Source organism: Stenotrophomonas sp. TWI1409, from assembly GCF_039673015.1.
Lineage (GTDB): Bacteria > Pseudomonadota > Gammaproteobacteria > Xanthomonadales > Xanthomonadaceae > Stenotrophomonas > Stenotrophomonas maltophilia_A.
Map to the genome: position 1 here is coordinate 1 of NZ_JBDJKU010000035.1, position 46,922 is coordinate 46,922.

Consider the following 46,922-nt stretch of genomic DNA (forward strand, 5'->3'; position numbering starts at 1 on the left):
CGGTAGTGCCGGCCGCTGGCCGGCATTCCGTTGTGGAAAATGGGGCCGGAGGGCATAAAGTCGTTTATGCATAAACGACTTAATCCCCTCCGTCCCCTTTTTGTCAGCGCAGCTTCGCCAGCGCCTGGCCCAGCTGCACCGGGCTTTCGGCGCCCAGCTGCGGGGCGAACTCGGCTACGCCCGGCGGCAGCAGCACGATCACGGTCGAGCCGTAGTTGAAGCGCGCCATCTCGGCGAAACGCTCCAGCTGGATGCCCCGGCCGCGGTAGTCCTTGCGGGTGATGCGGTCACCGTAGGCCGGAATTTCTTCGCCGCTCCACACGGTTTCCACGCCGGACACCAGCAGCGCACCGACCATCACGCTGACCATCGGGCCGAAGCTGGTGTCGAAATGGCAGACCAGGCGTTCGTTGCGCGCGAACAGGCGCGGCACGCCGTTGACGGCGGCCGGGCCGACGCTGAACAGGCGGCCCGGCACGTGCACGGTTTCGCGCAGGGTGCCGGTCCACGGCATGTGCACGCGATGGTAGTCGCGCGGCGACAGGTACACGGTGGCGTACAGGCCGTCGTTGTACGGCTTGGCATCCTCGTCACTGCCCAGTAGTTCGGCGGCGGTGAACGACTGGCCCTTGGCCTGGAAGATGCGGCCGGCTTCGATCCTGCCGAGCTGGCTGATGCGGCCATCGGCCGGCATCACCAGGCTGCGCGGATCGGCATCGGCCACGCGCGCGCCCGGCTTCAGCGCACGGGTGAAGAACTGGTTGAAGGTGGCATAGCTGCGCGGGTCCGGGTTGGCCGCTTCGTCCAGATTGACGTTGAACTTGCGGGTGACCGTGTCGATCAGCCAGCGCGACACGCGCGGATCGTCCGAGTACGCCAGCGAACGCGCCATCGAGGACAGCAGGCGGTGGGGCAGGGCGTACGTCAGGGCGGTGGTGAGGCTCATGGGGCGGTTTTCTCGGTCAGCTTCTGCAGGTCGCGGGCAATGGCCGGCGCGTTGAACGGGGGCCGCACCAGGCCGGCAAGGCGGCCCTGCGGGTCGAGCACGGCCAGGCTGGCCGAGTGCTCGACGGTGTAATCCTCGGGGTTCTCGTCGAAGTGCTTGCCCGGCACCTTCTGGAACACGAAGCCCAGCGAGGTGGCGAAGCGCTCCAGCGAGGGCACATCGGCGGTGGCGGCCAGAGTGTCCTTGTGGAAGCCGTGCACGTACTCGCCGAGGCGGGTGGCGCTGTCACGGTCCGGGTCGACCGAGATGAACAGCACGCGCGGGCGCAGGCTGTCGGGCAGGGCCTCCCACTGGTTCTGCGCGCCGGCCAGCTCGGCCAGGGTGGTCGGGCAGACGTCCGGGCAGAAGGTGAAGCCCAAGAACACCAGGGTCCAGTGACCCTTCAGTTCGCCCGGGATCAGGCGGGTGCCGTCGGACTGGGCCAGATTGAAGTCGGGCAGTTCGCGCGGCTGCGGGTACAGCGTGATCGCTTCGGTGGCCGGGGCATTGGCCGGCGGCTTCGGCGCGAACACCTGCTGGGCGGCCAGCAGGCCGAGACCCGCCGCCAGGGCGATCAGCAGGATGATGCCGGCGTTGCGATTGAACATGGGAGCCCCCGCGCGAAGTGGGCTCCATCATACCGGCTGCGGCTCGATCGTTTCTGCCGCAACGGATGCCGCCGCGGGCGCCAGCCCCTATAATCGAGGGCCACTTTGCCCGCAGTACCGCCATGACCGCTGAAACGGCCGCCGAACTCCACACGATCATCGATCTGATCCGCTACGGCACCAGCCGTTTCAACGAAGCCGGGCTGACCTTCGGGCACAGCTACGACAACGCGCTGGATGAGGCCACCCAGCTGGTGCTGCACAGCCTGCACCTGCCGCACGATCTGGGCCCGGCCTACGGCCAGGCGCGTCTGCTGCAGGAAGAGAAGGTGCGTGTGCTGGAACTGTTCCAGCGTCGCATCGACGAACGCATCCCGGCCGCCTACCTGACCGGTGAGGCCTGGTTCGCCGGTCTGAGCTTCAAGAGCGACAAGCGCGCCCTGGTGCCGCGCTCGCCGATCGCTGAACTGATCGAGTGCGGCTTCGAGCCGTGGTTGGCCGGCCGCGATGTCAGCCGTGCGCTGGACCTGTGCACCGGTTCGGGCTGCATCGCCATCGCCATGGGCCACTATTACCCGAACTGGGAAGTGGACGGTGTCGACCTGAGCGACGACGCGCTGTCGCTGGCCGAGGAAAACAAGGAACGCCTGCAGGCGCACAACGTGACCCTGCTCAAGTCGGACCTGTTCAACGGCCTGACCGGTCGCCACTACGACCTGATCGTCACCAACCCCCCGTACGTCACCAACGACGAGACCGATGCCCTGCCGCAGGAATACTCCTACGAGCCGGAGATGGGCCTGCGTGCCGGTGACGACGGCCTGGACCTGGTGCTGAAGATCCTGCGCGATGCCCCGCTGCACCTGAGCGAGGACGGCCTGCTGATCTGTGAAGTGGGCGAGTCCGAGCAGCACCTGATCAAGCTGCTGCCGGAAGTCGACTTCGCCTGGATCGAATTCAAGGTCGGCCAGATGGGCATCTTCGCGGTCGAATGCCGCGAGCTGATCGCCCACAGCGCGCGCATCACCGAGCTGGCGGCGCAGCGCCCGTGAGCTCCAATTCGTTCGGCAAGCTGTTCACCGTCACCACGTTCGGCGAGTCGCACGGGCCGGCCATCGGCTGCGTGATCGATGGCTGCCCTCCGGGGCTGGCGCTGGACGCGGCCGAATTCGCCCACGACCTGCAGCGTCGCGCTACCGGCAAGAGCCGGCACACCTCAGCGCGCCGCGAGGCGGACGAGGTCGAGATCCTGTCCGGCGTGTACGAGGGCCTGACCACCGGCACGCCGATCGCCCTGCTGATCCGCAACACCGACCAGCGCAGCAAGGACTACGCCAACATCGGCCAGCAGTTCCGGCCGGGCCATGCCGACTACAGCTACTGGCACAAGTACGGCATCCGCGACCCGCGCGGTGGCGGCCGTTCTTCCGCGCGCGAGACCACCATGCGCGTGGCCGCCGGCGTAGTCGCCAAGAAATGGCTGGCCGAGCGCTTCGGCGTGACCGTGCGCGGCTACCTGTCGCAGCTCGGCGACATCACGCCGGCCGGTTTCGACTGGTCGGCGGTGGAAGACAATCCCCTCTTCTGGCCGCACGCCGCACAGGTGCCGGAACTGGAGGCGTACATGGATGCGCTGCGCAAGTCCGGTGATTCGGTCGGTGCGCGCGTGGACGTGGTGGCCGACAACGTGCCGCCAGGCTGGGGCGAGCCGATCTACGGCAAGCTCGATGGCGAACTGGCTGCCGCGCTGATGAGCATCAACGCGGTGAAGGGCGTTGAGATCGGCGACGGTTTCGCCAGCGCCGCACAGAAGGGCACCGAACACCGCGACCTGCTGACCCCGCAGGGCTTCGCCAGCAACCATGCCGGCGGCATCCTCGGTGGCATTTCCACCGGCCAGCCGGTGGTCGCCTCGATCGTGCTCAAGCCGACTTCCAGCCTGCGCCTGCCCGGCCCGTCGCTGGACACGGCCGGCAACGTGGTGGAGGTCGTCACCACCGGTCGCCACGATCCCTGCGTCGGTATCCGCGCCACCCCGATCGCCGAGGCGATGGTGGCGATGGTGCTGATGGACCAGGCGCTGCGTCATCGCGCGCAGTGCGGCGATGTTGGCACGATCACCCCGCGTATTCCCGGGCAGATCGATGGCTGACACGCGGCCGACCGTGTGGGTGAGCCAGCCGCTGATCGACGCGGCCATCGCGCCGCTGCGCGATCGAGTGCAGCTGCGCAGCACCGACACCGTCACCGCGTGGTCGCCCGACCAGATCGCCGAACAGCTGGCCAGCGCCGACGGCGCCATCATCACCCTCAACGAGCGCATCGGTGCGGCCCAGGTGTCCGGCGCCGCGCAGCTGCAGGTGATCGCCAATGTCGGGGTGGGCTACAACAACCTGGACGTCGACGCGCTCAGCGCGGCCGGCATCCTCGCCAGCAATACCCCGGACGTCCTGACTGAAACCACCGCCGATCTCGGTTTCGCTCTGTTGATGGCCACCGCGCGCCGCATCACTGAATCCGAGCGCTGGCTGCGCGAAGGCCAGTGGCAGCAGTGGTCGTTCCAGACCATGCTCGGTGCCGACATCCACGGCAGCACGCTGGGTATCCTCGGCATGGGCCGCATCGGCCAGGGCATCGCCCGTCGCGGCGCGCATGGTTTCGGCATGAAGGTGCTTTACCACAACCGTTCGCAGCTTCCGGCCGCGACCGAAGCGGAGGTGGCGGCCCGTTACGTTGACCTGGACACGCTGCTGGCGCAGTCCGATCACCTGCTGCTGGTGCTGCCGTATACCCCGGCCTCGCACCACCTGATCGATGCCGCCGCGCTGGCGAAGATGAAGCCGTCGGCGACGCTGGTGAACATCGCCCGCGGTGGCCTGGTCGATGAGATCGCGCTGGCCGATGCGCTGGCCAACGGCCGCCTTGCTGCAGCGGGTCTGGATGTGTACGAAGGCGAGCCAAAGGTACGCCCCGAACTGCTGGCGCTGCGCAACGTCGTGCTCACTCCGCACATCGGCAGCGCCTCGCTGGCCACGCGCACGGCGATGGTACAGCTGGCCGTGGATAATCTGGTTGCCGGGCTCGGCCTGGACGGCGGCCCATCGCGCATGCCGAGCGCGATCAACGCTGACGCGGCGATGGCCGCGCGCGTGACTCTGGGCAAAAAAACCGGGAAACGATAGGGAACCTCCGCGCGCCCCGCTTGAGGAGGTTCCCCGAACCCAGCTGTCGTGCGTGTTTTTTTCCCCATCCCCGTTTTCGTGAGAGTTTCCCCCATGAGCAATGCACAGCGCAGTTTCCACGTCGCCGTCGTCGGTGCCACCGGTGCGGTCGGCGAGACCATGTTGTCGATCCTGGCCGAACGTGATTTCCCGGTCGGTACCCTGAGCGTCCTCGCCTCCGAGCGTTCGGCCGGCGGCGAGATCGAGTTCAACGGCCAGAAGGTCAAGGTCCAGGACCTGGCCACCTTCGATCCGAGCGGCGTCGAGATCGCCCTGTTCTCGGCCGGCGGCAGCGTGTCGAAGGAATATGCACCGAAGTTCGCCGCAGCGGGTGCGGTGGTGATCGACAACTCCTCGGCCTTCCGTTACGACGATGACGTGCCGCTGGTGGTGTCCGAGGTCAACCCGGAGCAGGTCGCCAACCGTCCGCGCGGCATCATCGCCAACCCGAACTGCTCGACCATGCAGATGCTGGTGGCGCTGGCGCCGCTGCATCGCAAGTACGGCATCGAGCGCATCAACGTCTCCACTTACCAGTCGGTGTCCGGCGGTGGCCGTTCGGCAACCGAGGAGCTGGGCAAGCAGACCGGCCAGCTGCTGAGTTTCCAGGAAATCGATCCGCAGCGCTTCCCGGTGCAGATCGCCTTCAACCTGATCCCGCACATCGACGACTTCCAGGACAATGGCTTCACCAAGGAAGAGATGAAGCTGATCTGGGAGACCCGCAAGATCCTCGGTGACGACAGCATCCTGGTGAACCCGACTGCAGTGCGTGTGCCGGTGTTCTACGGCCACTCCGAGTCGGTCGCGATCGAGACCCGCGACAAGGTCACCGTGGCCGAAGCACGCGCGCTGCTGGAGCAGTCGCCGGGCATCGAAGTGGTGGATCGCCACGAGGCTGGCGGCTACCCGACCCCGGTCACGCATGCGTCGGGCGCCGACGCGGTGTACGTCGGCCGCATCCGCGAGGACCTGTCGCACCCGCGCGGCCTGAACCTGTGGATCGTGTCGGACAACGTGCGCAAGGGCGCGGCGTTGAATGCCGTGCAGCTGGCCGAGCTGGTCGCCGCCGAGCAGCGCTGATCACAGCGGTTGCCTCATCGGTAGTGCCGGCCGCTGGCCGGCATTGCCGTGATGGGGGCGTGCGTGTATGCCGGCCAGCGGCCGGCACTACCGAAGGTCTCCCATCGGTGGGTGCGGACCCCGGTCCGCACGCTTTATAGTGTTGCCCATGAATAAACGGGCCAAGGGCGCAAAGCGCCCGCTCACCTATCTGTCCGCCGCACTGCTCGCCCTGGCCAGCAGTTCGGCGCTTGCCCTGGGGTTGGGCGACATCCGGGTCCTGTCCAAGCCGGGCCAGCCCCTGCTGGCCGAAATCCCGGTGGTCTCGGCGGACCCGTCCGAACTGGAAAACCTGCGCGTGGCGCTGGCCTCACCGGTCACCTTCGAACGTGTCGGCCTGCAGCGGCCAACCGGACTGGTCAGTGAACTGCAGTTCGAACTGACCCGCGACACGCAGGGCAGGGCGGTGGTGCGCGTCACCTCGCAGGCGCCGGTGGAGACGCCGTCGCTCAGCTTCCTGATCGAAGCCGACTGGGGCCAGGGCCGCCTGGTGCGTGAGTACTCGGCACTGGTCGATGCGCCACCCAGTGCGTTGGCCGTGGCCGAGCCGGAAATCGTCGCGCCGGCCGGTACGCTCTCCAATACCATCGTGCGCGAACCTGCACCGGCTTCGGTGCCAGCAGCAGAGACGCCCACGACGCCGCCACCAGCGGTGGCGCCAGCACCGGCACGCCCGCGTGCGGCCTCCGCGCCAGTTGCTGCACCGGCGGCCGATGGCAGCATCACCGTGCAGCGCGGGCAGACCCTGTCGCAGATCGCCAGTGCGGTGGCACGTGGCAACCAGGTCAGTCGCGACCGCGCGATGATCGCCCTGCTGCGTGCCAATCCCGAAGCCTTCATCCGCGGCAACGTCAACCTGCTCAAGCAGGGTGCGGTGCTGCGCATGCCCGGCAGTGATGCGCTTGCTGCGGTCGACGCTGCCGAAGCGGCGACGCTCGTGCGCGAGCATGCCGCGCAATGGCGGCAGGCACGTACCGTGCCGCAACCGGTGGGCATGGCCGCACCGGTTGCCAGGGCGGCAGCCACGAACGCTTCTTCCCCGGCTGCGGCCAATGGGGCACGACTTGAGATCGCTCCGGCGCTGGCGTCCGACGCCGCGCACGCGGGCACAACCACCGGCACCGCTGCCGGCAGCGAGGGTGACATGCTGGGCAACGAACAACTGCGCCAGGCGCGTGAGGACATCGCCACCCGCGATGCCGAGATCGGCGAGCTGAAGCAGCGCGTGGCCGACCTTGAAAAGCTCAAGGAACAGCAGCAGTCGCTGATCGCGATGAAGGACAACGACCTGGCCGCCGCGCAGCAGCGCCTGACGCAGGCACCGGATGCCCGCGATGCGGCAACGCCGTGGTACTGGCTGGGGCTGCCGGTGCTGCTGCTGGCGGCGGGCGCCGCCTGGCTGCTGCGTCGTCGCAAGCCGTCGCCGCTGCCGCCGCTGCGTGAGGAAGACGATGCCGCCGGCCTGGCCGCAGCGGTGCCGGCGGGTGCGGCGCTGGATACGCTGGCCGAGCAGTCCTCGTGGTCATCGGCTGTTGCCGGCAACGGCCGCCAGGAACCGGCGATGCCCGACTGGGCGACCGAAACCGAAGTGCACGACGTAGTGGTCGCCGAACCCGTCGCCGAGCACGCGGTACGGGCCGACTGGCAGGCCGACACGCTGCGCGACGAGGACGCGGTGGCCTTGCCCGAAGCGGTGACCGATCTGCCGCGCTGGGACGATTCCGCAACCACCGCCGACGAGGTTGTCGTCGCCGCGCCGCTGCAGGACGAACGCGTTGTACCGCAGGCGCCGGCCGAAGTGGCGGTGCCGGACTACGCACTGCATGCCGAACAGCAGCCGCAGTTCCGCGGCGTGTTCGATCTGCCGGCCGACGCGCATGACAACGAGGCGCCGGCGGATGCCGCTCATCCCGAAGCCGTCGACGGCATCGACCATGGCAGCATCGAGGCCTCTCATTCCGACGACATCGCGTCGAGCGCGGCCGTGCCTGCCGACGACGCCGGCTGGTCGCCACGTGCCGGCCAGGAGCGCCTGGAACTGGCCATTGCCTACCTCGATCTGGGCGACGCGCAGACGGCGCGCACCCTGTTGCTGGAAGTCGCCGAAGGCGGTGACCTGCACAGCCAGGCCCAGGCCCGCGAACTGCTGGCCCGCCTGCCGTGACCGAATCTGCCGACAAGGACCTTGCCATGAGCCGCGAACGCCGCATCGACTACGTTGAATTCGCGTCCAGCGACCCGGCTGCCAGCCGTGCCTTCTTCGAGAAGGTGTTCGGCTGGTCGTTCGTCGACTACGGCAGCGACTACACGGCGTTCGACGATGGCCGCCTGCAGGGCGGCTTCTTCCGTGGCCAGCCGCAGCGGGCCAGCGACAGCGGTGCACCGCTGCTGGTGCTGTATGCCGACGCACTGGCACCGGTCGAGGCCGCCGTGCGCGAAGCCGGCGGCGAGATCGTGCGCGCGGTGTTTTCCTTCCCCGGTGGCAGCCGCTTCCAGTTCGTCGAGCCCGGTGGCAACGAACTGGCGGTCTGGTCCGAACGCGATCCGGCCTGAGCGCCGCCCCATCCGCAACATCGAGGTAGCACATGCGTTATGCGCTTGGCGTCGAGTACGACGGCAGCGATTTCAGGGGCTGGCAGAACCTGGGCGAGGGTGGTCCCAGCGTGCAGGCCAGCCTCGAGCAGGCCCTGTCATCGGTGGCTGATGCGCCGCTGCAGGTGGTCTGCGCCGGCCGCACCGATGCCGGCGTGCATGGCCAGTGCCAGGTCGTGCATTTCGATACCGACGTGGTGCGCGATCCGCGCGCCTGGATGCTCGGCACCACCACCCGCCTGCCGCGCTCGATCGCCGTGCGCTGGTGCGTGCCGGTGGCCGATGATTTCCACGCCCGCTTCTCCGCGCGTGCGCGCCGCTATCGCTATCGGCTGCTCAACCGCGAGGTACGGCCGGCGCTGGACCGGCAGACCCTGAGCTGGGAGCGCCGTGCGCTGGACGAGACCCTGATGCACGCCGCCGGCCAGGCATTGCTTGGTGAGAATGACTTCAGCGCGTTCCGTTCGGTGCAGTGCCAGGCGCTGCATGCGCGGCGTGAACTGCAGTCGCTGCAGGTCAGCCGTCATGGCGAAGTGATCGAAGTCGCAGTACGTGGCAATGCATTTCTTCATCACATGGTCCGCAATATCGTCGGATCGTTGATCCTGGTGGGCAGCGGCGAAAAACCGGTGGAATGGATCGCCGAACTGCTGGCCGGGCGCGACCGCACCGTAGCTGGTCCCACCGCACCGCCGCAGGGCCTGGTGTTCCTTGGGCCCCTGTACCCCGACAACTGGCATCTGCCCGCCGAGGTCACGCTATGAGCCGTTCCTACTACCGTACGCGCATCAAGTTCTGTGGAATGACCCGTGCCGGCGACGTCCGCCTGGCCGGTGAGCTGGGCGTGGACGCAGTGGGTTTCATCTTTGCCCGCGAGAGCAGCCGCCGGGTTGCACCGGCCGAGGCCCGCGCGATGCGCCAGGCGATCGCGCCGATGGTCGACGTGGTGGCGCTGTTCCGCAACAACAGCAAGGAGGAAGTGCGCGAGGTGCTGCGTACGGTACGTCCGACCCTGCTGCAGTTCCATGGTGAGGAAGACGAAAGCTTCTGCCGCAGCTTCAACATGCCGTACCTGAAGGCGATCGCCATGGGCGGCCGTGAAGAGGTCAACGCCCGCACCCTGCAGCTGCGCTACCCCAGCGCTGCCGGCTTCCTGTTCGACAGCCACGCCCCGGGTGGCGGTGGCGGCACCGGCGTGGCGTTCGACTGGGGCCGCGTTCCGACCGGGTTGCACCGGCCGTTCCTGCTGGCCGGTGGCCTGAACCCTGAGAACGTCTACGATGCTGTGCTGGCGACGCTGCCGTGGGGCGTGGACGTGTCCAGCGGCATCGAGCTGGAGCCGGGCATCAAGGACGGCTACAAGATGCGCACCTTCGTCGAAGAAGTGCGTCGCGCGGATTGCACCGTTCTGGAGTGATCCGCGTCACCTGAGGGGTCACCCGGAATGTCATCGTCGACGGTGCGTTCCGCCGTGCCGTGAAGGCGGGCGAATCCTGAATGCGATGAGTATCACGCTTTCGGGTAATTCAGGTTCCAGCGCCAAAAAGTCGACACCCCCCGAACATCTGATCGGACACAATGCGCCCAGCCTGTCTTGGCTGGGTGCGATGCCGTGTGCGTGTCGCTGGCCGCACCCTCGAGATACGCCTTACCTTTCGAACGAGGACGCAATGGATATGCCCCATCTCTCTTCCCGCCGTATCCGCCTGGCCCGCCTGACGCTCGTGCCCAGCCTGCTGCTTGCCTTGGGCGCGTGTGCGGCCGGTGACTCATCCGCTCCGACCGCATCGGCACCGGCCGCTGCCGCACCGGCAGATGCACCTGCCACAGCACCGGCCACGGTTCCGGCGGCAGCACCGGCAGCCGACGGCCTGGCTGCGCTGATCCAGGCCAGTGGCGTGAAATGCAGCAACGCCAGTACGGGCAGCGGCTGCACGGCCGGCGATGTGGACAGCGGTGATTTCTACGATGTCGAACTGTCGCCGGACTGTGGCGACCAGGGTTTCTTCGCGGGCGTAGCCGATGCCAAGGGCGTGGAGACGTTGAGTGCGGTGCCATCCACCGGCAGCAAGGCCAGCGTGACCGCGAAGCTGTCGAAGGGGCAGCTGGTCTGCGTGCAGGGCATCGGGCGCACCGGACAGAACCCGCTGTTCTATTACGTCGTTGCGGTTCCCGCTGCGACGGTCGGCAAGTGCAAGGGCAACACGTTGTGTGACACCTATGGCGACAGGCCGCTCACTGGCCTGGCGACCACGGGGGGCGAGGCCTGCCATGCGGCGGCGCCGGGACGTTACGCCGGGAACTGCGCACAGGGCTGGGTCAGTGCGGACGTGCTCGACGTGTTTTCCAACGGAATGTAATCACCGCCAGGGGAGCGGTCCAATCAACCACTGGCAAAGGAACAGCTCATGTCGGATCCAAAAATCACCCGGCTGGTCAGCAGCGTAGGTACCACGCGCACGCTGGAAATGGACGATGGCAGTGTCGTCGAACGATCAGGCGGCAGCGTCTCGTGGCGCAACAACAATCCTGGCAATCTCAAGTTTGAATTCGCCGGCAGCGCGGACAAGACGGTGACCAATCCGCGTACCCGCGAGCAGGCGCTGGAATCGGCGCAGGGGCGCTACAAGGGCGTGGTCGATCTCGACCAATGGGGCAACGCGGTTTTCGAAAGCTATGAAGCCGGCCGGGTGGCGAAGATCCAGCTGCTCGAACGCCGGTTCGGCGACAAGACCGTGGAGGAAATGCTGCCGAGCTACTCCACCAAGGATTACAGCGGCACCACCCACCACAAGGAGCAGGCGGCCACCATCTATGCCGAAGGCGATCGCCAGGGTGTCGACCTGCGCTCGAAGACCGTCGGCCAGATGAGCGTGCGCGAGCGTGAAGTGCTGGCCGACGGCATCCGCCGTTTCGAGGGCTGGCAGCCGGGTGAGGTTGCCACGCAGCAGCCTCCTACGCGCACAGCGGCGGCTGCGCCCGTGCAGGCCCAGACCCAACCGCAGGTACAGACGCCTTCGGCGGCGGCGCCCGCTGCGGGCCAGGCCGCGGCTGCAGTCGGCAGTGCCGCGCTCTACAACGAGGCCTATCAGCATTTCATGGCCTCAGGCCGCCAGTACGAATACGGGCGCCCGGACCATCCGCGCCCGGGTCGCGACAGCAGCCGGCTGGAGCGTGACCTCGATGGTGACGGACGCTTCGGCGTGGATTGCTCGGCGTTCGTATGGCGAGGCCTGAAGAACGCGGGTTACGACGTGCGTGGCGAGAACGCTGCGGGGTTCACTACGTCGACGCTGTTCAATGGTGCGAACACCACGGCTTACGCACGCGAGCATTTCGATGTGACCTCGGCTGCCGAAGCACGCAAACCGAACGGATCGCTGAAGCAGGGCGACATCCTGATGTTCTCCTCGTCGCAGGGCCAGCATGTCGGCATTTTCAAAGGCTACGACGCGCAGGGAAACATCCAGTTCATCGGTTCACAGGGAAGCACCGGGCCGGCCGAAGTCACCATCCGGCCGGGCGGGTACTGGGATGGCGGAAGCACCCGCATCGTTGGTGCGCTGACACCGAAGCCGGAATTCCAGGTGCGCGCGCCGCTGCACGGCAATGGCGAACCTGCGCTGTCCCGGCCAACCGCCACCGTGCAGCCGGCTGCATCACACACGGCGGCCAGCGAGGTGATGAAGCAGGGGCAGCGTGGCGCCGACGTGCAAGCGTTGCAGCAGACTCTCAACCAGCTCGGTGTGCGTGATGCGCAGGGCCATCGGTTGTCAGAGGATGGTCGTTTTGGTGATCACACCCGCGAAGCGGTGATCGCGCTGCAGAAACAGCAGGGGCTGGTGGCCGATGGAATTGTCGGTCGCCAGACCGCTGCCGCGCTGGCGGCGGGCCGTGCGCAGGGCCATGAACCTGCAGCGGCTGTACCGAAGGGGCCGTCGCTGAACGATGCATCGCATCCGGACCACGCACTGCACAACGCTGTCCGCAGCAAGCTTCCCAGCGTGTTTTCCGAAGAGGCTGCCGCCAATATCACCCTGCATGCAAAGCAGAACGGAATCGACGCGGCCGACAAGCTGCAGAGCATCACGGTGCAGGATGGCAAGGCGTTCGTGATGGGCACGACGCCGGGCTTCCGCACCGCGGTCGACCTGGCCCAGGCGCCGCCGTCGCTGGAGCAGACCAGTGCCAAGCTGCTGGCAGATCCTTCGCACCAGCAGCAGGTGCATGAGGAGCAGCAGCGGGTCGCGATGGGCGGTCGCTGAGGCCTGTGTTGCCGGCTCCGGGCGGTGAACGCCGCCCGGGGCCTCGTCTCATTGCAGTTGCGCTGCTGCCCAGTCGGCCAGGGCGTCCACCCGTGCATCGGCCGGGCCATCCGGCCGCGCCAGCACCCAGAAGCCGCCGGTGGCGGTAAACCCCCACGGTGCGACCAGCCGGCCTGCTGCCAGATCTTCGGCCACCAGTGGCTCCGGTGCGATCGCCGGGCCCAGCCCGGCCACGGCTGCTTCCAGCAGGTAGTACAGATGTTCGAAAGCGGTGCCCAGCTGCAGCTTCGCGGTGTCCAGATCGTGCGCCTGCGCCCACGCCGGCCACGCCTGTGGCCGTGAGCTGGTGTGCAGCAGCGTTTCCTGCAGCAGCGCCGAGGGCGGTACCTGCCGCAGGCGCTGCGCGGCCGGATGCGAGGGTGCCACCACCACGCCGACCCGTTCCGGCGCCAGCTCACGCACCTGCCAGCCCCGTGGCCACGGCCCCTGCGCCAGCAGCAGCACGGCATCCAGCGCCGCCTGTGCTTCGGTGAAACTGCCATCCAGCGCCGACCACTGCAGGCGCACGCCGGGCAGGGCGGCCTGCAGCACGGGCAGGCGCGGGATCATCCAGCGCGCCAGTACGCTGCCGCTACAGCCCAGCACCAGTGCTGGGGCCGCCGTCGGCCGGCGCAGCTCGCGCACGCAGTCTTCGATGCCGCTGAACGCCTCGCTGCACGCGGCCTGCAGTCGCGTGCCCGCAGCGGTGAGGCGCAGGCCGCGGCCGGCACGCTGGAACAGCGCCAGGCCGAGATGGTCTTCCAGCAGCTTCAGTTGCCGGCTGACCGCGCCGTGGGTGACATGCAGGTCCTGCGCGGCGCGCCCAACCCCGCCCAGACGGGCGGTGGCCTCGAACGCACGCAGCGCATTGAGGGGAGGCAGCAGGGAACGACTCATGTGAGATTTCCTGACGATATGCGCCAGATAATATCCATTTTCCGGTCACGACCCGTGCGCTAGAGTATCCACCTGTCTCGAACCAGCGGTCGCTTCCATGTCTGCCTCCCCCATTGCCGACTACCACGCCTTCCCGGATGCCCAGGGCCACTTCGGCCGCTACGGTGGCAGCTTCGTCGCCGAAACCCTGGTCGGCCCGCTGCAGGAACTGGCCCAGGCCTATGACCAGGCCCGCCAGGACCCCGAATTCCAGCTGGCCTATGACCGCGACCTGGCCCATTACGTGGGCCGGCCGAGCCCGATCTACCACGCCCAGCGCCTGAGCGATCATGTCGGCGGTGCGCAGATCCTGCTCAAGCGCGAGGACCTGAACCACACCGGTGCGCACAAGATCAACAACACCATCGGCCAGGCGCTGCTGGCCGCGCGGATGGGCAAGAAGCGCATCATCGCCGAGACCGGTGCCGGGCAGCATGGCGTGGCCAGTGCCACCGTTGCCGCGCGCTTGGGCCTGGAATGCGTGGTGTACATGGGCGCCACCGACATCGAGCGGCAGAAGATCAACGTCTACCGCATGAAGCTGCTCGGTGCGACGGTGGTGCCGGTCACCTCCGGCTCGGCCACCCTGAAGGACGCGCTCAATGAAGCGATGCGCGACTGGGTCACCAACGTGCAGGACACCTTCTACATCATCGGCACCGTGGCTGGTCCGGATCCGTACCCGCGCATGGTGCGCGATTTCAACGCCATCGTCGGCCGCGAAGCACGCGAGCAGATGCTGGCCGAGTACGGCCGCCTGCCGGATGCGATCACCGCTTGCGTCGGCGGCGGCAGCAATGCCATCGGCCTGTTCCATGCCTTCCTCAATGATCGCCAGGTCGAGATCGTCGGCGCCGAAGCTGCCGGTGATGGCATCAGCACCGGGCGCCACGCTGCATCGATCGCGGCGGGTCGGCCGGGCGTGCTGCACGGCAACCGCACCTATGTGCTGTGCGACGACGACGGCCAGATCATCGAGACCCACTCGGTATCAGCCGGCCTGGACTACCCGGGTGTCGGGCCGGAGCACGCGTTCCTGGCCGATACCGGCCGCGCACGTTACCTCGGCATCACCGACGAGGAAGCGCTGCAGGCCTTCCACCTGCTGGCGCACACCGAAGGCATTCTGCCGGCGCTGGAATCCAGCCATGCGCTGGCACAGGCGATCAAGCTGGCGCGCGGTCGTCCGCGTGACCAGATCGTCCTCTGCAATCTGTCCGGCCGTGGCGACAAGGACGTGCACACCATCGCCGCGCGTGAAGGGCTGGTGCTGTGAGCGCGCGGCTGCGGAACAGCGGCGTGCTGCTGCTGGCGCTGGGCTTGGCCGCGTGCCAGCCGCCGGAGCCGCCGTTGCTGGCACCGGCCGCCAAGGCCACCACGCAGCCTGTGCAGCGGGCCGCCAACGATGATCTTGACCCGATGGCGCGTACGCCGATCGACGATCCGCCGTCTGTGGAAGATAAGGACAGCGATGACGCGCCCGCGGTGGCCTCGGTGGCGCTGGACCATGCCGGCGAGGTGCTGATCGGCCAGCATATGACCGATCTGAAGGCACTCGGGCCGTGGACCGCGCAAGGGGCGGTCGAAGCCATCGGCGGCAGTTGCGAGTACTACGACGGCAAGGGGCTGCCGCCCGGCGTGTCGATGATGACCGATGAAGATCGCGTCGTCCGTTTCGATCTCGGCCTGGATCCGGAGAGCGGGGCGCCGACCCAGCAGCCCGGGCCGTTCGGCCTGCGTGTCGGCATGACCCGCGCCCAGGCCATGGCCCAGTTCCCGAAGCCGCCGGTATCTAGCCCGCATGCCTACGACGGTGACCAGGGCGAGTACCTCACCTGGCAGGACCCGGGCTCGGCCCTTGGCATCCGCGTGGAACTGTTTGAAGGGAGGGTCATCCAGATGTACTGGGGGACCAGCGATGCGATTGAACTGATTGAAGGATGTGCCTGAGATGCCTGTTTCCCGACTCGATGCCTGTTTCCAGCGACTGCGCGAGCAGCAGCGCAAGGCGCTGATTCCCTTCATCACCGCCGGTGATCCCTCGCTGGAGGCCACCGTGCCGGTCATGCACGCGCTGGTCGATGCCGGTGCCGATGTGATCGAACTGGGCGTGCCGTTCTCCGACCCGATGGCCGACGGTCCGACCATCCAGCGCAGCTCCGAGCGCGCGCTGGCGCGTGGTGCTGGCAGCCGCTACGTGCTGAAGGCCGTTGCGCAGTTCCGCGAGCGTGACGCTCAGACGCCGGTGGTGCTGATGGGCTACCTGAATCCGGTGGAGATCCATGGCTACGCGGCCTTCGCAACGGCAGCCGTGGAGGCCGGTGTGGACGGCGTTCTGCTGGTCGACCTGCCGCCGGAAGAAGCCGGCGAAGCGCAGCAGGCCTTCGATGCAGCGGGCCTGGCACTGGTCCTGCTGGCGTCGCCGACTACCAGCGAAGCGCGCGCCGACAAGCTGCTGGCGCTGGCCCGTGGCTACCTCTACTACGTCAGCTTTGCCGGTGTCACCGGCGCGTCCGAGCGCCTGGACAGCGATGCCGCCAGTGCCCGCCTGCAGGCGTTGCGCGCGCGTGCTTCGGTGCCGGTGGTGGCCGGCTTCGGCATCAAGGATGCCGACAGTGCTGCGGCGATGGCCCGCCAGGCCGACGGCGTGGTGGTCGGCAGCGCGCTGGTGGCGGCGCTGGCCGAAGCGGGCTCGGCTGAAGAGGCCGCACAGCGCGCTCGAACCTTCCTGGCTCCGCTGCGGCAGGCGCTGGACGCCTGAGAGGTAGTGCCGGCCGCTGGCCGCCCCACGCCGGGGCCGCGTGTGCGACAAGGGTTGCCGGCCAGCGGCCGGCACTTCCCCGCACCTAAACGTACGTCCCAGCATGGTTTTTTCCGGCGGCCCCGTGGCTGGCAAGGGGGTGCACGGGCGGGGAAAGCGGAGCTAGACTGTCCGCCTTTGCGGCCCTTGGGCCGCCCTGAACGGAAGTGTCCTCCCGCATGAGTTGGCTCAGCAAGTTGATGCCGTCCGGCATCCGCACCGACAACACCCCCAGCAAGAAGCGCAGTGTCCCCGAGGGCCTGTGGGAAAAGTGCAGCAACTGCGGCAGCGCGTTGTACCGTCCGGAACTGGAAGAGAACCTGGAGGTCTGCCCGAAGTGCGGCCACCACATGGCGATCCGCGCACGTGCGCGCCTGGCCGCCCTGTTCGACGCCGACAGCACCACCGAGATCGGTGCGCGCCTGGGTCCGACCGACCTGCTCAAGTTCAAGGACCAGAAGAAGTACAGCGAGCGCATCAAGATCGCGCAGAAGAACACCGGCGAATATGACGCGCTGATCGCCATGCGCGGTCTGCTCAAGGGCCGTGCACTGGTGGCCTCGTCCTTCGACTTCGCCTTCATGGGTGGCTCGATGGGCTCGGTGGTGGGTGAGCGTTTCGCGCTGGCCGCCGAAACCGCGGTCGAGATCGGCGCCCCGTACGTGTGCTTCTCGCAGAGTGGCGGTGCGCGCATGCAGGAAGGCCTGTTCTCGCTGATGCAGATGGCCAAGACCTCGGCCGCGCTGGGCAAGCTGCGTGAAGCGGGCCTGCCGTACATCTCGGTGCTGACCCACCCGACCACCGGTGGTGTGTCGGCCTCGTTCGCGATGCTGGGCGACATCAACATCGCCGAACCGCAGGCGCTGATCGGCTTCGCCGGCCCGCGCGTGATCGAGCAGACTGTGCGCGAGAAGCTGCCGGAAGGCTTCCAGCGCTCGGAGTTCCTGTTGGAGCACGGTGCCATCGACCAGATCTGCGACCGCCGCGAAATGCGCGACCGCCTGTCCGATCTGCTGGCAATGCTGGGCCGTCAGCCGGCGCCGGAGGTGGCTTGATGGGAGGCCGCAAGTACTTCGGTACTGATGGCATCCGTGGGCGGGTCGGCCAGGGCGTGATCTCGGCCGACTTCGTGCTGCGCCTGGGCAATGCCCTGGGCCGTGTCCTGGTCGCCCAGCGCGGCCAGGACGGGCGCCGGCCGATCGTGGTGATCGGCAAGGACACCCGCATTTCCGGTTACATGTTCGAAGCGGCACTGGAAGCCGGCCTGGTCGCCGCCGGCGCCGACGTACAGCTGCTGGGGCCGATGCCGACCCCGGCGGTGGCGTTCCTGACCCGCACGCTGGGCGTGGACGCCGGCATCGTCATCAGCGCCTCGCACAACCCGCATTACGACAACGGCATCAAGTTCTTCTCGGCCCAGGGCGAGAAGCTCGACGATGCCACCGAACTTGCCCTGGAAGCGGCGCTGGACGTTCCGTTCACCACCGCCGAATCGGAGAAGCTGGGCAAGGCATCGCGTGCGCGTGAAGCGGTCGGCCGCTACATCGAGTTCTGCAAGGCCAGCGTGCCGCGCGCGTTCGACCTGCGTGGCGTGCGCCTGGTGCTGGATTGCGCACACGGCGCCACCTACCAGATCGCACCGCTGCTGTTCCGCGAACTGGGGGCCGAGGTGATCGGCATCGGTGCCGAGCCCAACGGCGTCAACATCAACGCCGGTGTGGGTTCCACCCATATCGACAACCTGGCGGCCAAAGTCCGCGAGACCCGTGCCGATCTCGGCATCGCGTTCGATGGTGATGGCGACCGTGTGCTGATGGCCGACGACCAGGGCAACCCGGTCGACGGTGACGACCTGCTGTACATCCTGGCCCGCGCCTGGAAGGACGAAGGCCGCCTGCGCGGCCCGGTGGTCGGCACGCTGATGAGCAACTACGGCGTGGAGAAAGCTTTCGCCGATCTGCAGATCCCGTTCGTGCGCAGCAACGTTGGTGACCGCTACGTGCACCAGGCATTGGTCGAAGGCGGCGGTGTACTCGGTGGGGAAGCGTCGGGCCATCTGCTGTGCCTGGACCGGGCCACCACCGGTGATGGCATCGTCAGCGCTCTGCAGGTGCTGGTCGCGCTGCGCAACAGTGGGCAGACCCTGCGCCAGGCACTGAAGGGCCTGGTGCGGGTGCCGCAGAAGACCGTCAACGTGCGTCTGGGCAATGTCTCGGCCAAGGCCACGGTGCAGTCTGAAAGCGTGCAGTCCGCGCTGGCCGTGGCGCAGCAGGCCGTAGCCGGCCGTGGCCGCGCGTTCCTGCGGCCGTCCGGTACCGAGCCGGTGGTTCGGGTCACCGTGGAAGCCGATGACGCTACGCTGATGCAGCAGACGCTGGACCGCTTGTCCGCTGCGGTGCGTGAAGCCGCCAGCTGAGGCGACTGCACATCCGTACAAAGAAAGCGCCCCGGAATTCCGGGGCGTTTTCTTTTGCGGCGGCCCGGGAGGATGGCGTGCTCAGGGCCCCGGCACCATCTTCTTCTGGCGTGCCTTGAACCCATTGAACAGCGGCGCGATCAGCGGGTTGTAACTCAGGCGGATGCGCTTGCGCAGCCAGTTGGCCGGGCGGTTGCGGATCGCAAAACGATAGATGCGTTCCGGGTCGCCACCGATCACGTTGCGGCCGAACGGGTGGGTAGTGTGCAGGTAGCGGAAGCCCTGCTCGCGCGCCACTTCGATGTGATCCTGGTCGAAATCACCGTACGGCCAGCACAAGGTATCGGACACGTCGCCAAGCTTGTCCTGCAGGACTTCGCGCGAGATCGCCAGATCCCGGCTCAGGCCCGCGCGGCGCTGCGCACGGTCCAGATCGTCACGGCGCAGCCAGCGGGTGTGGGTATGGGTGTGGCAATGCACTTCGAAGGTGCCGGCGGCGATGGCTGCACGTGCTTCGCTCCAGCGCATCATCACATCGTCACTGCGGTCCTGCTCGTAGATCGCCGCTTCGCAGCCGCGATGGTCCGGCGTCGACGGCAGCGTCGCTCCGGCAATGCCGGCATGCGGACGTTCCGGGCCTTCGCCCATCCAGCCGGTGACCACGAACACCACGGCATGCATGCCGTACTTCTGCAGGATCGGATGGGCATACACCCAGTTGTCCAGGTAGCCATCGTCGAAGGTGATGACGATCGACTTGCGCGGCACCGGCTTGCCGGCCAGGAAGCCGGCGTACTGGTCCAGCGTCAGTGAGGTCCAGCCATTGCCTGCCAGCCACGCGATCTGGCTTTCGAAGTTTTCCGGCGACACGGTGATCATGCCCGGCGAAGGGCTGACATGGTGGTGCATCAGCACCGGAACGGTTCGCGCATCAGCCATGTCCCAGCTCCTTCAGCCACTGGTGGTAGTAGTGTTCGGTGGCTTCACCGTGGCCGTCCGGCGTGAAGCGGTGTGCGCCGTGCATCCAGTCCCAGCCAGCGCGGCCCATCTGCCGCCGCCGTTCCGGGTCGTCCACCAGCAGGCGCAAGGCACCTGTCAGGGCGGCATTGTCTCCCAAACGGGTGAGGATCGCATTGCTGCCATCGACCACCATCTCCGGCACGCCACCCACCCGCGTGGCTACGATCGGTACGCCCACATAAGCCGCTTCCAGGAACACGGTGCCGGCCGCTTCCTTGTGCGAGGCCAGCGCGAAGATGTCGAAGCCGGCCATCAGCCGGCAGGCTCCATCGCGGTAGCCGAGCAGGTGCACCTGGCGCTGCAGGCCGTGCTCGGCGCACATCGCCTGCAGTCGTTCCGTCACGGCCTGGCCATCACCGACGATCACCAGGTGCAGGTCCGGGTTGGCCTTGCACAGCGGGATCATCGCCTGCAGCAGGTCGGCATGGCCCTTGGGCTCGCGCAGTACCGCCACGCAGCCGACCACGATGTCCTGTTCGCCGAAACCGAGCTCGGCACGCACCTGCGCGCGCGCGTCCTGCAGGCACTGCCAGGGATCGGCCTTGCGGATCTCGCTCCAGCGCGGCGGAACCGCGATAGGCGGCACGATGCCGATGCGCTCGGCCGGAATGCCACGGTCGGCCAGCAGCTGCTTGACGAAGCTGCTGACGGTCAACACCCGGTGCGGAAGCCCGGTATAGGTCAGCAGCGAATTGACCGGGCTCATCAGGTGGCGTGAGCGCACCACCAGCGGCGTGCCGCCCAGGCGTGCACCGGCGGCGGCGATCAGCGCATCGCGGCGGCTGGTGGTGTTGACCACGTCGTAGCGTTCGCGGCGCACCAGTCGCGATACCGACCACACGCCGCGCAGCAGGCGTGCCAGGCCTCCCATGCGCAGCGTATGCACGGTGAAACCGTCGTCGCGTGCCAGTGTGGCCAGGCGCGCATCGGGCTGGCACAGCAACGACACTTCATGGCCACGCGCGCGCATCACCTGCATGTGCCGGAAGATGTAGATCTCCTGCCCGCCCATTCCCTTGGCGGCTTCGGTATGCAGGATGCGCAGCGGACGGTTCATGCAGGATCGGTCCTTGAAGTTCAGCGGTTGCGGAAGCGGGTCAGCGCTTCCCATGCGGAGCGGATGGCGGCGGCGTCCGGCGCCTGCTGCGGCAGCGGACGGTAGTGCCGGTCGAGCGCGGTGGCGTTGCCGAACTTGTCGAACACGTAGATGGCATCGCCATGGCGTACCGCGCGCTGCGACCAGCTCTCCACCACCAGCGCACGTTCGCTGGTGGTGGGCGCGGCCAGCAGGTCCTGGCCAGTACTGAAGTCGCTCAGTGCGTTCTCGCAGCCCAGTGCGTGGCGCATCAACGTCGGCACCCAGTCCTCATGCGAACTGGTGCGCATCTCATGGCCGCTGGCCTGGCCTGGCCAGTGCAGCACGAACGGCACCTGCAGCTGGTAGTCGGAGAAGTTGCCGTTGTGGCCCCAGTAGTTCAGCTTGAGGTCGTTGAACTCTTCGGCATGGTCACCGGTGACCAGCACGATGGTGTTCTCGGCCAGGCCTTGTGCGCGAAGGTCGTCCAGCAGCGAGCCGACCAGGCTGTCTGCGTAGTGCACGGCGGTGCGGTAGCGGTTGAGCTCCGGCGTCGGGTCGTGGTCCGGGCCGAAGGACAGGAAGTCGATCTCCTTGGCCATCGGCGTGGCCACCGGCGGGTAGCTGGCGGGCAGGTGGTAGCCGGCGTGGGTGGAGTCGAGGAACACGAAGCCGAACCACGGGTGCTGCGCGGCCTGGCTGGTGCGGATGTCGTTCTGCAGCGCGGTGACGATGGCTGCGTCACGCTTGTCGGGCGTCAGGGCGGAGGGGCCCTGGTGCAGCTGGTCGCGTACGTCGGCGAAGGCGGTGCGGTCGAACTCCGGGCTGTACAGCGGCGCGCTGCCGTACAGGTGCAGGTCGTAGCCCTGCTGGCCCAGCACCTGGAACAGCTGCGAGCCGCGCTGTTCGTCCAGCATGCTCTGCCAGTAGCCGCCGGGCAGGCCGTAGAGCAGGCCGAACAGGCCGTAGCGGGTGGCATTGCCGGTGCTGAAATGCTGGTCGTACACGCGCGAAGCCTGTGCCAGTGCCGTCGTATTGGGCATCAGCTGCGGCGTCATGGCGTCCTGGCGCAGCGACTCCAGCACCACCATCAGCACATTCGGCCGATGTGGGTTCTGGCAGCGCAGGGGCTGCAGCGGATACAGCAGCTGCGCATGCCGCGGGTCAGGCAGGCCGGCCTGCTGTTCGCTGACAACGCCCAGTTTGCGCATGAAGCTCTTGGCGGTGATCGGCTGCGCCCAGGGCAGGTAGTTCCACTGCGCGATGACGTCGCGGTCGCCGCGGGCATCGTAGTAGGCGGTGGCGACCTGGCCCCCCCCCATCAGCAGAGCGACCACCGCCCAGGCCTGCAGGACCCGGCGGCGGCGGGGCAGGGCGGGCAACAGCTTCCAGCATGCCCAGGCCAGCAGGCCTTCGGCGGCGAAGATGGCGGCGACCAGCAGTCCGGCCTGCAGCCAGGTTTTCCAGGACAACGCGACCTGGTCCTGCAGCGCGCCGCCGAACACCATGTTCACCACCATGGCATTGAGGTGGAACCGATACAGAGTGAAAACCTTCGCATCAACCAGCAGCAGGCACAGCCACAGGCCCTGCAGCAGCACGGCGCTGATGCTCAGCGTGCGCGCGCTGCGCTGCCACAGGCCCAGCAGCAGCGGCAGCAGGCCTGCGAGGGCACCGAAGGCGAGCAGATGCCCCGGCAGAGCGACGGACAGGTAAACCAGGCCGATTGCGCCACCGGGGTTGTCGGCCAGCGGTACGTTGCCGAGCGTGATCGCCATCGCCAGCAGCGCGTTGCCGGCCACGAACAGCGACCACCAGGCCAATCGGCGCCAGTGACGTGCCGGGCCTGAGGGCAGGGAGGTGTTGGCAGAAGGAGCAGCAGGGCGCATGAAGGACGGAGGCGGCAGGTGGAGCAGGGGCGGGAGTCCCGGTTGTGACGGAATCGTTAATCCGCGCGCGGGTTGCGCATTGTATCGGTTTGTTTCTTCGTATCGAGTGGCGTCCCCCGGGCGATCTGTCACAATGTTCAGGTGGGCCATGAATGCGCTGGCCCTTCCAGACCCAACGACAAGCCAGGAACCGCTGTGAGCCAGATCCCCACCCTCGACATCACCCGTTTCGACAGCGACCGCGAGGCCTTCGTGGCCGAGCTGGGCGCGGCCTACCGCCAATGGGGATTCGCGGGCATCCGCAACCACGGCATCCCGCAGGCCGACATCGACGCGGCCTACGATGCCTTCAAGGCCTTCTTCGCCCTGCCGGAGGAGGTCAAGCGCAAGTACCACGTGGCCGGCAGTGGCGGCGCCCGCGGCTACACCCCGTTCGGCGTGGAGACCGCCAAGGGCTCCAAGCATTTCGACCTGAAGGAGTTCTGGCACATCGGTCGCGAGATCGCCGACGACTCCAAGTACCGCGACGTGATGGCGCCGAACCTGTGGCCGACCGAGGTCGAGGGCTTCCGCGAGCGCGGTTACGGCCTGTACCAGGCGCTGGACAACCTGGGTTCGCGCGTACTGTCGGCGCTGGCCCTGCACATCGGCCTGCCGGAAGACTTCTTCGCCGACAAGACCAACTTCGGCAACTCGATCCTGCGCCCGATCCACTACCCGCCGATCACCACCGACGACATCCCGAACGTGCGCGCCGGCGCGCATGGCGACATCAACTTCATCACCCTGCTGGTCGGCGCCAGCGCCGCGGGCCTGGAAGTGCAGTCGCACGAGGGCGAGTGGGTGCCGTTCACCTCGGACGCGGACACCATCGTGGTCAACATCGGCGACATGCTGCAGCGCCTGACCAACCACGTGTACCCGTCGACCATCCACCGCGTGGTCAACCCCCCGGGCGAGCTGGCGCGCCAGCCGCGGTACTCGGTGCCGTTCTTCCTGCACCCGAACCCGGACTATCTGATCGACGTGCTGCCGTCCTGCATCACCCCGGAGAACCCGAGCCGGTACCCGGAGGCGATCACCGCCCACGGCTTCCTCGAGGAACGCCTGCGCGAGATCAAGCTGAAGTAATGAGAAGTGAGGCCGCCGAAAGGCGGCCTTTTTCTTTGCAGGGCTGCGCCCTGCACCCGCAGAGGCCAAAGCCAAAGCCAAAGCCAATGCGGCTCTGGGTTTCTGCTGGTTGGGCGGGGCGGTGTGGGTTGGCAGGACACGCCGTAAACCCGTCCCTGGGGGCTCGATGGCGCCTTGCTCGTGTGCGCTGTCCTGCGCACACGGCAAGACCGGGGTTGGGCGTCCTGCCCAACCCGCCCGAGGCATGCCTCGGGCCCATGGCGCCAACGGTCCTGCCAACCCACACCGCCCCACCCCCGACAGTTTCCCGGTGACGGTGGGTAAATCGTGATTCCCGGTAGGTGTCGACCTTGGTCGACACGGTAGATCCACGCCATGCGTGGATGAGATCTGTTGGATCGAAGCGGGGCAGGGGTACCTGGAATGCCGCTTTTGCTCTTGATCTTCTTTTTTCTTTCCGTGGCGGGCGGAACCGCCGCAATGTGTCAGAGGCCGGGGGGGTGGGGATGGCGGGGGTGTCCGCGGCATGGATGCCGCGGCCAAGCCCCAAATCCAACCGGGCTCACCGCGACCCACCCAACCCAGCCGGCCCGCCACGAGGGGCTGCGCCGTTGGCTGAAAATCCATGTAACCGCTTACACGGAAACGGATTTTTGCCGTAACGGGTATCATGACCGGCTGACTTCACACAGGAGCCACCCGCTCATGCGCCGCAAGATCGTCGCCGGAAACTGGAAGCTGCATGGCAGCCGTCAATTCGCCAATGAACTGCTGGGGCAGGTCGCCGCCGGGCTGCCGCTGGAGGGGGTGGACGTGGTGATCCTGCCGCCGCTGCCGTACCTGGGCGAGCTGGTCGAGGACTTTGGCGAGACCGGCCTGGCCTTTGGCGCGCAGGACGTGAGCAGCAACGAGAAGGGCGCCTACACCGGCGAGGTCTGCGCCGCCATGCTGGTCGAGGTCGGCGCCCGCTATGGCCTGGTCGGCCATTCCGAGCGCCGCCAGTACCACCACGAAAGCAGCGAGCTGGTCGCACGCAAGTTCGCCGCCGCCCAGCACGCCGGCCTGGTGCCGGTGCTGTGCGTGGGCGAGACCCTGGAGCAGCGCGAGGCCGGGCAGACCGAAGCGGTCATCGCCGGCCAGCTGGCGCCGGTGCTGGAGCTGGTCGGCGCGGCCGGTTTCGCCAAGGCCGTGGTCGCCTACGAGCCGGTCTGGGCCATCGGTACCGGCCGTACCGCTACCAAGGAGCAGGCGCAGCAGGTGCACGCGTTCATCCGTGGCGAAGTCGCGCGTATCGATGCTAGAATCGCTGATTCACTGCCCATTGTTTACGGCGGTAGCGTGAAGCCCGACAATGCCGGGGAACTGTTCGCGCAGCCGGATGTCGATGGTGGGCTGGTCGGCGGCGCCTCCCTGGTGGCCGCGGACTTCCTGGCCATCGCACGGGCGGCGGCCGCGAACTAATCCTAGAAGTTTTGTCCGAGGGCGGTTTCCAATGCTGATGTTGATCCTCAATGTCGTCTACGTGCTGGTCGCTGTGGCCATGATCGCGCTGATCCTGATGCAGCGTGGCTCGGGTGCGGCGGCGGGTTCGGGCTTTGGTGCCGGTGCCTCGGGTACGGTGTTCGGTGCGCGCGGCGCCTCGAACTTCCTGTCCAAGTCGACCAAGTGGCTGGCTGTCGTGTTCTTCGGCATCAGCCTCTTCATGGCCTGGTATGCCGGTCATGGCAGCCGCCCGGCGGCCGACCAGGATCTGGGCCTGATGTCCGCCCCGGCGGCAGTCGCTCCGGCGGCTCCGGCGGGCGAATTGCCGGCCGTTCCGAAGGCCGATGCGGTCCCGGCCGCCCCGGTTCCGGCCGCGAATGTGCCGGCTCAGGCGGAATCTTCGGTTTCTGGTGAAGAAAAGCCTTCGGAAGGCTCCCAGAAAGACTGAAGCCGGTTACAATACGCGGCGCATCGGGAAGATAGTCTGATGTGATCGTTTGCCCAGGTGGCGGAATTGGTAGACGCACTACCTTGAGGTGGTAGCGACGCAAGTCGTAGGGGTTCGAGTCCCCTCTTGGGCACCATTTGTAAGTAAAGCGGGTTCGTCTGGCGCGCAAGGCGCCAGGCAGATTCCCGTCCACTCCCCCATGCCAAAGCGCCTGCAGGCGCGGCGGCAGAGGCAAGAGAGAATCGCTGTGCTGGCCGAATATTTGCCGTCTCTGCTGTTTCTGATCGTTGCCACCGGTATCGGCATTACGCTGATGCTGGTTGGTCGATTCCTCGGTCCCCGCCGCCCCGATCTGGAAAAGCTGTCGCCGTACGAGTGCGGCTTCGAGGCCTTCGAAGACGCGCGCATGAAGTTCGACGTGCGCTATTACCTGATCGCGATCCAGTTCATCGTCTTCGACCTGGAAATCATCTTCATCGTGCCGTGGACCCAGGTCTTCATGGAGCTGGGTGCCCGTTCGCTCATCACCATGGGCCTGTTCGTCGGCATGCTGTTCCTCGGTTTCATTTACGTCTGGAAGAAGGGAGCGCTGGAATGGGAGTGATTCAGACTCTCGATGGCCTCATGAACAACCCCACGCCGGAAGGCCGGGTTGATGACATCCTGCGGCCGGAAGGCGACAACCCGCTGCTGGAAAAGGGCTTCGTCACCACCAGCGTCGATGCACTGCTGAACTGGGCGCGCACCGGCTCGATGTGGCCGATGACCTTCGGTCTGGCCTGCTGCGCGGTCGAGATGATGCATGCCGGCGCCGCGCGCCTGGACCTTGACCGCTACGGCGTGGTGTTCCGCCCGTCGCCGCGTCAGTCCGACGTGATGATCGTGGCCGGTACCCTGGTCAACAAGATGGCCCCGGCGCTGCGTAAGGTCTACGACCAGATGCCGGACCCGAAGTGGGTCATCTCGATGGGTAGCTGCGCCAATGGTGGCGGCTATTACCACTACTCCTATTCTGTGGTGCGCGGCTGTGATCGCGTGGTGCCGGTGGACGTCTACGTCCCGGGCTGCCCGCCGACCGCCGAGGCGCTGGTGTACGGGATCCTGCAGCTGCAGAAGAAGATCTGGCGTACACAGACCATCGCCCGCTGACCCCTTCACCTGACAAGAGCGCGCCAAGCCCCCATGGCAGAGCAAGCATCCTTCATCGACCGACTCTCCGCACGTTTCGCAGGTGCGAAGGTCATCGTGGTCGAACCCCGCGGCGAAGTGACGCTGGAAGTGCCTGCCGCCGAGTGGCACGCCACCGCCCTGGCGCTGCGTGACGAGTTTGGTTTCGAGCAGGCCGTGGATCTCTGCGGCGTCGACTACCTCGGTTATGGCTCCGACGAATGGGACACCGCCGACGTGTCCTCGCAGGGCTTCAGCCGTGGCGTCGAAGGCAAGGCCCAGGGCCGTTTCGCGTGGGGCGAGTTCCCCACCGAGGAAAACGGCGCCGACGGTGCCCGCCCGCAGCACATGCCGACCCAGCGTTTCGCCGTGGTCGCCCAGCTGCGTTCGTACCAGCACAACCTGATGATGCACCTGCGCTGCTTCGCCCCTGACGAAGCGCTGCCGGTGGTGTCCTCGCTGACCGGCATCTGGCCGGGCCTGAACTGGTTCGAGCGCGAAGCGTTCGACCTGTACGGCGTGATCTTCGAAGGCCACCCGGACCTGCGCCGGATCCTGACCGACTACGGTTTCGTCGGCCATCCGTTCCGCAAGGACTTCCCGCTGATCGGCAATGTCGAAGTCCGCTACGACGAAGAAAAGAAGCGCGTGATCTACGAACCGGTCACCTCGGTGGAGCCGCGCGTCGGCGTGCCGCGCGTGATCCGCGACGACGCCCGTCTGCAGACCGCAGAAGGTGAGCGCGCGCAGGAGGCAGTGAAGTGAGCCACGTACACCAGGCCGGCGAAGCATTCGCCAGCAACGCCGCCGAAAGCCGGCAGGAAATCCGCAACTACACCATGAACTTCGGCCCGCAGCATCCGGCCGCGCACGGTGTGCTGCGCCTGATCCTGGAAATGGACGGCGAAACCATCATGCGCGCCGACCCGCACGTGGGTCTGCTGCACCGTGGTACCGAAAAGCTGGCCGAGTCCAAGCCGTTCAACCAGTCGATCGGCTACATGGATCGCCTGGATTACGTGTCGATGATGTGCAACGAGCACGCCTACGTGCGCGCGATCGAGACCCTGATGGGCATCGAAGCGCCGGAGCGTGCGCAGTACATCCGCACCATGTACGACGAAATCACCCGCATCCTCAACCACCTGATGTGGCTGGGCTCCAACGCGCTCGACCTGGGTGCGATGGCGGTGATGCTGTATGCCTTCCGCGAGCGCGAAGAGCTGATGGACTGCTATGAAGCGGTCTCCGGCGCGCGCATGCACGCGGCGTACTACCGTCCGGGCGGTGTCTACCGCGACCTGCCGGACCACATGCCGAAGTACAAGGAATCGCGCTGGCACAAGGGCAAGGCGCTGAAGCAGCTCAATGCTTCGCGCGAAGGCTCGCTGCTGGACTTCCTGGAGAACTTCACCGTCGAGTTCCCCAAGCGCATCGACGAATACGAAACCCTGCTGACCGACAACCGTATCTGGAAGCAGCGTACCGTCGGCATCGGCGTGGTCACTCCGGAACTGGCCCACCAGTGGGGCATGACCGGCGTGATGCTGCGTGGCTCGGGCATTGCCTGGGACCTTCGCAAGAAGCGTCCGTATGCCAAGTACGATGCCGTCGATTTCGACATCCCGCTGGGCAAGGAAGGCGACTGCTACGACCGCTACCTGGTCCGCGTTGCCGAAATGCGCGAGTCCAACCGCATCATCAAGCAGTGCGTGGCGTGGCTGAAGGCCAACCCCGGCCCGGTCATGGTCAAGAACTTCAAGGTCGCTCCGCCCAAGCGCGAGGACATGAAGGACGACATGGAAGCGCTGATCCACCACTTCAAGCTGTTCAGCGAAGGCTATTGCGTGCCGGCCGGGGAAACCTACGCGGCAGTGGAAGCGCCCAAGGGCGAGTTCGGCTGCTACCTGGTCTCCGATGGCGCCAACAAGCCGTTCCGCGTGCACCTGCGTGCACCGGGCTTCGCCCACCTGTCCTCGATCGATTCGATCGTGCGCGGCCACATGCTGGCCGACGTGGTGGCGATGATCGGTACCTACGACCTGGTGTTCGGCGAGGTTGACCGGTAATGCCGTCCGCCACGCCAACGCCCGCTGCAGGCAGCCGGCGCAAGCCGGCGCCGCAGTTTCTGGAATTTCACGTTATGCATTTCGCTGAGGTCGGCCGATGAAGGCGACAGGTAATTTCGAGGCGGCGCGCGACGTCGACCCGATGGTGGTGCTGAGCGACAAGACCCGCGCTCACATCGATCACTGGCTGTCCAAGTTCCCGCCGGACCGCAAGCGCTCTGCCGTGCTGCAGGGCCTGCATGCGGCCCAGGAGCAGAACGAGGGCTGGCTGACCGACGAACTGATCGCCGGCGTGGCCAAGTACCTGGACCTGCCGCCGGTGTGGGCCTACGAGGTCGCCAGCTTCTACTCGATGTTCGAGACCGAGAAGGTGGGCCGCAACAACGTGGCCATCTGCACCAACATCAGCTGCTGGCTCAATGGCGCCGAGGACATCGTCCGCCATTGCGAGAAGAAGCTGGGCATCAAGCACGGTGAATCGACCCCGGACGGCCGCGTCTACCTCAAGCGCGAGGAAGAGTGCCTGGCCGGTTGTGGCGGCGCGCCGATGATGGTCATCAACGGTCACTACCATGAGCGTCTGACCCTGGAAAAGGTCGACGAGCTGCTGGACGGGCTGGAGTAAGGGCATGGCACATCACCACGAATCCAAGGGTCCGGTCGGCCCCGCGCCGCTGCCGCACCAGGTGGTCTACACCACCCTGCATTACGACACCCCGTGGTCGTACGAAAGCTACCTGAAGACCGGTGGCTACGCCGCCCTGCGCAAGATCCTCGAAGAGAAGATCCCGCCGGAGCAGGTCATCGAGATGGTCAAGGCCTCGGGCCTGCGTGGCCGCGGTGGCGCAGGCTTCCCGACCGGCCTGAAGTGGTCCTTCATGCCCAAGGGCAACATGCAGAAGTACATCCTCTGCAACTCGGACGAATCCGAGCCGGGCACCTGCAAGGATCGCGACATCCTGCGCTACAACCCGCATTCGGTGGTGGAAGGCATGGCGATCGCCTGCTACGCCACCGGTTCGACCGTGGGTTACAACTACCTGCGCGGTGAGTTCCACCACGAGCCGTTCGAGCACTTCGAACAGGCCCTGGCCGACGCCTATGCAAATGGCTGGCTGGGCAAGAACGTGATGGGCTCGGGCGTGGACATCGACATCTACGGTGCGCTGGGCGCCGGCGCGTACATCTGCGGCGAAGAAACCGCGCTGATGGAATCGCTGGAAGGCAAGAAGGGCCAGCCGCGCTACAAGCCGCCGTTCCCGGCCAACTTCGGCCTGTACGGCAAGCCGTCGACGATCAACAACACCGAAACCTATGGTTCGGTGCCGGCGATCATCCGCAACGGTCCGGAGTGGTTCAAGGGCCTGAGCCTGACCGCCAACGGCGGTCCGAAGTGCTTCTCGGTGTCCGGCTGCGTGCAGAACGGCGGCAACTTCGAAGTGCCGCTGGGCACCAAGTTCCACGACCTGCTGGAAATGGCCGGTGGCCTGCGTCCGGGCCGCACCCTCAAGGGCGCGATCCCGGGCGGCGTGTCGATGCCGGTACTGACCGCGGCCGAGCTGCAGGATCTGCCGATGGACTACGACACCATCCGTGCGCTGGGCTCCGGCCTGGGTTCGGGTGCGATCGTGGTGCTCGACGACAGCGTCTGCTGCGTCAAGTTCGCCTGCCGCATCAGCCAGTTCTTCCACAAGGAATCGTGCGGCCAGTGCACCCCGTGCCGTGAAGGCACCGGCTGGATGCACCGCGTGCTGGAGCGCATCGTCGCCGGCAAGGCCACGATGGAAGACCTGCACCAGCTGAAGGCGGTGGCCGGCCAGATCGAAGGCCACACCATCTGTGCGTTCGGTGAAGCGGCTGCATGGCCCATCCAGGGCTTCCTGCGCCAGTTCTGGGACGAATTCGAGTACTACATCGTCAACGGTCATTCGATGGTTGACGGCAAGAAGGTGGAGGCAGCCGCCGCATGAGCGCGCAACCCGTAAACCCGAACGTGCCACCGGATCACGTGACCATCGAAATCGATGGCAAGTCGCTGGTCGTGCCCAAGGGTTCGATGATCATCCAGGCGGCCGACAAGGCCGGCATTTCGATTCCGCGCTTCTGCTACCACGAGAAGCTGCCGATCGCCGCCAACTGCCGCATGTGCCTGGTGGACGTGGAAAAGTCGCCGAAGCCGGCGCCGGCCTGTGCCACCCCGGTGATGGATGGCATGAAGGTCGCCACCCGCAGCGAGAAGGCACTGAAGTTCCAGCGCTCGGTGATGGAGTTCCTGCTCATCAACCACCCGCTGGACTGCCCGATCTGCGATCAGGGCGGCGAGTGCGAGCTGCAGGACGTGTCGCTGGGCTATGGCCGTTCGGTCAGCCGCTTCAACGAGCGCAAGCGCGTGGTGCCGGACGAGGACATGGGCCCGCTGGTCGCCACCGAGATGACCCGCTGCATCCAGTGCACCCGCTGCGTCCGCTTCACCGCCGACGTTGCCGGTACCTATGAACTGGGTGGCATGTACCGCGGTGAGAACCTGCAGATCGGTACCTTCGACGGCAAGCCGCTGACCACCGAGCTGTCCGGCAACGTCGTCGACGTCTGCCCGGTCGGCGCGCTGACCAACAAGGTGTTCCAGTTCCGCGCCCGCCCGTGGGAACTGACCGCGCGCGAATCGCTGGGTTACCACGACGCGATGGGTTCGAACCTGTTCCTGCACGTGCGTCGCGGCGAAGTACTGCGCACCGTGCCGCGCGACAACGAAGCGGTGAACGAGTGCTGGCTGTCCGATCGTGACCGTTACTCGCACCAGGGCCTGTACAGCGAAGACCGTGCGGTCAAGCCGCTGCGCAAGGTCAATGGCGAGTGGAAGGAAGTGAGCTGGGCCGAAGGCCTGGCCGCGGCCGCCGAGATCCTCAAGGCCAACCAGGGCGACAACCTGGGCGTGCTGGTGCACCCGTCCACCTCGAACGAGGAAGGTGCGCTGCTGGCCCGCCTGGCCAAGGGCCTGGGCTCGAGCAACATCGACCACCGCATCAACAACCGCGATTTCTCCGACGCCGCAACCGCCGAAGTGTTCGGCCTGCCGCTCGCCGAGATCGAAGGCGCCGACCGCATCGTCGTTCTGGGCAGCAACATCCGCCACGAACTGCCGCTGCTGCACGCCCGCCTGCGCAAGGCGCAGACCACCAACGGCGCGAAGATCCACGTCGTCAACCCGGTGGACTTCGACTTCGCCTTCAGCATCGCCGGCAAGCAGATCGTCGCGCCGTCGAAGTTCGTCGACGCGCTGGCCAACGCCGAGCTGCGTTCGGCGGTGCAGGGCGGCAACAACACCGTGCTGATCGTCGGTGGCATCGCCGAAAACCATCCGCAGGCTGCCGCGATCCGCGCCGCCGCGCGTGACTTCGCTGCTGCGACCGGTGCCAAGCTGTGCCGCATCCCGCAGGGTGCCAACGCCGTTGGCCTGACCCGCGCAGGCGTGCTGCCGGCCGGCAAGGACGTCGCCGCGATGCTGGCGCAGCCGCGCCAGGCGTACGTGGTCTACGGCCTGGAGCCGGGTCTGGACTTCGCCGACGCCCCCGCCGCGCGCAAGGCGCTGGTCGGCGCCAAGGTGGTGGCCTTCAGCCAGTTCGCCTGCGTCTCCACCCGCGACGTTGCCGACGTGATCCTGCCGATCGGTGCGCTGCCGGAAATCGACGCCACCCTGACCAACCTCGATGGTCGCGAGCAGTCGGCGCGTGCCGGCGGCAAGCTGCCGGGCGAGGCCCGTGAGGGCTGGCGCGTGCTGCGCGCCCTGGGCGGTGAGCTGGCGGTAGCCGGTTTCGACTTCACCGACCTGGCCGGCCTGCGCGCCAGCCTGGCCCCGGTGTCGGTCGCCGTTGCCGCCTCGGCACAGCCGGTGGTTGCCGGCGAAGGCCTGGAAGTGGCTTCGACCGCCGCGATCTACCGCACCGATGCGGTGGTCCGTCGCGCCCCGGCGCTGCAGTCGCATCCGCTCAACAACGCCCCGCGCATCGTGCTGAACGCTGAAGATGCCGCTCGCCTGCAGCTGCAGGAAGGGCAGATGGCCAAGGTCGGCACCGATGCCGGCAAGGCCACCCTGCCGGTGGTGATCGACGCCCGCGTCGCTGCGGGTTCGGTCTGGATTGAATCGGGCCACGGCGCGACCGCGCCGCTGGGTGCCGCTCGCGTAACGGTGGTGGCTGCATGAACGAATTGCTGTTGAACGCGGTCGATCCGCTGCACCAGTGGCTGCTTGGCCTTGGTGACATCGGCGCGCTGATCTGGATCATCCTGAAGATCCTGGTGATCACCGTGCCGGTGATCATCTCGGTGGCCTTCTACGTGGTCTGGGAACGCAAGCTGATCGGCTGGATGCACGTCCGCCACGGCCCGATGTACGTGGGCATGGGCATCTTCCAGGCCTTCGCCGACGTCTTCAAGCTGCTGTTCAAGGAAGTGGTCCAGCCGAGCAGCGCCAACAAGGCGATCTACCTGCTGGCCCCGCTGATCACCCTGGCTCCGGCCTTCGCGGCCTGGTCGGTGGTCCCCTTCGATTCGCAGATCGTGCTGTCCAACGCCAACGCCGGCCTGCTGTACCTGCTGGCGATGACCTCGCTGGGCATCTACGGCATCATCCTGGCCGGTTGGGCATCCAACTCGAAGTATGCGTTCCTGGGTGCGATGCGCGCCTCGGCGCAGATGATCAGCTACGAAATCGCCATGGGCTTCGCCCTGGTCGGCGTGATGATCGCGTCGGGCAGCCTGAACCTGAGCAACATCGTGATGGCGCAGGCCGGCAATTCCGGTTTCTTCGACTGGTTCCTGCTGCCGCTGTTCCCGCTGTTCGTCATCTACTGGGTGTCGGGCGTTGCCGAAACCAACCGCGCGCCGTTCGACGTGGTGGAAGGTGAATCGGAAATCGTCGCTGGCCACATGGTCGAGTACTCGGGCGGTGCGTTCGCGCTGTTCTTCCTGGCCGAATACGCCAACATGATCCTGATCAGCTTCCTGATCTCGATCTTCTTCCTCGGCGGCTGGCTGAGCCCCATCCAGGGCTGGGTCAACTTCGGCGACGTCTCGCCGCTGGTCGACTGGATCTGGAAGGGCGGTGCACCGTGGCTGTTCGTCAAGGTGTTCTTCTTCGCCAGTGCCTACATCTGGTTCCGTGCCAGCTTCCCGCGCTTCCGCTATGACCAGATCATGCGCCTGGGCTGGAAGGTCTTCATCCCGCTGGCCATTCTGTGGATCGCGGTTACCGCCGTCATGGTGTTCTTCGGCGTGATTCAAAAGGGCGTCTAAGTGATGAACAGGATTACCCATTACTTCAAGAGCCTGCTGCTGCTCGAACTGCTGGGCGGCCTTTGGCTGACGCTGAAGTACAGCTTCAAGCCCAAGTACACGATGATGTACCCGATGGAGAAGTTCCCGCAGTCGCCGCGCTTCCGTGGCCTGCACGCCCTGCGCCGTTACCCCAACGGTGAAGAGCGCTGCATCGCCTGCAAGCTGTGCGAAGCGGTGTGCCCTGCATTGGCCATCACCATCGACTCGGCCAAGCGCGAAGACGGCACCCGCCGTACCACGCGCTATGACATCGATCTGTTCAAGTGCATCTTCTGCGGCTTCTGCGAAGAAAGCTGCCCGGTGGACTCGATCGTCGAAACCCACATCCTCGAGTATCACTTCGAGAATCGTGGCGAAAACATCGTTACCAAGCCGCAGCTGCTGGCCCTGGGCGACCGTCTCGAGTCCGAGATCGCCGAGCGTCGCGCCGCCGATGCCGCTTACCGCTGAGGTCGAGAGATGGATTGGGTAAATATCGCTTTCTGGGTGTTCGCCATCGCGGCAACGGTTTCGGCCGGTGCGGTGATCAGCGTGCGCAACCCGGTTCACGCCGTGCTCTGCCTGGTGCTGACCTTCTTCTCCATTGCCTGCGTGTGGCTGCTGGTCGGCGCCGAGTTCCTCGGCGTGGCGCTGGTGCTGGTCTACGTCGGCGCGGTGATGGTGCTGTTCCTGTTCGTGGTGATGATGCTCGACATCGACCCCACCAAGCTGCGTGAGGGCTGGGTCCGCTACCTGCCGGTCGGTCTCATTGTTGCCGTGGCGATGCTGGTGCAGATGCTGATCCTGATCGGCGTGAAGGGCAGGGCGGTCAACCCGTTCCCGGCCGACAACGCCGCCGCGGTCGCTGCCGACAGCTCCAACGTCACCTGGCTGGCGCGTACGCTGTTCACTGAGTACCTGCTGCCGTTCGAGTTCGCCGCCGTCATCCTGACCGTGGCCGTGGTTGCCGCCGTGATGCTGACCTTGCGCCGCCGTACCGGCGTGAAGAGCCAGAACCCGGGTGAGCAGACCATGGTCAAGGCCGGCCAGCGCCTGCGCATGGTCAAGATGGGCGCCGAAGCGCCGGTCGTGCACAGCAACAGCAAGCCGGCCGCCGGCGAGGAGACCCAGCCGTGATTACCCTTGGCCACATCCTTGCGCTGGGCGCGGTGCTGTTTGCCATCAGCCTGGCCGGCATCTTCCTCAACCGGAAGAACGTCATCGTCCTGCTGATGTCGATCGAACTGATGCTGCTGTCGGTGAACATCAACTTCGTCGGCTTCTCGCGTCAGCTGGGCGATCCGTCCGGCCAGCTGTTCGTGTTCTTCATCCTGACCGTCGCCGCCGCGGAAGCCGCCATCGGCCTGGCGATCCTGGTGACCCTGTTCCGTACCCGCCGCACGATCAATGTCGGCGAAGTCGATTCGTTGAAGGGCTGATCCACAGATGGAAATCACTCTCTCCAAGAGTCTGTTGATCGCAGTGGTGCTTGCACCGCTGTTCGGCAGCATCATCGCCGGCCTGTTCGGTCGCCAGGTCAAGCGCTTCGGCGCGCAGACCATCACCATCCTCGGCGTCGCGGTTGCCTGCGGCCTGTCGATGTACACGCTCTACCAGTTGCTGTGGGGCGGCGCGCAGCCGTTCAACCAGAACATCTACACGTTCTTCGAAGTCGGCCAGTACTCGGCCCACGTCGGTTTCATGGTCGACAAGCTGACCGCGATGATGATGGTGGTGGTGACCTTCGTGTCGCTGCTGGTCCACATCTACACGATCGGCTACATGCAGGACGATCCGGGCTACCAGCGGTTCTTCAGCTACATCTCGCTGTTCACCTTCTCGATGCTCACCCTGGTGATGAGCAACAACTTCCTGCAGCTGTTCTTCGGCTGGGAAGCGGTGGGCCTGGTGTCGTACCTGCTGATCGGCTTCTGGTTCAAGCGCCCGACTGCGATCTTCGCCAACATGAAGGCGTTCCTGGTCAATCGCGTTGGTGACTTCGGCTTCCTGCTCGGTATCGCCGGCGTGCTGTGGGTGTTCGGCACACTGGACTACTCGCAGGTGTTCTCGCAGGCCGGCATGCTGGCTGACCCGCGCGCCCAGCTGCAGATCTGGGACGGCACCATGTTCGGCATGCAGCTGCTGAACGAGCCGGTGATCTGGTCGATCGCCACCGTCATCTGCATCTGCCTGTTCATCGGTGCCATGGGCAAGTCGGCCCAGGTCCCGCTGCACGTGTGGCTGCCGGACTCGATGGAAGGCCCGACCCCGATCTCGGCACTGATCCACGCCGCGACGATGGTGACCGCCGGTATCTTCATGGTCACCCGCATGTCGCCGCTGTTCGAGCTGTCGCAGACCGCGCTGAACTTCATCCTGTTCATCGGTGCCACCACCGCGTTCTTCACCGGCCTGATCGGCATCGTGCAGAACGACATCAAGCGCGTCGTCGCGTACTCCACGCTGTCGCAGCTGGGCTACATGACGGTTGCACTGGGCGTGTCGGCGTACTCGGCCGCCGTGTTCCACCTGATGACCCACGCCTTCTTCAAGGCGCTGCTGTTCCTGGGTGCCGGCTCGGTCATCATCGCGATGCACCACGAGCAGGACATGCGCAAGATGGGCGGCCTGCGCAAGTACATGCCGATCACCTTCGTCACCATGTGGATCGGTACCCTGGCCCTGGTCGGTACGCCGTTCTTCTCCGGCTTCTACTCGAAGGACACCATCATCGAGGCGGCCGAGATCCACGCCCACATGCAGAACAGCTGGGTGGCCACCTATGGCTACTGGGCAGTGCTGGGTGGCGTGCTGGTGACCAGCTTCTACAGCTTCCGCCTGCTGTTCCTGACCTTCCACGGCAAGGAGCGCTTCCGCGACGTGCATGATGATCACGGCCATGCCCATGACGATCACCACGCCGCAGATGCGCACCCTGCTGATGCCCATCATGGGGACGCGCACCATGACGACCACGGCCATGGCCACGGTCCGCATGAGCCGCACGAAACCCCGTGGGTGGTGACCCTGCCGCTGATCCTGCTGGCCATCCCGTCGATCGCCATCGGTTTCTTCAGCATCGGTCCGATGCTGCACGGCACCGACTGGGCCGGCCACCATGCACACGACGCAATCAAGGGCCAGGTCAACACGTTCTTCACCGGCATCGTCGATTTCTACGATCCGGCCAAGAACACCGTTGCCTTCCTGGGCGAAGAGTTCCACGGGCCGGTGGCGTTCGCGCTGCACGGCATGATGCTGCCGCCGTTCTGGCTGACCCTGGCGGGCTTCCTGCTGGCTGCGCTGTTCTACCTGTGGAAGCCGGACCTGTCGGGCAAGGCGCGCAAGACCTTCGCTCCGCTGGTGTCGGTGCTGGAAAACAAGTACGGCTTCGACAAGCTGTGGATCGATGGCTTTGCCGGTGGCAGCGTCAAGCTGGGCAAGGTCGCACGCTGGATCGACAGCAACATCGTCGACGGCGTGGTCAATCTTTCGGCACGTGTTGTGGACGTCGCAGCCGGCGTGCTGCGTCGTACCCAATCCGGTTTCCTCTATCACTACGCCTTCGCGATGATCATCGGCCTGATTGCCCTTCTGGGCGTGCTGATGCATTACCTGCGTTGATGACCTGTACGGAATAAGAAGACGTGTCGAACTGGCCTCTACTCAGTGTCCTCATCTGGCTGCCGATCATCGGTGGCGCCCTGATCCTTGCGATCCGTGATGCGCAGACCGCCCGCTGGGCGTCGCTGGGCGTAGCGGTGCTGACGTTCGTGGCGAGCCTCTCGCTGCTGAGCGGCTACAACGCGGGCATCGACGGTCTGCAGTTCGTCGAGACCCATGCCTGGATCCCGGCGTACAAGATCGGCTACAACCTGGGCGTGGACGGCATCGCCGTGGCGCTGATCCTGCTGACCACCCTGGTCAGCGTGCTTGCCCTGATCGGCGCCTGGAGCGCCATCGACAAGCGCGTCAACCAGTACGTGGCCGCCTTCCTGATCCTGGAAGGCGTCACGGTCGGTATCTTCTCGGCCACGGACGCGATGCTGTTCTACGTGTTCTTCGAGGCGATGCTGATCCCGATGTTCCTGATCATCGGTGTCTGGGGTGGCCCGCGTCGCATCTACGCCGCGCTGAAGTTCTTCCTGTACACCTTCCTCGGCTCGGTGCTGATGCTGGTGGCGCTGATCTACCTGTACATGAAGGGCGGCAGCTTCCAGCTGGCCGACCTGTACGCGCTGCCGCTGTCGGCCAAGGAACAGACCTGGATCTTCTTCGCCTTCCTGATCGCCTTCGCGGTCAAGGTGCCGATGTTCCCGGTCCACACCTGGCTGCCGGATGCCCACGTGGAAGCGCCGACCGCCGGTTCGGTGATCCTGGCCGCCATCGCCCTGAAGATCGGTGGCTACGGCTTCCTGCGCTTCAACCTGCCGATCGTCCCGGACGCGTCGCAGGAATGGGCGTGGCTGGTGATCGCGCTGTCGCTGATCGCGGTGATCTACGTCGGCCTCGTCGCCCTGGTGCAGGACGACATGAAGAAGCTGATCGCCTATTCGTCGATCGCGCACATGGGCTTCGTCACCCTGGGCACATTCATTGCCCTGTGGCTGGTGCGTGAAGCCGGCAACGCCGATGCCGCCCGCCTGGGCCTGCAGGGCGCCATGGTGCAGATGATCTCGCACGGCTTCGTGTCCGGTGCGATGTTCTCCAGCGTCGGCGTGCTGTACGACCGCATGCACAGCCGCCGCATCGCCGATTACGGCGGCGTGGTCAACGTGATGCCCTGGTTTGCGACCTTCGCCATGCTGTTCTTCATGGCCAATGCAGGCCTGCCGGGCACCAGCGGTTTCGTCGGCGAGTTCATGGTCATCCTTGCGGCCTTCCAGCGTAATCCGTGGATCGCGCTGGGCGCGGCCACCACCCTGATCATCGGCGCCGCCTACACCCTGTGGCTGTACAAGCGCATCTTCTTCGGTGAAGTGGCCAACAGCCATGTTGCCGAACTGAAGGACATCAACGGCCGCGAGTGGCTGGTGCTGGGCGTGTTCGCCATCGGCGTGCTGGCCCTGGGCATCTACCCCAAGCCGCTGACCGACCTGATGGAGCCCTCGATCGCGAAGCTGGCGATGCAGATCGCATCCAGCAAGCTGCTGTAATTCCAGGATTTGATGATGACCACCTCGCCGCTGCTGCCATTGACCGCCGCTGACCTGCCACCGCTCGCTCCCGAGCTGGTGCTGATCGGTAGCGCCTTCGCCCTGATGATCCTCGACCTGTTCGTCAGCAACCGGAACAAGCTCGTCACCCACCTGTTCTCGCTCGCTGCGCTGGCCGTGGTGCTGTTCATGCTGGCCACCGGCGTGGGCGGGCAGGGGGAGGTCTTCCATGGCATGTTCGTGCGTGATACCGCCGCGGACGTGATGAAGACCGGGATCGTGCTGCTCAGCGGCCTGACCCTGGTCTACGGCTGGCGCTACCTGCGCGACCGCAACCTGTTCCAGGGCGAGATCCCGGTACTGATCCTGTTCGGCACCGCCGGCATGATGATCCTGGTCTCGGCGGGCAGCCTGCTGATGGTCTACCTGGGCCTGGAACTGCTGGCGCTGTGCTCCTACGCGCTGGTTGCCAGCAACCGTGAGAACGGCCTGGCCTCGGAAGCGGCGATGAAGTACATCGTGCTGGGTTCGCTGGCTTCTGGCCTGCTGCTGTACGGCATGTCGCTGATCTACGGCGCCACCGGCAGCCTCCACCTGGACGTCATCCGCGAGGCCATCCCGCACTCGGAAGAGCGCGTGCTGCTGATCACCGGTGCGGTGTTCATGATCGCCGGCGTCGCCTTCAAGCTGGGTGCCGCGCCGTTCCACATGTGGCTGCCGGACGTGTACCAGGGTGCCCCGGCACCGATCGCACTGTTCATCAGCTCGGCGCCGAAGCTGGCCGCCTTCGGCATGGCCTACCGCCTGCTGGAAATGGGCGTGGGCCCGCTGTCGACCGAACTGCAGCTGCTGATCGCCGGCCTGGCCGCAGTCTCGCTGGTCATCGGCAACCTGATGGCCATCGCGCAGAGCAACCTCAAGCGCATGCTGGCGTTTTCCACCGTCTCGCACATCGGCTTCCTGCTGATGGGCATTGCCGGTGGCGGCTCGCAGGGCTATGCCGCAGCACTGTTCTACGCACTGGCCTACGCCATCATGTCGACCGCCGCCTTCGGCGCGATCATCGCGCTGTCGCGTGCCGGCTTCGAAGCCGAGAACATCGAAGACTTCAAGGGCCTCAATGCCCGCAACCCGTGGATGGCCGGCCTGGTGCTGTGCATCATGGCGTCGCTGGCTGGCATCCCGCCGTTCCTGGGCTTCTGGACCAAGCTGGCGGTGCTGGGCGCGGCCGTCAACGGTGGCCTGCTGTGGCTGGCCATTCTCGGCGTGCTGTGTGCCGTGGTCGGCTGCTTCTACTACCTGCGCGTCATCAAGGTCATGTACTTCGATGAGCCGGTGGGCGAGGCCATGCCGCGCAGCAACGACCGCGTGCTGGGCCTGGTCCTGGGCGTGAACGCGCTGGCGCTGCTGGCGCTGGGCCTGGCATGGAACCCGATCATGGTCTGGTGCCAGCAGGCATTTGCGCATCTTGCATAAAAGTTGACACAAAGCTGCGCGATTCGTGTAATATGCGCAGCCTGAGTTGTCACTGCAGCGGTTCAGCCAGAACATCGTTGCGGTAGCCCTCCTCGAAAGAGCAGGGCAGCAGTTCAAACACTTCCGGTGCGGGGTGGAGCAGTCTGGCAGCTCGTCGGGCTCATAACCCGAAGGTCGCAGGTTCAAATCCTGCCCCCGCTACCAACACATCGAATCGGCGCCAACCAGTTCGATGAATGAGGAAAAGCTTGCAGGTTTTGAAGTTATGCTTCATAATTACGCTTCTGATGCGGGGTGGAGCAGTCTGGCAGCTCGTCGGGCTCATAACCCGAAGGTCGCAGGTTCAAATCCTGCCCCCGCTACCAAGTAAAGAGATCGCCTTCGAAGTCCTGCTTCGAGGGCGTTTTTCTTTGCGGCTCTGGTTGATCCGCCGGGCCATGCCCGGCGAGCGAAGCGGCCGGTTTCAGGCGGGTCCAAGCCTTGCACCAGCGCGGTGCAGTCGCTATCATCAGCGGCCTAGCAATACCCCTGAAGGCGGCCTCCCAGCGGGAGTCCGGACCCGGAAGGAGGGCCGCAACCGGCAGGCACTGCAGGTTGCAACCGGAATCCAGTCACCGGAGTCTTTCCGGAAAAGGGGCCCAGCGGGCCCTTTGTCGTTTCCGGGGCGTCATGTTTCCATGCCGGCCAAGGCCGGCACCCAACCAAGAGATCAAGGCAGGCTGTGAGCGACAAGGCAACCGACATCGCGAATCTGCTCGCCCCGACCGTTGTGTCGCTGGGCCTGGAGCTGCTGGGCGTTGAGTATCTGCCGGCCCCCGGCGGTGCGACCCTGCGCCTTTACATCGACGTGCCGCTGGCTGAACAGCCCGAGCGCATCATCAATGTCGACGACTGCGAGCGGGTCAGCCGCGAAGTGTCGGCACAGATGGACGTCGAAGACCCGATCAGCGGCAACTACACGCTGGAAGTGTCTTCGCCGGGCGTCGATCGTCCGCTGTTCAACCTGGAGCAGTTCGGCCGTCACCTCGGCGAAATGGCCAAGGTCACGCTGAAGCTGCCGCAGGACAACCGTCGCCGCCTGCAGGGCCGCATCGAAGCCATCGACGAGACCGCAGGTGCCATCACCTTCATCGTCGACAAGGCCGAAGTGGTCGTGTCGGCCGACAACATCGACAAGGCACGGATCATGCCCGACTGGGTGGCGCTGGGGCTGGCCCCGAGCAAGCCGACCGGTCCGGCACCGAAGCGTCCGAAGCCGAACACGAATTCTTCTTCCAACGAGCCGGCGGCAAAGAAGCCGCGCGCGGAGTGAGCCAATGAGCAAGGAACTGTTGCTGGTAGTCGACGCGGTCGCCAACGAGAAGGGCGTGCCGCGTGAAGTGATCTTCGATGCCATCGAGGCCGCCCTGGCCTCGGCAGCGAAGAAGCGCTATCCCGACGAGGAAGTGCTGACCCGCGTGGTCATCGACCACAAGGATGGCAGCTACGAAACCTTCCGCCGCTGGGAAGTGGTGGCCGATGACGTGGTCATGGAATCGCCGGACCGCCAGATCCGCCTGATGGACGCCGTCGATGAAGCCGAAGGCGTGGACGTCGGCGACTACATCGAAGAGCAGATCGAGAACCCGGACTTCGGCCGCATTGCCGCCCAGGCCGCCAAGCAGGTCATCGTCCAGCGCGTGCGCGAAGCCGAGCGCCAGCAGGTCGTGGATGCATGGAAGGATCGCGTGGGTGAGCTGATCACCGGTGTGGTCAAGCGCGCCGAGCGCGGCAACATCTATGTCGACCTCGGTGGCAACGCCGAAGGTTTCATCCCGAAGGACAAGGGCATTCCGCGCGACGTGCTGCGCGCCGGTGACCGCGTGCGCGGCTACCTGGCCGAAGTCCGTTCGGAACCGCGTGGCCCGCAGCTGTTCATCAGCCGCGCCGCCCCGGAATTCATGATCGAGCTGTTCAAGCTGGAAGTGCCGGAAGTCGGCCAGGGCCTGGTGGAAATCAAGGCCTGCGCCCGCGATCCGGGCGACCGCGCCAAGATCGCCGTGCTCGCCCACGACCAGCGCACCGATCCGATCGGTGCCTGCATCGGCATGCGCGGTTCGCGCGTGCAGGCCGTGTCCAACGAGCTCAATGGCGAGCGCGTGGACATCGTGCTGTGGAACGACAACCCGGCCAACTTCGTCATCAACGCGATGGCGCCGGCTGAAGTGCAGTCGATCATCGTCGATGAAGACAAGCATTCGATGGACCTGGCCGTTGCCGAAGACCGCCTGGCCCAGGCGATCGGCAAGGGCGGCCAGAACGTGCGCCTGGCCAGCCGCCTGACCGGCTGGCAGCTCAACGTGATGACCCAGGACCAGGTCACCGCCAAGTCGGAGGCCGAGCAGGCTTCGGCCCGCCAGCTGTTCATGGACAAGCTGGAAGTGGACGAGGAAATCGCCGGCATCCTGGTGAGCGAAGGCTTCGGCACCGTCGAGGAAATCGCATATGTCCCGGTCGGCGAACTGCTGGCCGTGGAAGGTTTCGACGAAGACATCGTCGAAGAGCTGCGCGCTCGTGCCCGCGATGCGCTGCTCAATGAGGCCCTGGCAGTCGAGGAAGGCCTTGAAGACGGCCAGCCGGCGCAGGACCTGCTGTCCCTGAAGGGCATGGACGAAGCCACCGCGTATGCGCTGGCCGGCCACGGCGTGCGTACCAGTGAGGACCTGTCCGACCTGGCCGCCGACGAGGTCATGGACTTCGGCATCGAAGGGCTGGATCAGGCGCGCGCCGCTGCGCTGATCCTGGCCGCACGTGCCGAGGAGATCGCCCGACTGGAACGCGGCGAATGAGCCGGCAATGAACAGGGCCCTGAGCCGCTCAGGGCGTAGAATCCGCGCCACCTCCAGATGCGGGGGGGCGCCCACAAGATCATAGGATCCGAATGTCGCAGCAAACCACCATCCGCAAGCTTGCCGAACTGGTCAACACGCCGGTCGAAAAACTGCTGGAACAGCTGGCCGGTGCCGGCATGAAGTTCAGCGGTCCCGACCAGGTCGTGACCAGCACCGAGAAGGTGAAGCTCCTGGGCTTCCTTCGTCGTTCGCACGGCAAGCCCGAGCAGGCCCCGGAAGAAACTGATCAGTCTGCAAAGAAGATCACGCTCAACCGCCGGAAACAGCAGGAAGTGACGGTCAGTTCCGGTCGCAGCAAGACGACCGTGAATGTCGAGGTGCGCCAGAAGCGTACCTACGTCAAGGATGGTGCTCGCGCCATGACCCCGGACGAAGAGCGCGCCGACATCCTGCGCAAGCTGGAAGAGTCGCGTGCGCGCAACCTTGCCGAACAGCAGGCCCTGGCCGAGAAGGATCGTCTGCGCGACGAAGCCATCGTCCGTGCCCGTGAGGAAGAGGTTGCGGCCAAGGAACGCGCAGAGGCCGAGAAGAAGGCCGCCGAGGAAGCTGCGGCCGCCGCCAAGGCTGCCGAGGCGCTGGCTGCCAGCAAGCCCAAGCGCGCTCCGATCGATGAAACCGCGCCGCGCCCGCCGCGTGCTCCGGCCGCCGCTCCGGCTGCGCCGCGCAGCGCTCCGCCGCCGCCGCGCAACGACGACCGCAACAACCGCAGCGCGCCGCGCAACGAGCGTGGCCCGGGCGACCGTTTCGCCGGCCAGATGCACCTGTCGGCTGCCGACCGCGCGCGTCGTGGCAACAGCAACAACAGCAACACCCGTGGTCGTCCGGGCGGGCGTAACCAGGCCGGTGGCCGTCGCGACATGTCGCGCGGTGGCAACAATGCAGGTCCGCACGCCTTCGAGCGTCCGACCGCGCCGGTGGTGCGTGAAGTGGCGATCGGCGACACGATCACCGTGGCCGACCTGGCGCAGAAGCTCGCGCTGAAGGGCGGTGAGGTGGTCAAGGCGCTGTTCAAGATGGGCGTGATGGCCACCATCACCCAGTCCATCGACCATGACACCGCCGCGCTGGTGACCGAAGAACTCGGCCACAAGGCGATCCGTGCCAACGACAACGACGCCGAAGACGCACTGCTGGCCTCGACCGGTGAAAACCAGGGCGAAGCCACCCAGCGTCCGCCGGTGGTCACCATCATGGGCCACGTCGACCACGGCAAGACCTCGCTGCTGGATTACATCCGCCGCACCAAGGTCGCCACCGGCGAAGCCGGCGGCATCACCCAGCACATCGGTGCCTACCACGTGGATACGCCGAAGGGCGTGATCAGCTTCCTGGATACCCCGGGCCACGCGGCATTCACCTCGATGCGTGCGCGCGGCGCCAAGCTGACCGACATCGTGGTGCTGGTCGTGGCCGCCGATGACGGCGTCATGCCGCAGACCAAGGAAGCGATCCAGCACGCCCGTTCGGCGGGTGTGCCGCTGATCGTGGCGATCAACAAGATCGACAAGTCCGACGCCGACCCGATGCGGGTCAAGAACGAACTGCTGTCCGAGCAGGTCGTGGCCGAAGACTTCGGTGGTGACACCCAGATGGTGGAAATCTCGGCCAAGACCGGCCTGGGCATTGACGACCTGCTGGACGCCATCTCGATCCAGGCCGAACTGCTGGAACTGAAGGCCGTCGACGAAGGCCGCGCTTCGGGCGTGGTGATCGAATCGTCGCTGGACAAGGGCCGTGGCCCGGTCGCCACCGTGCTGGTGCAGCAGGGCCGCCTGAAGAAGGGCGACTACCTGGTGTGCGGCATCCAGTACGGCCGCGTGCGTGCGCTGTTCGACGAAACCGGCAAGCAGCCGGAGTTCGCCGGCCCGTCCATCCCGGTGCAGGTCCTGGGCCTGTCCGGCGTGCCGGAAGCGGGTGATGACTTCGTGGTCGTCGAGGACGAGCGCCTGGCCAAGGACGTTGCCCAGCAACGTGAGACCAAGCGCCGTGAATCGCGCCTGGTCGCCACCGCCGGCAGCCGCATGGAAGACATCATGGCGACCCTGGGCAAGGGCGAGGGCCAGCAGGTCCTCAACCTGGTCATCAAGGCCGACGTGCAGGGTTCGGTGCAGGCCCTGAGCCAGGCACTGGTCGCGCTGTCCAACGAAGACATCCGCATCAACGTGATCCACTCCGGTGTGGGCGGCATCACCGAATCGGACGCCAACTCGGCGGCCGCTTCGAAGGCCACCGTCATCGGCTTCAACGTGCGTGCGGACGCTTCGGCCCGTCGCATCATCGAATCCAACGGCGTCGATCTGCGTTACTTCTCGATCATCTATGACGTGATCGATCAGGTGAAGCAGGTGGCTTCCGGTCTGCTGGGCGTGGAGATCCGCGAAGAGATCATCGGTATCGCCGAGGTCCGCGACGTCTTCCGCAGCTCCAAGCTGGGCGCCGTGGCCGGCTCGATGGTCATCGAGGGCGTGGTCAAGCGCAACAAGCCGATCCGCGTGCTGCGCGACAGCGTGGTGATCTTCGAGGGCGAGCTGGAATCGCTGCGTCGCTTCAAGGAGAACGTCGAGGAAGTCCGCAACGGTACCGAATGCGGTATCGCGGTGAAGGCCTACAACGACGTCAAGCCGGGTGACCAGATCGAGTGCTTCGAGCGTATCGAAGTGCCGCGCACCCTGTAATGTGATGTGGCCCGACCAACGGTCGGGCCCTACCATGATGTAGAACCCGACCAACGGTCGGGTACCATGTAGTAGCGCCCCACCCGTTGGCGGGGGGCCAATTAATGAAAAGTATTGGGCCACCGCAGGTGGGGGGCGAAAAAAAC

The 46,922-nt window shown here is 66.1% G+C and carries 41 protein-coding genes and 3 tRNA genes; 38 read left to right on the forward strand and 6 right to left on the reverse strand.

Annotated elements, in window-relative coordinates; translation table 11 throughout:
• Positions 1–103: 103 nt before the first annotated feature.
• The gene (gene asd / locus ABE423_RS12645) at positions 104–946 is read right to left on the reverse strand and encodes an archaetidylserine decarboxylase (RefSeq protein ID WP_197615841.1); all 843 of its coding nucleotides are present in this window, start codon (positions 944–946) and stop codon (positions 104–106) included.
• A complete protein-coding gene (locus tag ABE423_RS12650) occupies positions 943–1,593 on the reverse strand; it encodes an SCO family protein (RefSeq protein WP_006381470.1) in 651 nt (216 codons plus the stop codon). The genes asd and ABE423_RS12650 overlap by 4 nt, the downstream gene beginning before the upstream one ends.
• A 122-nt stretch (positions 1,594–1,715) precedes the next feature.
• On the opposite strand from ABE423_RS12650, the gene prmB reads away from it, so the two are divergent.
• From prmB to ABE423_RS12700, 10 genes are all read left to right on the forward strand, one after another.
• Positions 1,716–2,645: a 50S ribosomal protein L3 N(5)-glutamine methyltransferase gene (gene prmB, locus ABE423_RS12655; protein WP_032128243.1), complete on the forward strand. Its 930-nt coding sequence runs from the start codon at positions 1,716–1,718 to the stop codon at positions 2,643–2,645.
• Positions 2,642–3,745, forward strand: a complete 1,104-nt coding sequence (gene aroC / locus ABE423_RS12660; protein ID WP_346486248.1) for a chorismate synthase — start codon at positions 2,642–2,644, stop codon at positions 3,743–3,745. Before prmB ends, aroC begins: the two co-directional genes overlap by 4 nt.
• Entirely contained in the window at positions 3,738–4,775 is a 1,038-nt protein-coding gene (locus ABE423_RS12665) for a D-glycerate dehydrogenase (protein ID WP_125895652.1), read from the forward strand. Before aroC ends, ABE423_RS12665 begins: the two co-directional genes overlap by 8 nt.
• A 93-nt stretch (positions 4,776–4,868) precedes the next feature.
• The gene (locus tag ABE423_RS12670) at positions 4,869–5,897 is read left to right on the forward strand and encodes an aspartate-semialdehyde dehydrogenase (protein WP_346486250.1); all 1,029 of its coding nucleotides are present in this window, start codon (positions 4,869–4,871) and stop codon (positions 5,895–5,897) included.
• 148 nt (positions 5,898–6,045) lie between these two features.
• Positions 6,046–8,100, forward strand: coding sequence for a FimV/HubP family polar landmark protein (locus ABE423_RS12675; protein ID WP_346486252.1), 2,055 nt, complete (start codon positions 6,046–6,048; stop codon positions 8,098–8,100).
• Between the two features lie 26 nt (positions 8,101–8,126).
• Complete coding sequence (locus ABE423_RS12680) at positions 8,127–8,489, forward strand: VOC family protein (protein WP_125895654.1); 363 nt, start codon at positions 8,127–8,129, stop codon at positions 8,487–8,489.
• Positions 8,490–8,521: 32 nt separating this feature from the next.
• A complete protein-coding gene (gene truA / locus ABE423_RS12685) occupies positions 8,522–9,292 on the forward strand; it encodes a tRNA pseudouridine(38-40) synthase TruA (RefSeq protein ID WP_049398724.1) in 771 nt (256 codons plus the stop codon).
• Positions 9,289–9,945, forward strand: a complete 657-nt coding sequence (locus ABE423_RS12690) for a phosphoribosylanthranilate isomerase (RefSeq protein WP_019660598.1) — start codon at positions 9,289–9,291, stop codon at positions 9,943–9,945. The genes truA and ABE423_RS12690 overlap by 4 nt, the downstream gene beginning before the upstream one ends.
• Positions 9,946–10,198: 253 nt before the next feature.
• Entirely contained in the window at positions 10,199–10,888 is a 690-nt protein-coding gene (locus ABE423_RS12695; protein WP_125895655.1) for a hypothetical protein, read from the forward strand.
• A 48-nt stretch (positions 10,889–10,936) separates the two neighbouring features.
• Complete coding sequence (locus tag ABE423_RS12700; protein WP_125895656.1) at positions 10,937–12,793, forward strand: peptidoglycan-binding protein; 1,857 nt, start codon at positions 10,937–10,939, stop codon at positions 12,791–12,793.
• Between the two features lie 48 nt (positions 12,794–12,841).
• Here ABE423_RS12700 and ABE423_RS12705 read toward each other — a convergent pair whose 3' ends face one another.
• Entirely contained in the window at positions 12,842–13,729 is an 888-nt protein-coding gene (locus ABE423_RS12705; RefSeq protein WP_032128249.1) for a LysR family transcriptional regulator, read from the reverse strand.
• 97 nt (positions 13,730–13,826) lie between these two features.
• Here ABE423_RS12705 and trpB point away from each other — a divergent pair, with 97 nt between their 5' ends.
• The 5 genes from trpB (at position 13,827) to glmM (ending at position 18,984) form a co-directional block, all read left to right on the forward strand.
• Positions 13,827–15,044: a tryptophan synthase subunit beta gene (gene trpB, locus ABE423_RS12710; RefSeq protein ID WP_125895657.1), complete on the forward strand. Its 1,218-nt coding sequence runs from the start codon at positions 13,827–13,829 to the stop codon at positions 15,042–15,044.
• Positions 15,041–15,718, forward strand: a complete 678-nt coding sequence (locus ABE423_RS12715; RefSeq protein ID WP_180836628.1) for a hypothetical protein — start codon at positions 15,041–15,043, stop codon at positions 15,716–15,718. The genes trpB and ABE423_RS12715 overlap by 4 nt, the downstream gene beginning before the upstream one ends.
• 1 nt (position 15,719) lies before the next feature.
• Entirely contained in the window at positions 15,720–16,529 is an 810-nt protein-coding gene (trpA, locus tag ABE423_RS12720) for a tryptophan synthase subunit alpha (protein WP_346486256.1), read from the forward strand.
• A 218-nt stretch (positions 16,530–16,747) separates the two neighbouring features.
• On the forward strand, positions 16,748–17,623 hold the full coding sequence (gene accD / locus ABE423_RS12725; RefSeq protein WP_005410473.1) for an acetyl-CoA carboxylase, carboxyltransferase subunit beta: 876 nt from the start codon (positions 16,748–16,750) through the stop codon (positions 17,621–17,623).
• Positions 17,623–18,984, forward strand: coding sequence for a phosphoglucosamine mutase (glmM, locus tag ABE423_RS12730; protein ID WP_032128253.1), 1,362 nt, complete (start codon positions 17,623–17,625; stop codon positions 18,982–18,984). The genes accD and glmM overlap by 1 nt, the downstream gene beginning before the upstream one ends.
• Before the next feature lie 81 nt (positions 18,985–19,065).
• Here glmM and ABE423_RS12735 read toward each other — a convergent pair whose 3' ends face one another.
• The 3 genes from ABE423_RS12735 to ABE423_RS12745 are packed head-to-tail and all read right to left on the reverse strand — an operon-like array spanning position 19,066 to position 22,968.
• Positions 19,066–19,923, reverse strand: a complete 858-nt coding sequence (locus ABE423_RS12735; RefSeq protein ID WP_032128254.1) for a polysaccharide deacetylase family protein — start codon at positions 19,921–19,923, stop codon at positions 19,066–19,068.
• Positions 19,916–21,061 (reverse strand): glycosyltransferase family 4 protein, encoded by a 1,146-nt coding sequence (locus tag ABE423_RS12740; RefSeq protein WP_032128255.1) that lies wholly within the window; start codon positions 21,059–21,061, stop codon positions 19,916–19,918. The genes ABE423_RS12735 and ABE423_RS12740 overlap by 8 nt, the downstream gene beginning before the upstream one ends.
• A gap of 20 nt (positions 21,062–21,081) precedes the next feature.
• Positions 21,082–22,968 (reverse strand): DUF3413 domain-containing protein, encoded by a 1,887-nt coding sequence (locus ABE423_RS12745; protein ID WP_346486260.1) that lies wholly within the window; start codon positions 22,966–22,968, stop codon positions 21,082–21,084.
• 195 nt (positions 22,969–23,163) lie between these two features.
• On the opposite strand from ABE423_RS12745, the gene ABE423_RS12750 reads away from it, so the two are divergent.
• The 23 genes from ABE423_RS12750 (at position 23,164) to infB (ending at position 46,776) form a co-directional block, all read left to right on the forward strand.
• The gene (locus ABE423_RS12750) at positions 23,164–24,099 is read left to right on the forward strand and encodes a 2-oxoglutarate and iron-dependent oxygenase domain-containing protein (RefSeq protein ID WP_032128257.1); all 936 of its coding nucleotides are present in this window, start codon (positions 23,164–23,166) and stop codon (positions 24,097–24,099) included.
• 705 nt (positions 24,100–24,804) lie between these two features.
• Positions 24,805–25,560, forward strand: coding sequence for a triose-phosphate isomerase (gene tpiA / locus ABE423_RS12755; RefSeq protein ID WP_032128643.1), 756 nt, complete (start codon positions 24,805–24,807; stop codon positions 25,558–25,560).
• A gap of 31 nt (positions 25,561–25,591) precedes the next feature.
• Positions 25,592–26,029, forward strand: coding sequence for a preprotein translocase subunit SecG (gene secG / locus ABE423_RS12760; protein ID WP_010486424.1), 438 nt, complete (start codon positions 25,592–25,594; stop codon positions 26,027–26,029).
• 51 nt (positions 26,030–26,080) lie between these two features.
• Positions 26,081–26,165 (forward strand) — tRNA-Leu (locus tag ABE423_RS12765).
• Between the two features lie 111 nt (positions 26,166–26,276).
• Complete coding sequence (locus ABE423_RS12770; RefSeq protein WP_008265012.1) at positions 26,277–26,633, forward strand: NADH-quinone oxidoreductase subunit A; 357 nt, start codon at positions 26,277–26,279, stop codon at positions 26,631–26,633.
• A complete protein-coding gene (locus ABE423_RS12775; RefSeq protein WP_005410463.1) occupies positions 26,624–27,178 on the forward strand; it encodes an NADH-quinone oxidoreductase subunit B in 555 nt (184 codons plus the stop codon). The genes ABE423_RS12770 and ABE423_RS12775 overlap by 10 nt, the downstream gene beginning before the upstream one ends.
• Positions 27,179–27,211: 33 nt before the next feature.
• Positions 27,212–27,961 (forward strand): NADH-quinone oxidoreductase subunit C, encoded by a 750-nt coding sequence (locus ABE423_RS12780; protein WP_005410462.1) that lies wholly within the window; start codon positions 27,212–27,214, stop codon positions 27,959–27,961.
• Positions 27,958–29,265 carry an NADH-quinone oxidoreductase subunit D gene (locus tag ABE423_RS12785; protein ID WP_006458796.1) on the forward strand — a complete coding sequence of 436 codons (1,308 nt, stop codon included), beginning with the start codon at positions 27,958–27,960 and terminating at the stop codon, positions 29,263–29,265. Before ABE423_RS12780 ends, ABE423_RS12785 begins: the two co-directional genes overlap by 4 nt.
• Before the next feature lie 97 nt (positions 29,266–29,362).
• Complete coding sequence (nuoE, locus tag ABE423_RS12790; RefSeq protein WP_006381132.1) at positions 29,363–29,890, forward strand: NADH-quinone oxidoreductase subunit NuoE; 528 nt, start codon at positions 29,363–29,365, stop codon at positions 29,888–29,890.
• Positions 29,891–29,894: 4 nt separating this feature from the next.
• Positions 29,895–31,235, forward strand: a complete 1,341-nt coding sequence (nuoF, locus tag ABE423_RS12795; protein WP_006381131.1) for an NADH-quinone oxidoreductase subunit NuoF — start codon at positions 29,895–29,897, stop codon at positions 31,233–31,235.
• Entirely contained in the window at positions 31,232–33,466 is a 2,235-nt protein-coding gene (nuoG, locus tag ABE423_RS12800) for an NADH-quinone oxidoreductase subunit NuoG (protein WP_006381130.1), read from the forward strand. The genes nuoF and nuoG overlap by 4 nt, the downstream gene beginning before the upstream one ends.
• Entirely contained in the window at positions 33,463–34,557 is a 1,095-nt protein-coding gene (gene nuoH / locus ABE423_RS12805) for an NADH-quinone oxidoreductase subunit NuoH (RefSeq protein ID WP_006381129.1), read from the forward strand. The genes nuoG and nuoH overlap by 4 nt, the downstream gene beginning before the upstream one ends.
• A gap of 3 nt (positions 34,558–34,560) precedes the next feature.
• Positions 34,561–35,049, forward strand: coding sequence for an NADH-quinone oxidoreductase subunit NuoI (gene nuoI / locus ABE423_RS12810; protein ID WP_006381128.1), 489 nt, complete (start codon positions 34,561–34,563; stop codon positions 35,047–35,049).
• A gap of 9 nt (positions 35,050–35,058) precedes the next feature.
• Positions 35,059–35,715, forward strand: a complete 657-nt coding sequence (locus ABE423_RS12815; RefSeq protein ID WP_032128645.1) for an NADH-quinone oxidoreductase subunit J — start codon at positions 35,059–35,061, stop codon at positions 35,713–35,715.
• Positions 35,712–36,017: an NADH-quinone oxidoreductase subunit NuoK gene (nuoK, locus tag ABE423_RS12820; protein WP_005417921.1), complete on the forward strand. Its 306-nt coding sequence runs from the start codon at positions 35,712–35,714 to the stop codon at positions 36,015–36,017. Before ABE423_RS12815 ends, nuoK begins: the two co-directional genes overlap by 4 nt.
• Before the next feature lie 7 nt (positions 36,018–36,024).
• Positions 36,025–38,202, forward strand: a complete 2,178-nt coding sequence (gene nuoL / locus ABE423_RS12825) for an NADH-quinone oxidoreductase subunit L (RefSeq protein ID WP_121504565.1) — start codon at positions 36,025–36,027, stop codon at positions 38,200–38,202.
• Positions 38,203–38,225: 23 nt separating this feature from the next.
• On the forward strand, positions 38,226–39,734 hold the full coding sequence (locus ABE423_RS12830; protein WP_032128647.1) for an NADH-quinone oxidoreductase subunit M: 1,509 nt from the start codon (positions 38,226–38,228) through the stop codon (positions 39,732–39,734).
• Between the two features lie 15 nt (positions 39,735–39,749).
• On the forward strand, positions 39,750–41,210 hold the full coding sequence (gene nuoN / locus ABE423_RS12835) for an NADH-quinone oxidoreductase subunit NuoN (protein ID WP_125894343.1): 1,461 nt from the start codon (positions 39,750–39,752) through the stop codon (positions 41,208–41,210).
• 127 nt (positions 41,211–41,337) lie between these two features.
• A tRNA-Met gene (locus ABE423_RS12840) sits at positions 41,338–41,414 on the forward strand.
• Positions 41,415–41,498: 84 nt separating this feature from the next.
• Positions 41,499–41,575 (forward strand) — tRNA-Met (locus ABE423_RS12845).
• A gap of 356 nt (positions 41,576–41,931) precedes the next feature.
• Positions 41,932–42,522 carry a ribosome maturation factor RimP gene (gene rimP, locus ABE423_RS12850; RefSeq protein ID WP_032128649.1) on the forward strand — a complete coding sequence of 197 codons (591 nt, stop codon included), beginning with the start codon at positions 41,932–41,934 and terminating at the stop codon, positions 42,520–42,522.
• A gap of 4 nt (positions 42,523–42,526) precedes the next feature.
• Entirely contained in the window at positions 42,527–44,038 is a 1,512-nt protein-coding gene (gene nusA / locus ABE423_RS12855; protein WP_005410449.1) for a transcription termination factor NusA, read from the forward strand.
• A 92-nt stretch (positions 44,039–44,130) separates the two neighbouring features.
• Positions 44,131–46,776: a translation initiation factor IF-2 gene (infB, locus tag ABE423_RS12860; RefSeq protein WP_032128650.1), complete on the forward strand. Its 2,646-nt coding sequence runs from the start codon at positions 44,131–44,133 to the stop codon at positions 46,774–46,776.
• The last annotated feature ends 146 nt before the right edge of the window (positions 46,777–46,922 follow it).

What these genes read in the sequence shown, in the direction of transcription:
- ABE423_RS12680 (WP_125895654.1), top strand. Translation starts at nt 8,127, where the DNA reads ATGAGCCGCGAACGCCGCATCGACTACGTTGAATTCGCGTCCAGCGAC.
- ABE423_RS12700 (WP_125895656.1), top strand. Translation starts at nt 10,937, where the DNA reads ATGTCGGATCCAAAAATCACCCGGCTGGTCAGCAGCGTAGGTACCACG.
- nuoI (WP_006381128.1), top strand. Translation starts at nt 34,561, where the DNA reads ATGAACAGGATTACCCATTACTTCAAGAGCCTGCTGCTGCTCGAACTG.
- ABE423_RS12670 (WP_346486250.1), top strand. Translation starts at nt 4,869, where the DNA reads ATGAGCAATGCACAGCGCAGTTTCCACGTCGCCGTCGTCGGTGCCACC.
- glmM (WP_032128253.1), top strand. Translation starts at nt 17,623, where the DNA reads ATGGGAGGCCGCAAGTACTTCGGTACTGATGGCATCCGTGGGCGGGTC.
- nuoH (WP_006381129.1), top strand. Translation starts at nt 33,463, where the DNA reads ATGAACGAATTGCTGTTGAACGCGGTCGATCCGCTGCACCAGTGGCTG.
- ABE423_RS12775 (WP_005410463.1), top strand. Translation starts at nt 26,624, where the DNA reads ATGGGAGTGATTCAGACTCTCGATGGCCTCATGAACAACCCCACGCCG.
- trpB (WP_125895657.1), top strand. Translation starts at nt 13,827, where the DNA reads ATGTCTGCCTCCCCCATTGCCGACTACCACGCCTTCCCGGATGCCCAG.
- ABE423_RS12740 (WP_032128255.1), bottom strand. Translation starts at nt 21,061, where the DNA reads ATGAACCGTCCGCTGCGCATCCTGCATACCGAAGCCGCCAAGGGAATG.
- prmB (WP_032128243.1), top strand. Translation starts at nt 1,716, where the DNA reads ATGACCGCTGAAACGGCCGCCGAACTCCACACGATCATCGATCTGATC.
- asd (WP_197615841.1), bottom strand. Translation starts at nt 946, where the DNA reads ATGAGCCTCACCACCGCCCTGACGTACGCCCTGCCCCACCGCCTGCTG.
- accD (WP_005410473.1), top strand. Translation starts at nt 16,748, where the DNA reads ATGAGTTGGCTCAGCAAGTTGATGCCGTCCGGCATCCGCACCGACAAC.
- nuoF (WP_006381131.1), top strand. Translation starts at nt 29,895, where the DNA reads ATGGCACATCACCACGAATCCAAGGGTCCGGTCGGCCCCGCGCCGCTG.
- ABE423_RS12690 (WP_019660598.1), top strand. Translation starts at nt 9,289, where the DNA reads ATGAGCCGTTCCTACTACCGTACGCGCATCAAGTTCTGTGGAATGACC.
- trpA (WP_346486256.1), top strand. Translation starts at nt 15,720, where the DNA reads ATGCCTGTTTCCCGACTCGATGCCTGTTTCCAGCGACTGCGCGAGCAG.
- nuoE (WP_006381132.1), top strand. Translation starts at nt 29,363, where the DNA reads ATGAAGGCGACAGGTAATTTCGAGGCGGCGCGCGACGTCGACCCGATG.
- ABE423_RS12815 (WP_032128645.1), top strand. Translation starts at nt 35,059, where the DNA reads ATGGATTGGGTAAATATCGCTTTCTGGGTGTTCGCCATCGCGGCAACG.
- nuoN (WP_125894343.1), top strand. Translation starts at nt 39,750, where the DNA reads ATGACCACCTCGCCGCTGCTGCCATTGACCGCCGCTGACCTGCCACCG.
- ABE423_RS12665 (WP_125895652.1), top strand. Translation starts at nt 3,738, where the DNA reads ATGGCTGACACGCGGCCGACCGTGTGGGTGAGCCAGCCGCTGATCGAC.
- nuoL (WP_121504565.1), top strand. Translation starts at nt 36,025, where the DNA reads ATGGAAATCACTCTCTCCAAGAGTCTGTTGATCGCAGTGGTGCTTGCA.
- tpiA (WP_032128643.1), top strand. Translation starts at nt 24,805, where the DNA reads ATGCGCCGCAAGATCGTCGCCGGAAACTGGAAGCTGCATGGCAGCCGT.
- infB (WP_032128650.1), top strand. Translation starts at nt 44,131, where the DNA reads ATGTCGCAGCAAACCACCATCCGCAAGCTTGCCGAACTGGTCAACACG.
- ABE423_RS12735 (WP_032128254.1), bottom strand. Translation starts at nt 19,923, where the DNA reads ATGGCTGATGCGCGAACCGTTCCGGTGCTGATGCACCACCATGTCAGC.
- nusA (WP_005410449.1), top strand. Translation starts at nt 42,527, where the DNA reads ATGAGCAAGGAACTGTTGCTGGTAGTCGACGCGGTCGCCAACGAGAAG.
- nuoG (WP_006381130.1), top strand. Translation starts at nt 31,232, where the DNA reads ATGAGCGCGCAACCCGTAAACCCGAACGTGCCACCGGATCACGTGACC.
- truA (WP_049398724.1), top strand. Translation starts at nt 8,522, where the DNA reads ATGCGTTATGCGCTTGGCGTCGAGTACGACGGCAGCGATTTCAGGGGC.
- ABE423_RS12745 (WP_346486260.1), bottom strand. Translation starts at nt 22,968, where the DNA reads ATGCGCCCTGCTGCTCCTTCTGCCAACACCTCCCTGCCCTCAGGCCCG.
- ABE423_RS12780 (WP_005410462.1), top strand. Translation starts at nt 27,212, where the DNA reads ATGGCAGAGCAAGCATCCTTCATCGACCGACTCTCCGCACGTTTCGCA.
- ABE423_RS12675 (WP_346486252.1), top strand. Translation starts at nt 6,046, where the DNA reads ATGAATAAACGGGCCAAGGGCGCAAAGCGCCCGCTCACCTATCTGTCC.
- ABE423_RS12705 (WP_032128249.1), bottom strand. Translation starts at nt 13,729, where the DNA reads ATGAGTCGTTCCCTGCTGCCTCCCCTCAATGCGCTGCGTGCGTTCGAG.
- ABE423_RS12695 (WP_125895655.1), top strand. Translation starts at nt 10,199, where the DNA reads ATGGATATGCCCCATCTCTCTTCCCGCCGTATCCGCCTGGCCCGCCTG.
- ABE423_RS12650 (WP_006381470.1), bottom strand. Translation starts at nt 1,593, where the DNA reads ATGTTCAATCGCAACGCCGGCATCATCCTGCTGATCGCCCTGGCGGCG.
- secG (WP_010486424.1), top strand. Translation starts at nt 25,592, where the DNA reads ATGCTGATGTTGATCCTCAATGTCGTCTACGTGCTGGTCGCTGTGGCC.